We start from the raw sequence: 51,279 nt of genomic DNA on the forward strand, positions 1-51,279 counted from the left end.
GCCCCCCGCGGGGGGCTCCACCCCCCCCCCCCACGCCCCGGCCCCCGCCCGGGCTCGCCGCGGGGCCTTGTCCCCCCACCGGTGGCCCCCGCCCCACTCTACCGCCGGAACAGCCCGTCCAGCTCGAACCGCACCGGCAGCGCCAGGTCGCGCAGTCGTTCGGCGTGGACGCCGCGCGCTACGACCGGACCCGCCCCCGCTATCCGGACGACCTGATCACCCGCCTGCTCGCCGCCGCGCCCGGCTGCGACGTCCTCGACGTCGGGTGCGGCACCGGCATCGAGGCCCGGCAGTTCCAGGCCGCCGGGTGCACCGTGCTCGGCGTCGAACCCGACGCCCGCATGGCCGGGTTCGCCCGCGACGCCGGGCTGCCCGTCGAGGAGGCGACCTTCGAGGATTGGCCGGCCCGCGGGCGGACCTTCGACGCCGTCGTCGCCGGGACCGCCTGGCACTGGGTGGACCCGGTCGCCGGGGCCGCCAAGGCCGCGCAGGTGCTGCGGCCCGGCGGCCTGCTCGCGCCGTTCTGGCACGTGTTCCAGCTCCCGCCCGAGGTGGCCGAGGCCCTCGCCGTCGGGTGCCGCAGGGTCGCGCCCGACGCGCCGTTCAGCTTCCAGCCGTCCGTGCCGGCGCTCGCGGGATACCAGGCACTGTTCGACAAGGCCGTCGACGGCGTCCGGCAGGCGGGCGCGTTCGGCGAGCCCGAGCAGTGGCGGTTCGACTGGGCGCACACGTACACCCGCGACGAATGGCTCGACCTGCTGCCGACCTCCGGCGCCCTCACCCGGCTCGCGCCGGACTCGCTCGCCGAGGTGCTCGACGGCGTCGGCGCCGCCCTCGACGCGAAGGGCGGCGCGTTCACCATGCCGTACACCACGGTGGCGGTCGTCGCGCGGCGCAGCTGAGCGTCACACGACGTCGATGTCGGCCATCATCGCCATGTCCTCGTGCTCCAGGTTGTGACAGTGCAGCAGGTACCGGCCGCGGAAACCCTCGAACCGCACCAGCACCTGCACCACCTCGTACGGCCGCACGTCGACGGTGTCCTTCCAGCCCGCGTCGATCGGCCGCGGCGCCCGGCCGTTGCGGCCCAGCACCTGGAACCGGCCCAGGTGCACGTGCACCGGATGGTGGAAGTCCGAGGTCAGCGTCCACAGCTCGGTCGTGCCCAGCCGCGGCGAGGCCAGCGGCGTGCCCGGCGTGAACGGCCGCCCGTTGATCATCCACCGCTTGCCGTGCGGGCCCGGTCCGCTGCGCCGGAAGTCGAACCGGCGGCTGCGCACCGCCTGGCCCACCGTCAGCGGCGGCACGTCGCCGAGCGCCGCCGGCACCGCGCTGTCGTCGGCGGCCTGGCGGACCACGTGGAATCGCATGACGTCGCGGGCGGCGCCGGTGCCGAGATGGTTGCGCAGCACCACCCGGGTGCCGACCGGGTACGCCCCGAAGTCGACGACGACGTCGGCGCGTTCGGCGCTGGCCAGCTCCACCGCGTCGAGCGGCTGCGGCCGCGCGAGCAGGCCGAGATCGCTGCCGACCTGCGTGAACGCCGCACCCGACGGCGGCGGCGGATCCAGGCGCAGGTCGAGGCGGCGGGCGTTGGCGGCGTTGAGGATCCGCAGCCGGTGGCGGGCCGCGTCGACCTCCGCCTCGGGCCACGGGGCGCCGTTGACCAGGATCACGTCGCCCTCGACGCCCTGGTGGTGCGCGCCGGTCACGCCGGGCTCGCCCAGCAGCGTCGGGTCGGCCGACGGGTAGCGGAACGACCCGTCGGACTCGAAGGCCCGGTCGCAGATCAGCAGCGGCAGCTCCCGCTCGCCGCGGGGCAGCGGCAGCGCGTCCTCCACGTCGTCGCGGACCAGGAACATCCCGGCCAGACCGCGGTAGACCTGCGGCGCGGTGAAGTCCATCCGGTGGTCGTGGTACCACAGCGTCGCGGCGGGCTGGTCCAGCGGGTACTCGTGGACGAAGCGCTCCTGGCTCAGCTTCCACACCGACGGGGCGTGCGCGGTGTGCATGCCGTGGGCGGCGTGGAACGTCCCGGTGAGCGGGGCGGGCACCACCAGGTGCGTCGGGTAGCCGTCGGAGTCCGCCGGGGTCGCCCCGCCGTGCAGGTGCGTCGAGGTGGGCACCGGCAGCCGGTTGACGATCCGGACCCGGATCGGCCTGCCGGCCGGCACGTCGAACGTCGGGCCGGGGAACGTGCCGCCGTACCCCCAGATCTCGGTCCGGAAGCCGGGGATGATCTCCATCTCGGCGGGGGACTGGACCAGCTCGTACACGCCGTCGGCGCCGGGCCGGGCGGTCTCGGGGCGGGGCAGCGGCACGGTGAACGGCTGGGGGAGCGGGATCCGGCTGGTCAGGGCCGCGCCGGCCCGCTCGGGCGAGCCGCAGCCGCCCAGCCCGGCGGCACCGGCCGCACCGGCGACTGCGCCGAGGAATCCGCGCCGGGACAGCGCGTGGCCGGTCCGGCGGCCCGCAGGGGCCGGGAACGATGCCGGGCTCACCGGGCGGACTCCGGCGTGCGGGGCGTCCGCCGTCGGCGCACCCGGGGTGACCACACGGCGATGAGCAGCGCCACCGACAGGCCGAACAGCAGCACGCCGAGCGGGATGTGCACCGCGACGAGGCGGGCGTACCCCATGCCGGACTGCAGCTCGGCCACCACGAACAGGGCGGTGGAGGCACCGATCGGCCAGGCGGGGCCCCGGCCGGGCCGCCACACCACGATCGCGGCGACCACCTGCAGGAAGATCACCGCCACCAGGATCGAGGCGGTCATGCTGTGCATCTCGAGCATGCCGACGTCCCCGGTCACGAACAGCCCGGCGAGGACCGGCTGGGCCAGCACGAGAGCGGTGACCACCGACGCGGACCCGCGCAGTGACCACACCGCCCAGCCGGGCACGGGCATGGAGCCGGCAGAGCCGGGCACGGGTGGCATGGAGCCGGGAGAGCTGGACACGTCGGACGGGGATGCCGCGGCCAGGGCTTCGCGGGTGTGCGGCACGGTCACGGGCTCTTCCGCGACTTCCGGTCGATCAGCACGGCGGCGACCGCGCCCACGATGCCCAGCACGGGCATCAGCATCCCCAGCGCGATCGCGATGCCGAGGGGGATGTCGGCCTCGCCGCCGTCGACGAACGGGCGCGCGATGGCCGAGGTCAGCAGCGTGCCGGCGACCAGACCGAGGAAGAGGCCGAGGACGGCCACACCGAGGGTTCTCATGATCTCGAAGCTACGGAGCGCGCGGCGTCGCGTCGTCCCCGCACGATCGACATCCGGCGTCGACATCTCGCGTACGCCGCCCGCGCGTCGCGTACGTCACGTGTCGACAGTCCCGCCTTAGGGGGCGATGATCATCGCTGGTCAGGGCCAGGTTCGGCTACGCTGGCCGACCGTGAGCCGACGACACATCATGATCGACGCCTGCCTCGGCGGTGTCGTGACGCTGATCGTCGCGGTCGCCATCGCCGCCAACGTCGGCGGCAGCCGCGGCCCGGACGTCGGCGCCTACCTGTTCGCCGTCGGCCTCGGCCTGCTCATGCTCGTACGCCGCAGCCACCCGTCCCTGGCGCTGGTCGCGACCGCCGTCGGCCTGTCCGGCTACTACATCGCCGACTACCCGCCGATCGGGCTGGCCGTGCCCGTCGCCGCCGCCCTCTACTCCGCCGCCGAGCAGGGCCGGACCCTGCCGGCGATCAGCGTCGGCTCCGTCCTGCTGGCCGCGTCCTGCTTCTTCCGGCTGCGCGACGGCGAGCAGCTCAACTACCTGCTCGGCTACGAGCTGCCCTGGTCGGTGGCGGTCATGGCGGGTGCGGTCGCGCTCGGCGACGGCGTCCGCAGCCGCCAGATCCGCAACGCTCAGCAGCGCCGGCGCGAGCAGGACCTGCTGGAGGCCACCCGGCAGGAGGCCGCCCGCCGCATCGCCGACGAGCGCCTGCAGGTCGCCCGGGACCTGCACGACGTGCTCGCGCACACCACCACCGTCATCTCGCTGCAGGCCGACGTCGCCCGCGAGGCGCTCGACGACCACGACCCCGCCGCCGCGCAGGCCGCGCTCGCCGTCATCCGCACCGCCAGCGGCCAGGCCACTCAGGAGCTGCGCGCCACCGTCGCCCTGCTGCGCCGGCCCGCCGAGCACACCCCGCGTACGCCGACCGGCAGCCTCGCGCACCTCGACCGGCTCGCCGCCGCCACCGGCCTGCCCGTCACCGTCCGCGTCCACGGCGAGCCGGTGCCGCTGCCCACGGTCGTCGACGTGACGGCATACCGGATCGTGCAGGAGGCGCTGACCAACGCCGTGCGGCACGCCGAGGCCACCCGGGTCGACGTGGACGTGCACCACCTGCCCGGACGGCTCGACATCACGGTCAGGGACGACGGCCGCGGCAACACCGGCGGCCGTGGTGGCGGGCACGGGCTGACCGGCATGCGCGAGCGCGCCGAGCTCGTCGGCGGCACCCTCACCGCGACCAGCGGCGACGGCTTCGAGGTCCGCGCCCGCCTGCCGCTGCGGGAGGTGCCGTGATCCGCGTCGCGATCATCGACGACCAGCAGCTGGTCCGCGCCGGACTGCGGGCGCTGCTCGAACGGGCCGCCGACATCACCGTCGTCGGCGAGGCGTCCGACGGGGAGGACGCGCTCGCGCTGTGCCGGGCGCACCGCCCCGACGTGGTGCTGATGGACGTGCGCATGCCGGGCGTCGACGGCATCGAGGCCACCCGCCGTCTCGCCGCCGACGCGGAACTCGCCGGCATCCACGTGGTGATGCTGACGACGTTCGACACCGACGAGCACCTGTTCGACGCGATCCAGGCCGGGGCCGCCGGCTTCCTGCTCAAGGACACCCACCCCGACGAGCTGCGCCGGGCCATCCACGTGGTCGCCTCCGGCGACGCGCTGCTGTCGCCCGCGGTGACCCGCCGCGTCATGGCCGCCGCCGCCCGCACCGTCGCCCGTCCCCGTGACACGGAGCTGGTCAGCGGCCTCACCGAACGCGAACGCGAGGTGCTGGCCCACCTCGGTGAGGGCCGGTCCAACGACGAGATCGCCGCGGCGCTGTTCATCAGCCCGGCGACCGCCCGCACGTACGTCAGCCGCCTGCTGGCCAAACTCGACGCCCGCGACCGGTCGCAGCTCGTCGCGCTCGCCCACCGGGCGGGCCTGCAGCCACCCGGCTGAGCGGCACGCGCGGGTCGCCTGCCGAACCCGCAGCCCGAGACACTCCGGTCCGCGGGTTCGGTGAGCAATTCGCGAGGGCAGGAACACTCCGCTCCGCCCTCCCCGCATTGAGTAGGGTCGGGTCGAGCGACCAGGATCGGAGCCAGCCGTGACCGGATACCCGCCGCCCGAGCCGCGGCCCACCGTCACCTACGCCGACTGCACCGTCGCAGTCGTGCCGGGTTTCCGGCCGCTGCACCTGGACCTGCACCTGCCGCCGGGGGACGGGCCGTTCCCCGTGCTGCTGTGGGTGCACGGCGGCGGCTGGCTGGAGGGCAGCCGGGTGGGCCTGCCCGCGACGATCGCGCCGCACCGGTTCCACCAGCGCTTCCTCGATCGCGGGTGGGCGGTGGCCGACGTCGACTACCGGCTGGCGCTGGAGGCGCCGTACCCGGCCCAGCTGCTCGACGTGCAGTCGGCCGTGCGCTGGCTGCGCCTGCACGCCCGGCAGCTCCGGCTGGACCCGGCCCGGTTCGCCGCGCTCGGCGAGTCGGCGGGCGGCCACCTCGCCGCGATGGCGGGGCTGGCCGGGACCGGTGAGACCGCGATCCAGGCCGTCGTCAACTGGTACGGGGCGGTCGACCTGTTCGCGTTCGACCCCGACGACCCGGCCGGCCCGCACGCGGTGCTGTTCGGCGGTCCGGTGAGCGGCCGCCGCGAGTTCGTCGCGTTCGGCAACCCGCTCAGCAGGGTGCACGCCGCGGCGCCGCCGTTCTTCAGCGTGTACGGCACCGCCGATCGGATCGTCTCCCCGAGCCAGGGAGCGGCCCTCACCGAGGCGTTGCGCGCGGTCGGCGTGCGGGCCGAGCTGCTGCTGGTGCCCGACGCCGACCACTGCTTCGAGGGCCACGACGACATCGGCGGCCTGATCGAGCGCGGCATCGACTTCCTGGACGAGGTGCTGCCCGGCTGAGCCGCCGCCGTGACGCCCGGACGCATCCCTAGATCGCGGCACCCGCCGCCCTGCCTACGCCGCGACGAGCGGATGGTCGAAGCCGCGTTCGCCGATCCGCGCCGCGACCTGCCTGAGGTCGGCAGCGAACTCGGCGACGCGGTCCTCGGTGAAGCGGATGCTGGGCCCGCTCAGTGTCAGCGCCGCGGCCACTCCCGTGGACCTGCCAATGATCGGGACGGCCACGGCGGACAGGCCGGGTTCGCGCTCGCCCTCGCTGGCGGCGAAGCCGGCTGCGACGGCATCGTCGATCCAGGACCGCAGGGTGTCCACGTGCGACTCGCCGTACGGCGAGCTGCGTGCCACCCGGGCCAGCAGCGCCGGTGAGGCGCCGCGCAGCAGCACCTTGGCGGAGGCGCCCGCCCACAGCGGGAGCTCGTCGCCGACCTGGACGACGTGCCGCAGCGGCTGTGGGCTCTCCTGCTGGGCGACGCAGACGCGGTGGATGTCGCGGGCGACGTAGAGGTTGACGGTCTCCCGCCGGCGCATGGCCAGCTCGCGCATCAGTTGCTGCGTCTCGGGCGGCAGCTCCCACGCCTTGCGGGTCAGGTGGGCCCAGCGCCACAGGCCCGGCCCGGCGGTGTAGCCCTTCGGCGTGGCCCACAGCAGGCCGGTGTGTTCGAGAGTCTGCAGCAGGCGGATGACGGTGGTCTTGGCCAGGCCGGTCTCGTCGACGATCTCGCGGATGCTGACCACCGGTCGCGCCTCGGTGAGCAGCCCGAGGATGTCCACCGCCCGCTGCACGCTGCGCACGCCGCCGGCGTCGGCCGTCTCGGCCGCGTCGGCAGCCTGCTCCGCGGATGCTCGCTGTGTCGTCACGGCTTTCATGCTCTCGTGCCTCCCGGGACGGCGTGGCATCGGGTGCCCGTCGGCATCGGCTATTGCCCGAGCGTCACGCCGCCCGTATGTTACCCGTAGTCCGTAGAACGGACCACATGGACCGCTGTGTGGTTCAACGCGAGGGGTGCATGATGATCGAGAGCGCGCGAACCCGGACCGTCCCGTCCGTCACGGAGGTGGGTTGCCTGGTCGCAGGCGAGTGGCTGACGTCGGGCGCGCAGCTGGCCCGCACCGGGCCGTGGGTGCGGGAGGTGGTGAGCTCGGCCCGCCAGGCCGACCCGGGCGACATCCGGGCCGCCTGCGACTACGCGCGGACGGCCGCCAGGGTCGTCGGGCGGAGCTCTCCCGCCGCCCGCGCGGCGGTGCTCGAACGCGCCGCGGCGCTCGCGGCGGCCCGCCGCGAGGATCTCGCCCGCCTGCTGGCCCTGGAACTCGGCAAACCGCTCAAGGACGGGCTCGGCGAGATGGACCGCGTCGCGGACACCTTCCTCGTCGCCGCGGCCGAGGCCCGCCGGATCGACGGCGAGGTGCTGCCGGTCGCCGGCTGGGCCCGGGGCGTGGGCAACACCGCGTTCACCTACCACGCGCCCGTCGGCGTCACCCTCGCCATCACCCCGTTCAACGCTCCGGCGAACCTGCTCGCGCACAAGCTGGCGGCATCCTTCGCGGCGGGCAACACCACGATCGTCAAACCGCCGCCACAGGCGCCGGCCGTATCGACGGCGCTGGTGGCGCTCCTGCTCGACGCCGGCATGCCGGTCGAGGCGGTGCAGGTCCTGCACGGCGGGGCCGCCGTCGGCGAGCAGCTGTGTGCCGCACCCGAGATCGCCGTGATCAGCTTCACCGGCAGCGCCGGCACCGGCGCGGCCGTCGCCCGCGCGGCGGGGGCCAAACGGCTGGTCCTGGAACTCGGCGGCAACGCGGCCACGATCGTGTGCGAGGACGCCGACATCGCGCACGCGGCGCGGGTGTGCGCCCGCACCGGATACAGCAACTCCGGTCAGAGCTGCATCTCCGTGCAGCGGGTGTACGTCCAGCGCGCCCGCTACGACGCGTTCGTCGACGCCTTCACGGCGCAGGTGCGGGCGCTGACCGTCGGCGACCCCCTCGACCCGGCGACCGATGTCGGGTCCATGGTCGACGACGCGGCCGCCGAACGGGTCGTGCGGTGGGCCGCCGAGGCGCGGGACGCGGGCGCCACCGTGACCACCGGCGGCCGGCGCGACGGCGCCACGGTCCTGCCCACCGTGGTCGCGGCTCCGCCGCCGGGAGCCGCCGTGGTCGTCGAGGAGGTGTTCGGGGCGCTGGTCAGCGTGCTGCCCTACGACGACTTCGACGAGGCCATCGCCGCCTGCAACGAGAGCCGCTACGGCCTGCAGGCCGGCCTGTTCACCCACGACGTCCGCCGCATCGTCACCGCCTGGCGCGAGCTCGAGGTCGGTGGGCTGGTCGTGGGCGGCTCGTCGAACTTCCGGCTCGACCACGTGCCCTTCGGCGGCGTGAAGGACTCCGGGTTCGGCCGGGAGTCGCCCCGTTTCATGATCCAGGACTACACGACGGTGAAGACACTGCTGCTGCGCGACATCTCGCTGTGGGGTTCGTCGCCGGACGACCAGAAGGGACGGCCATGACCCTCGACCACCTGACGACCGCCGTCGTCGACGACGACCACGCCCCCTCGGCGACGACCGGAGCCGAGGCGCTGGTGGCTCAGCTGGAGTCGTACGGCGTGGAGCAGATCTTCGGCCTGTGCGGCCACACCAACATCGCGCTGCTGGACGCGCTGAGCCGTAGCCGCATCCGGTTCGTGATGAGCCGCCACGAGCAGACCGCCGCGCATGCGGCCGACGGCTACGCCCGGCTGTCCGGCAAGCCGGCCGTGCTGCTGACCCACGTCGGCCCGGGTCTGACCAACGCCACCACCGGTGTCATGACGGCCGCCCTGGACTCGGTGCCGATGGTGGTCATCTCCGGCGACGTCCCGTCGTACTACTACGGTCGCCACCCGCACCAGGAGATCAACCTCCACGCCGACGCCGACCAGGCCGCGGTCTTCCGGCCGTTCGTCAAACGTGCCTGGCAGGTGCACCGCCCGCAGGACCTGGCCCGCTTCACCGAACGGGCCTTCTGGACGGCGACGTCGGGCAGGCCGGGCGCGGTCCTGCTGAGCGTGCCCATGGACCACTTCTCCCGGCCGGTGCCACGCGCGGCGTACCCGCTGCCCGCCGACAGCGGCCTGCCCGCGCTGCCGGGCCCGGTCGCCGAGCGCATCGCCGCCGCGCTGGTCGGCGCGCAGCGCCCGCTGATCTACCTCGGTGGCGGCCTGCGCCGCGAGACGGGCATCGACGCGCTGCGGCGGCTCGCCGAACACCTGGACATCCCCGTCGCCCACTCGCTGATGGCCAAGGGCGCGCTGCCGGACGAGCATCCGCTGGTCCTCGGCATGCCGGGCTTCTGGGGCCTGGAGCTGACCAACGAGTACACCCGCACCGCCGACGTGGTCCTCGCCCTGGCGACCCGCTTCGCCGAGACCGACGCCAGCTCCTGGGACCGGCGCCACACCTGGCAGTTCCCGCCCGCGCGGCTGATCCAGATCGACCTCGACCCGGCCGAGCTCGGCCGCAACTTCCCCGTCGAGATCGGCGCCGTCGCCGACGTCAACCACGCGGTGGAGGCGATCGCCGCGGCCACCGTCGCGCTGCGGCCCGCGCCGGTGGCCCGGCCGGAGCTGCGCGAGCGCATCCGGCAGGCGCGCACCTCGCTGTTCGCCGGCAGCCGGGAGCGCGGCCGCAGCGACCAGTTCCCGCTGCGGCCCGAGCGGATCCTGACCGACCTGCGCGCGGCGCTGCCGCCGGACGCCGTGCTCGTCACCGACGTCGGGTGGAACAAGAACGGCGTCGCCCAGTGCTACGAGCTCCCGCCTGCGGGGCGGTTCATCACCCCCGGCGGCGCCTCCACGATGGGGTTCGGCCCGGCAGCCGCGGTCGGTGCCCAGCTGGCCCAGCCCGAGCGCACGGTCGTCGCGCTGGTCGGCGACGGCGGCATGAGCGCCCAGCTGCCCGCGGTGCCGATGGCCGTCGAGCAGGGCGCACCGGTGATCTTCGTCGTGATGAACAACCGTTCGCACGGCACGATCTCCGACCTGCAGGCGGCCAACTTCGGGGCCAGCTTCGGCTGCGACTTCCGCGGTCCGGACGGCGCGCCCTACAGCCCCGACTTCGCGGCGTACGGCAGGGCGTGCGGCGCGGACGGGTACACAGTGGACAGTCCCGGCCGGCTCGGCGTCGCGCTGCGTGCGGCGGTGGCGGCCCGCAGGCCCGCGGTGATCGACGTGCCGATGGTCAACGAGCCGGTGCCGACCCCGGGCCACTGGAACATCAAGGACATCTACCACGGCATCTTCGACTGACCGGGCGCAGCACCGCGCGACGATCCGCTGGGCCGCGACGACGGCCCAGCGGATCTGTGATGGACGGCCCCGTTCGGGGGCAACGTGGGGTGAGCCGGTCCGCGGCGCGCCCCACCGGGCGGCCGGGTCAGGCGGTGCCGGATCGCCGCGAGCGGTCGAGGTGGTCGCGGGCCGAGGTCAGCGCCATGCGGGCATGCTCCTTCGCGCCGACCTGCGCCACCAGCGTCGCCCGTGGGATCTCCAGGGCGTACGGGACACCGGCGGGCAGGGCGTCCAGGATGCCGTGGACATCGATGCCCCCTTCGCCCGGGAACAGCCGTTCGAAGCGCGCCGTGTGGATGAGGCCCTCGTTCGTGGCGGGCACGGCGGCCGGGGCGTCGCAGACGTGGACGAAGTGGAACCACTCGGCCGGCAGCTCCCGCAGCTGCGCGATGCTGGACCCGGACCTGGCGAAGTGCAGCAGGTCCACCAGGATGCCCGCGTTGGGCTGGGCCGCGGCGCGCAGCACGCGCACGGCCTCACCCAGGTCGGGGGTCTCCGTCCACGACGGGAACTCCAGATCGACGGTCAGCCCGAGCGGATGCGCCATCTCGCACAGCCGGGCGTACCGGTCGATCTTGCGGGCGCGGTCCGGGTCGGGCAGCTGCGTGATGACGTGCCGGGCACCGAGCTCGGCGCCCGCTTCGAGGAAGCGCTGCAGGTCGCGCGGGTCGTCGTGCGGGCTGATCCGGGCCAGCTCGATGTCGAGCACCTCGATGCCGGTGGCGGCCAGGCGCACCTTGGTCTGCCGCATCAGGGCCGGGTCGGTGGCCAGCGGGTAGTGCGGCTCCTGCGGCGTGACGCGGTTGAGCCGCAGCCCGACGTACCGGTAGCCGGCCGCGGCCGCCGCCTCGACGAGCTCCGGCGGTGACAGGCTCAGCGCGGTGAGGTGGGCCAGCGAGTAGTCATGGCCGTGGTCGCCGCTCGGCTCCGGGGCGTCGCGCAGCGTGATGAGGCGGCGCAGCCGGTGTGCCGCCATGCGCACGGGGGCGCTGCCGGGCGCGCCGTAGCCGGCGTACCCGTCGATGCGCTGCACCACCTCGAAGAACACGCGTGAGCCGAGCATCTCGGTGTAGAAGTGCAGGTACTCGCCGTGCTCGTCGCGGTCGTAGAGGATGGAGTACTCCCGCATCGCGGCGAGCAGCTCCGGCGGCGGTGCGAGCCGGGCGTCGAGGTCGTCGTAGTAGTTGTCGGGGATGCGCAGGACCGGGGCGCCCAGCGCCCGCATGGCTCTGGCGCTGGCGATGGCGTCGTCGCTGGCGAACGCGATGTGCTGCGGGCTCGGCACGGCCGGCGCCCAGTCGCCGCGGCGCAGCGGCGCGGTGTTGAGCGTGATCCGGATCCGGCCGGTGCCGTCGCTGGCGGCGTGGCTGCGGATCAGCCCGAACGGCGCGGCAAGTTCCGTGGTGCCGTCCGAACGCAGGCCGAGCACCAGGTTGTAGAAGAGGACCACCTGGTCGAAGTCGTCGACGGACTCGGTCAGCGAGACGTAGTCGGTGGACGTCACCAGGCCGTCGCTGCGGGGCGAGCGGCCGGTCGGCGCGAAGTCGGCCAGCCAGCCGCCGCTGTCCGAGCCGTCGCGGCAGAAGAACACGGCCGTCCCGTCGGGGGCCGCGACCGAGCTCAGCTCGGCCTCGTCCGGGCGGCGGGTGCGGGGCAGCACCGGGGCGAGCAGCCGGACGGCCCGCTGCGTCGAGGCGACCGGGTCGGTGCTCTCCACCGCGAGCGCGCAGATCGCCGCGGTGCCGGGCGCGACGGTCCGCTGCGGCTCGAAGTTGAGCAGGACCCGGGCCCTGCCCTGCTGCCACAGCTGCACCGGCTTGGAGCGGTGCTGCCCGGTGTGGGCGAAACCCAGCGCGGCCAGGGCGCGGGCCACGCCCGGCCCGGAGACGGCGTCGACGGCGAGCTCGGTGAACACGTGCCCGCCGAGGCGGGGCGCGGGCGGCAGGCCGGACGCGCGCAGCCGCTCGCGCACGGGTGCGGGGCCCCGCGTGCCGACCAGCTCCTGCAGGCCGAGCAGCGAACGCATGCCGTCGATGGCCGCATGGCGGGGGTCGGCCTGGCGGTACACGTCGTTGAAGACGTCCAGCGACAGCGGGCCGTCGTACCCGGTGCTGAGCACGTGCCCGAGGAAGGCGGCCAGGTCGAACGAGCCGAGGCCGGGGAACAGGCGGTGATGGCGGCTCCACTCGGCGACGTCCATGTCGAGCCGCGGCGCGTCGGCCAGCTGCAGGTGGAACAGCTTCGCCCCCGGCACGACGCGGATGCCGGCCGGATCGCCACCGCGCGAGAGCACGTGGAAGCTGTCCAGGCACAGGCCGAGTGCGGGATGGTCGGCCCGCCGCACGATGCGCCACGCGTGGGCGTACGTGTCGACGAACCGGCCCCAGGCCACCGGCTCGTAGGCGATGCGCCGGCCGCGGTCGGCGGCCAGGTCGGCGAGCTCGCGCAGCTGCTCCGCGGCGAGATCGTCGTCGTCCACGCTGTCGGCCGACTCGGCGGAGCTGACCAGCATCGTGTCGGCGCCGAGCTGTTCCATCAGGTCGAGCTTGCGCTCGGCGCGGCGCAGGTTGGCCCGGAACACCTCCGGCGGCACGGCCTCGAAGTCACGGAACGGCTGGTAGGCGACGACGGACAGGCCGCGGCGGGCGCATTCCTGGCCGATGCGCCGCGGTGACCAGGGTGAGGCGATGAGGTCGCTCTCGAATATCTCCACACCGTGGAAGCCGGCCGCGGCGGCCGCGGCGAGCTTGTCCTCCAGGGTTCCGGACAGGCATACCGTCGCGATGGCGGGGCGCAGGGCGGGGCGCGGCTGCCGGGCCGGGTGCGTCGGCGCGTCGTGCGGCAAGGTGGGCATCGGACTCTCCTTGCTGGGCGGATGGTGCCGGGGACCGGTGGCGCCGAGCCGTCGGCGGTGTTCGGCGGGTGCCGGGTCGTGAACGGGCGGCGCCAGGGGAGTGGCGTACGCGCTGCCGGATCTGAACGGACCGGATAGTTACTTGTAGACTCGGGGCCGGACCGGCAGGGTTCCGACGCCCGAGCAGGTGTGACTACAGTGAGCGTCGATGGAGGAGGGAGCGTCGTTGGCCGCACAGTCGCCCGGTGCCGCCGTGGGACCGGCGGTGCGTGACGCCGACCGGACCAGGACGGAGATCCTGGATGTCGCCACTCACGAGTTCGCCGACAAGGGTTACGCCGGCGCCCGCGTGGACGAGATCGCCGCCAGGACGCGCACCACCAAGCGGATGATCTACTACTACTTCGGGGGCAAGGAGCAGCTCTACATAGCGGCGCTGGAGCGGGCCTATGCGGGGATCAGGGCGCTGGAGCAGCAGGTCGACATCGAACACCTGGACCCGGCCGAGGCCATCCGGCAGCTCGCGGCGCTGACCTTCGACCACCACGAGGCACATCCGGACTTCATCCGGCTGGTCAGCATCGAGAACATCCACCGCGCTCAGCACCTGGTCCGCTCGGACATCCTGCCGGGCCTGGCCGCCCCGGCGCTGAACGTGCTGACGCGCATCCTCGACCGCGGCCGCGCCGACGGCCGGTTCCGCGACGACGTCGATCCGGTCGACGTCCACATGGTGATCAGCGCGTTCTGCGTCTTCCGCACGGCCAACCGGTACACCTTCAACGCGATCTTCCAGCGGGACATGCTCGACCCCGGCCGGCGGGAGCACTACCGGACGATGCTCGGCGACCTGGTGCTGGAGTACCTGACCGCGCGCTGACCCGCCGCCTGCCGCCGGGCGCGGCGGGCCGGGGCGGTTCGTGCGGTCCGGGCGTCTCATGTGGTGGTCCGGGGCCCGGCGGCCGCGCCACGGTAGGTCGGCAGGATCGACGGCGGCATGGGGCCCTTGTTGCGCCTGCCCTGGGTCGACTCCTCCCACGCGTGCGCGAGGATGCCCACGCTGCGGCTGAGCACGAACAGGCCACGGGCCAGCGGCGCGGGGAACCCCAGCTCGGCGTAGACGACCGCGGTCGCGCCGTCGATGTTCATCGGGATCGGGGTGGACCTGCCCCGGTTGAGCGACGACTCCACCTCGCGGGCGGCCCGGATGTGCCTGCCTGGGACCACTCCGGCGGCCACCGCCTCGTCCACCAGGCCGAGCAGCGGGCCGCGCCGCGGGTCCACCGGGTGGAATCGGTGCCCGAAGCCGGGCAGGTAGCGCGAGCGGGTGCGCGCCGCCGCGACGGCCGCCGCCGTGGCATCGGCCAGGCTCAGCCCCGCGGACTGCCGGGACACGATGTCCTCGAGCAGCTCGACGCACTGCTCCCCGGCACCGCCGTGGACGTCGCCGAGCGCGTTCACCGCGGACGCCATCGCGTTGTTGAGCCCCACACCGCAGGTCACGGCCATCCGCGCGATCGCGATCGACGGCGCCTGGGGCCCGTGGTCCACCGAGGCGACCAGCGCCGCCTCCAGCAGCGCGGCCCGCCGCGGATCGGGCAGCTCGCCGCGGGTCATCAGCCAGATCGTGGAGACGAGCCCTGCGGAGCCGATGAGGTCGCCGATGGGTACGCCCCGCAGTTCCACGATGCCGGGCTCCATCCGGCAGATGCTGCTGGACCACCAGTCCGCTACGTCGGCGACGGTGCTCATCGGGCTGTCTCCTCGCTCGTGGGGACGGCCGGGACGGGGACCGGTCTACGCGACGCGCCCGTGCCGCCGGCGACGAGCTCGGCGATCTGCGCGTTGTGTGCACCGAGCTTCGGCGGCGGGTCGACGGGCCGCAGCGGCTCGCCGTTGACCAGCACTCCGTTGCCGGTCAACCGCAGCGTGCGCGTGGGATCGCCGGGAAAGGCGACGTCGGTGAAGAATCCGCGATGCCGCAGTTGCGGCGACTGCACTGCCTGCTCGACGGACAGTACGCGGGCGGCGGGCACCCCGGCGGCGGGCAGGATCTGCTCCCACTCCCGGGCGGTGCGTGCGCCCAGTGCCTCGTTCAGTTCGGCGTCGAGCGCTGCGCGATGCCGCTTGCGCGCCTCGACCTCGGCGAAGCGCGGATCGGCGACCAGGTCCGCGCGGTCGAGCAGGCGGCACAGGGTCTCGAACTGGCTCTGCCGGTTGGCCGCGATGTTGAGCGGACCGTCCGCGGCGTGGAAGGTGCCCGAGGGGGCGGCGGTCGCGTTCTGGCGGCCCATGGGGGTGGGGGCGACATCGCTGATCAGATAGTGGGACACCGCCCAGCCCATGGCCGACATGGACGCCTCCAGCATGGACAGGTCGAGCGAGCAGCCCTCGCCGGTGCGCTCCCGGCCGGCCAGCGCGGCCGTGATGGCCAGGGCCGCCATCAGGCCGCCGATGGTGTCGCACACGGGGAAGCCGACCCGCAGCGGCGCGGTCTCCGGCGTGCCGGTGACACTCATCATTCCGGACAGACCCTGAATGATCTGGTCGTATGCCGGGGCCTGGCTCATCGGCCCGGTCTGCCCGAATCCGGTGATGGCGCAGTAGACCAGCGACGGGTTGAGCTCGCGCAGGTGCTCCCAGCCGTATCCCAGCCGGGTGAGCACCCCGGCCCGGAAGTTCTCCAGCAGGACATCCGCCCCGCGGACCAGCTCCTCGAACCGGGACCGGTCCGCGGGGTCCTTGAGGTCCAGCTCGACGGACTTCTTGCCCGCGTTCTGGGCCAGGAACGAGGCGCCCAGCCCGGCACGGTTGAGCGCGGCGTCCGGGCCGAGCTGGCGCGCCAGGTCGCCCGAGCCGGGGATCTCGATCTTCAGCACCTCGGCGCCGAACAGCATGAGCTGGTAGCTGCAGTACGGCCCGGCCAGCACATTGGTCAGATCGAGCACCCGCATGCCGTGCAGCGGTGGGTGGGGCATCCGTCACTCCTCATCGGGCACGTCGCACGCCGTCGTCGTGGACCGCGCGCCCGGCGGCGCAGGCTCCCCGGCCCGTAACGCTTTCGCCTCGACGCTTGTCGCTCGTGGAGGCAGGCCGTACATTACACGCACCCCACAGAGCGGTCCAGTTGTACCGCCTAGCGGACCATTTTAGTGACAGCGAGGCGGTGGGGCGAGGAACGACGGGTGTGGCGGCAGGGGTCGGCAACGGCCTTGACATCGACAGGCCGCCATGGCTAACTAACGTACCAGTTCGTATAACAACGACACCGGAACGAAACCTTCGGGATCCACATCGGTCCAGTTCGGCGCAGGTGAGAAGGGCGGTGCCCCGCACCCGCACCGCCCTCCCGAACCGAAAGCGAGGCTCGTCTTGCTCGGTAGCTCGCAACACGACCGCCGGTTCCGCGCCGGCGTCCGGGCGCCGCTGCGCCACCCCGGCGGTGCGCGATGGTGACCGCGCCGCAACCGCCGCACCCGGCCGACCCGGCGCCGGCCGAGGCCCCGGCTGAGCCCCGGCTCCTGCGCATCTGGGCGTCGGCCGAACTCGCCGTCGCGTCCTTCTTCCTCGTCGTCATCTTCGGCGCCGTGCTCTGGCAGGTGATCAGCCGGTACGTGCCCAGCCTGAACTGGCCGGGCGTGGGCGAGCTGGCCAACTACTCGCTGATCGTGCTGACCTTCATCATGGTCGGCTACCTCATCGGCAAGAACGGCCACATCACGATCCAGGTCATCGACTACCTCGTGCGCGGCCGCGCGTTCACGGTCGTGCGGGCCGTGTCCGCGCTGTGCGTGGCGGCGATCTGCGCCCTGCTCGTCTGGGAGGCGTACGCGCTGATGCTGGCCTACCCGTACCGGCGCACCGCGGCCCTGGAGATCCCCGTCTGGCTGCTCTATCTGGTGCCGCTGGTCGGCTTCGCCTCGGGGACCGTCCGCGCGCTGGTGAACATCCTCACCGCCGCCCGGCCGGAGTCCAGGTTCGACGCGGCGGAGGCGAAGTAGCCGTGGAACTGTGGATGCTCGCCGCCCTGGTGGCGTTCCTGCTGCTCATCCGGGTGCCGGTCGGCCTGGCGTTCATCGGGCCCAGCCTGCTCTACGCGATCGCCGACGGCCGCTCGGCCGGGTTCTCGCTCAAGACCGCGTTCGACGGCCTGAACAGCTTCCCGCTGCTGGCGGTCCCGCTGTTCATCCTCGTCGGGGTGCTGGCCAACCGCCTGGGCATCGCCGACCGGCTGTACGACTTCTGCCTGGCCGCGCTGGGGCGGGTGCGGGGCAACCTCGCCTACGTCAACGTCGGCTCCGCCGTCGGCTTCTCCTGGATGAGCGGATCGGCGCTGGCCGACGTGGCCGGGCTGGGCAAGATGCAGATCCCGCAGATGGTCCGGGCGGGCTACCCGTACGGCTTCGCGGCCGGTCTCACGGCATCGTCGTCGCTGATCAGCCCGGTGATGCCGCCCAGCATCCCGGCTGTCATCTACGCCGCGACGGCGACCGTGTCGACCGGCGCGCTGTTCGCCGCCTCGGTCATCCCGGCGCTGCTGATGGCGCTGGGCCTGTGCATCTACATCTTCCTCTGGACCAAGCGCCGGCCGGACCTCACCACCGTGCCGTTCGACGGGCGGCGGCTGCGCCAGGCCGCGATCGCCGTCATCGGGCCGCTGCTGACCCCGGTGATCCTGCTCGGCGGCATCCTGTCCGGCCTGTTCACGCCGACCGAGGCGGCCTCGGTCGCGGTGGCTTACATGCTGATCCTCGGGGTCTTCTACCGCACGGCGAGGCTGCAGGTGCTGTGGCGCTCGCTGAAGGAGACGGCCGCCATCACCGGCGGCATCATGCTGATCCTCGGCGCGGCCGCGCTGCTCGGCCTGATCCTGACCCGCGCGCACGTCTCCCGCGACGTCGCCGCGTTCCTGACCGGCGTGTCGGACAACCCGTTCGTGTTCCTGATCCTGGTCAACATCCTGCTGCTGATCCTCGGCTGCCTGATCGACGCCACCGCCATCATCCTGGTCACCGTGCCGGTGCTGCTGCCCATCGCGCTGGACTTCGGCATCGATCCGGTCTACTTCGGCGTTGTCATGATCATCAACCTGATGATCGGCCTGCTGACCCCGCCGGTGGGCAGCGTCCTCTACATCACCAGCTCGGTCACGGGCCAGCCCGTCGACGTCGTCTTCCGGGGAATCGCGCCGTTCCTCATCCCGCTCGGCACCGTGCTCGTCATCGTCACGGCGTTCCCCGACATGGTCCTGTGGCTGCCCCGCCTGCTCGGCTTCTGACGTCCACCTTCTTCGCACCCCCACGCGCGCACGCCGGACGCCCGTCCGCCGCCGCCTCCGATGGAAGGAGAGGAACACCATGCAACACCGGTCATCCACGCGACGCCGGGTTCTCACGGCGCTGGCCATATCCACCTCACTCACCCTGCTCGCCGCCTGCGCCCCCGGTGGCGACACCCCGCCGGCCGCGGGGGAGAACCCGAAGCTGACGCTGCAGATCGGCAGCTCCCAGCCCGAGACCCAGCCGAACTACCGCTGCGGCATGAAGCTGCTCAAGGAGCGCGTCGAGGCCAAGGGTCTCAACCTCACCCTCGACCTGTTCCCGAACAGCCAGCTCGGCCCCGACGCCGAGCGCTTCTCCGGCGTGCAGGCCGGCGACATCGACATCGACCTGCAGGGCGGGTCGGCGATGTCCACCGCCTTCCCGAAGATCGGCGTGCTCGACGCGGCCTACGCGTTCAACGACATCGACCACTACTTCAAGTGGATCGACCAGCACGGCGCCGCGTTCTTCAAGGACTTCAACGGCGCGACCGGCACCACGATCGTCGACGCCTGGTACTTCGGCATGCGCACGTACACCGCGACCGCGCCCATCCGCAAGCCGGAGGACCTCGCCAATCTCAAGATCCGCTTCCCGAACACGCCCCAGTTCCTCGCCAACGCCAAGGCGATGGGGGCCAACGCGGTCGCCATCGCCGTCGAGGAGCTCTACCTGGCCCTGCAGCAGGGCGTCGCGCAGGGGCAGGAGAACCCGGTCGTCGCCACCCACGCGCAGAAGTTCGACGAGATCCTCAAGGTCGCCAGCCTGACCAACCACCAGGTCGGCTCGCACTACGTCGTCGTGTCGGACCGCACGCTCGCCAAGATGAGCCAGGCGCAGAAGGACGCGCTCTTCGCCGAGATCCACAACATCCGGGCCGAGAACCGCAAGTGCGTCGACGACGAGACGGAGAAGGTCCTCGCCGAGTGGCGCAAGGACGCCGGCCGCACCGTGGTCGAGATCGACCAGGTCGACCGCGCGGCGTTCATCAAGAAGGCCGAGGAGTTCTTCAAGACCTACTACAAGGGCGCCGAACTCACGCTCTACGAGAGCATCCGGGCGTCGGCCTAGCGCCGGCGCGCCCGCCGTGGGGCCGGTGGCAGGCCGGTCCCACGGCACCTGCGGGCAGCGCATCACCGCGTCCGGTCCGACGTCGCGCCCCGTGGCCACCCTCTCTCACGCCGCCGCCCGCGCACCGCGGGCGCGTACGCCCCCGGAAGGACCCACGATGACCCGGTCTGAGCGCCACCACGTCCTGCTCGGGCTCGTCGGCGACGGCATCGGCCGGTCGCTGGCGCCGCTGCTGCACCAACGTGAGGCCGACCGCCAGGGCATCCGCCTGCTGTACACCATCATCGACGCCCAGGTGCGGTCACTGCGTGCGCAGGACCTGCCCGACCTGCTGCGCTGGGCGGGGCTGCTCGGCTACCGCGGCCTCAACGTGACCTATCCGTTCAAGCAGGAGGTGATCCGGCACCTCGATGAGCTATCCGCCGAGGCCAGCGCCGTCGGCGCGGTCAACACGGTCGTGTTCGAGGACGGCCGGACGCGCGGATACAACACCGACTGGTCCGGGTTCCGGCGCGGCTTCGAGCGGGACTTCGCGGCCGCGCCCCGTGACGCGGTGGTCCAGCTGGGCGCGGGCGGAGCCGGCTCCGCCGTCGCCCACGCCATGCTCGCGCTCGGCACCGGCCACCTCACGGTCGTCGACCCGGACACCGACCGGGCGCGGCAGCTGGCCGGCGTGCTCGGCGCGCAGTTCGGCGCGGACCGGATCTCGACGGGCGACGTCGCCGACCTGGGCCCGATCCTCGCCGGCGCCCAAGGCGTGATCAACGCGACGCCGATCGGCATGGCGCACCATCCGGGCTCACCCGTGCCCGAGGCATACCTGCGCAGCGACCTGTGGGTCGCGGACATCGTGTACCGCCCGACGGACACGGCACTGCTGCGTGCCGCCAGGGCTGCCGGCGCACGTACCCTGCACGGCGGCGGCATGAACACCTTCCAGGCGGTCGCGGCCTTCGAGCACTTCACCGGGCTGCCCGCCGACGTCGACGCGATGGCGGCCGACTCCGCCGAGCTGCTCCTGCGCGACGTCTGAGTCGAACGGACGAACCCACGATGCCCACCGCCGCCGAATCCCTGGGCGCGCAGCTGCCGCTGCTGGCCGCCGCGCCCTTCGCCGGGCTGCTGGCCGCCGTGTCCGTGCTCGAGATGGTCGCCCGGCGCTGGTGGGAGAGCCTGGCCAACAAGGCCGCCGTCGCCGTCACCGCGGCCGTGCTGGCGACCGCCCAGCTCCTGATGAGCCTCGGCGCGGCGGGGGCGGGCGCGCTGGCGCACTCCATGGCCGACTACGTGTCCTTCATCGTCCTGCTGGCCACGCTGTTCGTCATCGCCGGCGGGATCGAGGTCAAGGGCTCGCTGTCCGGCACCCCGCTGGCCAACATGACGATGCTGGCCGTGGGCGCCGTGCTGGCCAACCTCATCGGCACGACCGGCGCCGCCATGGTCCTCATCCGGCCGTACCTGCGCGCCAACGCCCGCAGACGGCACCAGGCCCACCTCGTGGTGTTCTTCATCCTGGTGGTCGCCAACGCGGGCGGGCTGCTGACCCCACTGGGCGACCCCCCGCTCTACCTCGGCTTCCTCAAGGGCGTGCCCTTCGCGTGGACGCTCGGGCTGTGGCTGCCCTGGCTGTTCGTCAACGGCGTCACGCTGGTGGTCTTCAACTGGGTGGACCAGTTCGTGCTCAACCGCGAGGAGCGCGGCAGGCCGGACGATGGTCTGCTCGACGAGCTGCTGCAGCACGAACGGTTGCGGGTCCACGGCGGGCGCAACCTCCTGCTGCTGGCCGCGGTGATCGCCGTGATCGTGGCCAGGGGCGCCGGTGCCGGCGGCGGGCCCTGGCCGTTCGGCGTGCAGGAGGCCGCACTGGGCGCGCTCGCACTCGTGTCCTACCTGGTCACCCCCCGCGCCGTGCACCACGGCAACCATTTCAGCCTGCGCCCGATGGCCGCTGTCGCGATCGTGTTCTTCGGGATCTTCGCGGTCATGACCGGCCCGCTGCTCATGCTCAACGCCCACGCCCCGGACCTGGGCGTCACCGCGACGTGGCAGTTCTTCTGGGTCAGCGGAGGAGTGTCGTCGGTGCTGGACAACGCACCCACCTACCTGGCCATGACCGCGGTCGCGGCCGGGCAGTCCGGCGTCTCCGCGGACGGCCCCCAGTACCTGGCGGCGCTGCTGGCCACGCCGGCCGGGCCCGCGCAGCTGGCAGCCATCTCCTGCGGCGCGGTGTTCATGGGCTGCCTGACCTACCTCGGCAACGGTCCGAACCTCATGGTCAAGGAGATTGCCGAGCACCGCGGCGTCACCATGCCGAACTTCCTGGCGTACGCGGCGGCCGCGACGGCGATCATGATCCCGGTGTTCCTGGCCACCACGTGGATCTTCTTCACCCCGGCATGAGCGGCGCCCGGTGGCGGCGGCGGACAGACCGATGTTCCTCGCGGTCAACGGGCCCGACCTCGACCTGCCCGGCAGACGCGAGCCCGGCTGCTCACGGCACGGCCGGACGTCGCCGGGGTGGTCGGCATCGCACTCAGCGCCGGTCGAGCACGATCGCGGCGAGCGCGGTCAGGGTGGGCGTGCCGGGTTCGAGATAGCCGTCGTGGCCGTCGACACCGTCCACGGGCAGGGCGCGGGCGCCGAATGCCGGGTCGGCGGGGTGCCGCCCGTGGCCGAGGCCGAGCACGCGTACGCCGGGGACGCGGCGGATCCAGTCGCCGGCTGCCTGGCCGGCCCAGACCTGGGCGGTGGTGCCCAGCTCGGCGGCCGAATCCACGCCCATGCCGGGGCTGCCGATCGCGACCAGGTCGGTGACCTGCGTGGGCAGCCCGGCTGCGGCCAGGCCCAGCACCACTGAGCCGTAACTGTGCCCGATGAGGGCCACCGTCGCGGCCGGACGCTCGGCGGTCAGCCGCCGGACGAACCCGTCCAGCGCCGCCGCGCCCGCCATGGCCCGGTCCGCGGTCGCGACCGCCAGGCCCCAGCCGTCCGGCGGGTCGTAGCCGAGCCAGGCCACCACCGCCACCCGCGCGTCCGGGTCCTGGCGGAGCAGCTCGGCGTGCAGGTTGCGGGCCTGCACGGCCGGCGCGCGCCGGGCGACGCCGCCCAGGCCCCGGTCGAAGTCGGCCAGCGTGGTGCCGACGCCCGGCACCAGCACCACGATCCGGTCGGCGGTGGCCAGGTCGCCGAGCACCTCGGCGGCGAAGCCGTCCCCGGCCCGGTCGAACAGCAGGAACCGGCGTCCGGCCGCGGCCCAGCCGGCGTACGGCTGCCCGGCGGCCTCCATCGCCGCGCGGGCGGCCGCGAAACCGCTCGGCGACGGCAGCGGCGGGTCGGCGGGCGGGGCGAACAGTCCCAGCGCGACCGCGCCGGCCACGCCCATCTGTATCACTCGGGTACGCATGGCCGACACCGTGCGGCGGCGGCTGCCGTGCCCGCGTCACTCCGCGGAGCCGATCCCGGGTGCTACCCGCGTACCCCCATGGCGGTGTCCCTCCACGACGGTATGACGACGGCCGCCGTGCGGGTCGACGCGGCCGAGGCAGCCGATCGATGAAGGTATCTTTCCTCAACGGAACATCACTGGTTGAATAGTTTCACTCGGCGGCACCGAAGATCACCGATGGGTGGCCGCCACCCCCGTCCTCACCGGGAGCCGCCATGCGCCGACCAGCTGTTGCCCTCCTGCTCTCCACACTGATCGCCCTCACCGGCTCCGGCGTTCCGGCCGCCCCGGCCGGGGCCGCCGCCGTCACATCCGAGTTCGGCACACTCGCCACGACCGTGCTCGCCCCCGGGCTGACGCTGACCAGCACCTCGACCAGCGGTCCCAACCGGGTCAACATCCTGACCGCCGACCTCACCGAGCCGACGCTCAAGCCCCGGTATCTCAACCCCGGCACCGTCGGCGCGACCGCGGCCCTGACCACCCAGGCCAACCGGGTCGGGGCGATCGCCGCCGTCAACGGCGACTTCTTCGACATCGGGGAGACGGGTGCCCCCTGCGGCATCGGCCTCGACAACGGCACGCTCGTCAACGGCCCCGCCTCGGGCTGGAACAACGTGGCGGCCGTGTACGCCGGCCGTGGCGGTCTGGCCCAGATCTTCCTCGACGCCACGATCACCCTTCCCGGCGGGACCAGGCTCACCGCCACCAACCTCAACTCACCGAACATCGCGGCGAACGGCATCGGCGTGTACAACCCGCTGTGGGGTGACGAGCCCCGCAGCCAGGTGCTCGACGGCGCCACCCGCGCCCGCGAGATCGAGATCACCGCAGGGAAGGTGAGCAAGGTCAGCACGACCCCGGGTGGCAAGGTCGCCAACGGGACCGTCGTCGTGCTCGGCGTGAACGCCGGCGCCGACGCGCTGGCCGGCCTCGCGGTCGGCAACGCGGTCACGGTGGGCTACGCGCCGCGCGGCGGCACCGGGGCGCAGGTCGCGATCGGCGGCAACCTGGTGCTGGTCAAGGACGGCGTGGCCACCACCGTCGCGCACCCGAAGAACCCCCGGACCGCGGTCGGGTTCTCCGCCGACGGCCTGACGATGTGGCTGGTCGTCGTCGACGGCCGCACCACCGCCAGCGTCGGCATGACCTACGTCGAGCTGGCCGCCTACATGAAGTCGCTCGGCGCCGACGATGCGATCAACCTCGACGGCGGCGGCTCCAGCACCCTGGTGGCGCGTATGCCCGGCGCCACGTCCGTGTCCGTGCGCAACGCCCCCTCCGACGGCGCGCAGCGGGCGGTGCCCAACGGCATCGGGTTCGTCTCCACCGCGCAGGCGTGGAGCACGACCGTGGACAACACGACGGCGGGCCGGTTCACGGCGAGCGCCGCGTGGGGCACGTCCGGCTACTCCGCCGAGCGGTTCGGCGCCGACTACCGGTTCGCCGACCCGGTCCTGGCCGGCGACGCCGCCTGGTACAAGGTGAACATCCCGCAGACCGCCGACTACGAGGTGTCCGTCTGGTATCCGGCGAACGCCGGCTACAACGACTCGACGCCGTACATCGTGGCCACCACGAGCGGCAACCAGACCGTGCGGGTCAACCAGCGGGCCAACGGGGGCCGCTGGGTGTCGCTCGGCGTGTTCCACCTGGCCGCGGGCGATGCCAACGTCGTCGGGGTCAGCCGGTGGACCACCGGCACCGGCTACGTCATCGCCGACGCGGTCCGGATCACCCGCGCCTGAGCCGGCGGCGGGTGGCGGCGCCGCAGCACGCCGCGCCGCTACTCGCCCGCCGCGACCAGGCCCGACTCGTACGCCAGCACCACCGCCTGGGCCCGGTCACGCAGCCCGCACTTGGTCAGCACCCGGCTGACGTGCGTCTTGACCGTCTGCTCGGCCAGCACCAGCCCGGCCGCGATCTCCTGGTTGGACAGCCCGCGTGCGATCATCCGCAGCACCTCGGTCTCCCGGGCGGTCAGCGAGGCCAGCGACACCGGCCGGGGCCGGTCCGGGCGGGGCCGCGCGGCGAACTCGGCGATCAGCCGCCGCGTCACCGACGGCGCCAGCAGCGCCTCGCCGCCTGCCACCACCCGCACCGCGTGCACCAGGTCGGCCGCGGGCGCGTCCTTGAGCAGGAACCCGCTGGCCCCGGCGCGCAGCGCCTCGTAGACGTAATCGTCGAGGTCGAACGTGGTCAGGATGATCACCTTGGGGCGCTCGCCGCCGGCCAGCCGCCGCGTCGCCTCCAGCCCGTCCATCACCGGCATCCGCACGTCCATCAGCACCACGTCCGGGCCGAGGCGGCGCGCCTCGGCCACCGCCTCGGCGCCGTTCGCGGCGTCGCCGACCACCACCAGATCCGGCTGGGCCGACAGCAGCGCGCCGAACCCCTGGCGCACCATGGCCTGGTCGTCGGCGATCAGCACCTTGATCAAGAGACTCCTTCGTGGGGCAGCCGGGCCGTCACCGCGAACCCGCCGTCGCCCGTCGGCAGCGCGGACAGCTCGCCGCCCAGGATAAGAACCCGCTCCCGCATCCCGACCAGGCCATGCCCGCCCCGCGCCGGCCGCTCGGGCGTGCCCACCGGCGGGCCGTTGCCCACCCGCACCGATAGCGCGCCCGGCTCGCCCCGCACCGACACCTGCACTCGCGCGCCCGGCGCGTAGCGGGCCGCGTTGGCCAGCGCCTCCTGCACGATCCGGTACGCCGTCAGCGCCACCGCCTCGCCGACCGCTCCCTCCGGCACGTCCGCGGCGAGCGTGACGTGCACCCCGGCCGCCCGCGCGTCCTCGACGAGCTGGGCGAGCTCGCCCAAGCCCGGCTGCGGCGCGGTCAGCGCCCGGTCGCCGGACTGGCGCAGCACGGTCAGCAGCCGGCGCATGTCGTCCAGCGCGGACCGCGCCGACCCGGCGATCTCGGTGAACTCCTCCCGCGCGGACGCGGGCAGGTCGCCGAGCCGGTACGGGGCCGTCTCGGCGCGCACCGCGATCATCGACATCGAGTGCGCGACCACGTCGTGCAGCTCGCGGGCGATCCGGGTGCGCTCCTCCAGCACCGCCCGGCGGGCCTGCTCCAGCTCGCTGCGCTCGGCCTGCACCGCCAGCTCCTGCTGGCTGCGCCTGCGGCGGCGCACCTGGTCGCCGACCAGCAGGATCGCGGTGAACAGCACCGTCACGCCCCACCCGTTGGCGCGGTGGGGCACGTACATCCACACCGGCAGCAGGCCGAGCAGGAAGCACCAGGCGGCCACGCCGGGATCGGCGCGCACCGCGACCAGGAACAGCACCACCAGGAACGCGAGGATCTGCACCGGGTTCCACGGCCACGACTCGGTGCCCGTGAACCCGGCCGTGCCGATGAACAGGGCCAGCCAGCCCAGCCGCCACGCCCACAGCGGCCGGTACGGCGCCAGAGCCGCCGGCGCCGTACCGGCCACTGCCAGTACCAGCGTAGAGCTGCCCGACAGGGAGCGGTTGTCCGCCAGGTACTCGCCGGCCGCCGCCGACAGCCCGGCCAGCGCCAGCAGCAGCAGCGGCACGGCGAACGACCGCACGCGCGCCCACCGGCGCCACGGCGGGCCGGCCGGCGGGAAGTCCGGCCCGAACGCCAGCCGCCGCAGGTCGGCGAGCACCTGTCCGCCCCGCGGCCGCCTCACCTCGCTCTCCACCCGGCGAACCCTAGCCGCGGGCGGCCACGGCTGTCGTCGTACCCGGGAGCCATCCAGCCCTGATACCGGGGTACGGGTGGACCCGGGGAGCCACCGGTCGCGAATTGGCCGTGGGGGACTGCCCTGCCCCGCGGCTACGGTCGGGCCATGGAGATCTTGCGGTACGCGGCGTTCAGCACCGACCCGGCCGGCGGCAACCCGGCCGGCGTGGTCCTCGACGCCGCCGGGCTCGACAGCGCCACGATGCTGGGCATCGCCGCCGACGTCGGCTACTCGGAGACCGCGTTCCTCACCCCGCGCGGCGGCGGCCGGTTCGACGTGCGCTACTTCAGCCCGCTGGCGGAGGTGCCGTTCTGCGGCCACGCGACGATCGCCGCCGCCGTCGCGTACGCCGAGCGCCACGGCACCGGACCGCTGACCTTCGAGACCCGGGCCGGGACCGTCGACGTGCGCACGGGGCAGGACGCGGCCGGGACCGTGACGGCGACGCTGACCAGCGTGACACCGCGGACCGCGCCGCTCGCCGACGAGGACCTCGCCGCGCTGCTGAAAGCGATGCGGTGGTCGGCTGACGACCTCGACCCGGCGCTGCCGCCCCGCGTGGCGTACGCGGGCGTGTGGCATCCGGTGATCGCGGCCGCGAGCCGGCGGCGGCTGGCCGAGCTGGACTACGACTTCGACGCGCTGGGCGAGCTGATGGCCCGGCACGGCTGGACGACCGTCGACCTGGTGTGGCGGGAGTCGGCCGAGGTGTTCCACGCCCGCAACCCGTTCCCGCCGGGCGGCGTCGTCGAGGACCCCGCGACCGGTGCGGCGGCCGCCGCGTTCGGCGGCTACCTGCGCGAGCTCGGCCTGGTCGCACCACCGGCCACGATCGCCGTGCACCAGGGCGCCGACATGGGCCGACCCAGCCTGCTCACGGTCGGCATCGCCGCAGCCGCCGACACCGGGATCTCGGTGTCCGGCACCGGGGTCGCACTCTAGACAGGCCACAGCGCGAACGGGCAACTTCGGCCGGCAGGCGGCTGCCGTGGCTGTGGGCGCTGGCAAGCTGTGGCCGTGACAGGACAAGAGGCGCGGCACCATGCGCATGTCGACCTGACCAACGGCCATCTCGTCGTGACCAGCTATGACCAGGTAGAACCCGGCTTGTGCATCATCGGTGAGCACGCGGCCGCGTTGCCCGAAGGAGCTGACCATGCGACGGTCGGCCGGGCTGTCCGGGAGGCGCTCTCGCTGTCACTGCCGAATGCGGAGCGGGTCGCCTACTTCGCGCTGAAGCCCCGCATGGAGCGACTGCAGAAGCTTGCCGGGGTGAAGTCGAACCGCGCGTACTTGAAGGGTGCGAAAAGCGTGTTGCTGGCCTGTGCGGACAACTGCAGCACGTTGACGCTGACTCCTACCAAGAACAGGGCCGGAAGTTTCGAACAGTGCGACCAGCCGACCACCGTCCTCCTGGCCGACCTGAGCGACGATGCCCTCGGGCAGGTGGTCAGGTCTGTGTTGGCGCGCTGCATTCAGTAACGGTCGCCGAGCGGTCGACACCGTGGGTCTGTGGATCGCGGCCGGTGCTGTCGGCCTGCACGTCGAGAACGGCCGACGCCAGTGCCATCAGTTCCACCCCGAGCGTGCGTGGCATGGAAGCGGTCGCCCGCGCAAGCCGCGGTGACGTCGCGTCATCCGAACGAGCCGTCTTCGCGTTCGGTGAACTCGGCGCAGCCGTCGTGCTCGAAGCGGACCCGCCCGTCGAAGGCGGAGCGGGCGTGGGTGCAGGCTCCGTAGTCCTGGCCGATCGTGCCTTGCAGCGCGATCCAGTAGCGGCAGCCGCCGCACTGTTCGTCGTGCCAGGCGTCCGCGTAGCCGTCCTGGCCGGTCCTGCGGTTGTGCCGGCCGGTCCACCGCGCGTGACACGCGTCGTTGTGGCGTTCGTCGTCGCCGGTCCACGGTCCGTGGTCGATCACCGAGCCATGATCGGTCACGGCGTGGGCGGACACCAGCGCTATTCGTCCTGCCGAGCTGTGGCACCAGCCGGCTTTCCTCATCACCGCGGTCAGCCGAGCAGCTCGGTCAGCCAGCGCAGCTGGCGGCGTACGTGCAGGGCCTCGCCGTGCTCGTGGCCGTTGAACGGGTAGGCGTGGATGGTGGTCGGCGGGCGCTCGGACCGGCCGTTGGCGGCCCCGTACTGGTTGTACGCGGCGTACACCGTGCTCGGCGGGCACACCGTGTCGCGCAGCCCGGCGCCGAAGTGCGCGGGCGCGACGGCGCGGCGCGCGAAGGCGACCCCGTCCACGTAGGACAGCGTGTGCCGGACGGTGTCCTCGGCCTCCCGGTGCACCGCCAGGTAACCGGCGATCTCCCCGTACGGCGGCGCGTCGGTGATCTCGACGGCGCGCTGCAGGTGGCACAGGAACGGCGCGGTGGGCAGCACCGCGGCCAGGTCCGGATCGAGCCCCGCGACGGCGAGCGCGAGCCCGCCGCCCTGGCTGTTGCCGACGGCGGCGACCCGGCCCGGATCGGTGCCCGGCAGCGCGCGGACGGCCGCGACGGCGCGTACCGCGTCGGTGATCAGGCGGCGGTAGTAGTAGTCGTGCGGGCTGCGGATGCCGCGGACCGCAGGTCCGGGACCGCCCGGCGCGGTGTGCGGGTCGAGGGTGTCGCCGCCGTTGCCGTACTGGTCGCCCTGCCCCCGGGTGTCCATGAGCAGGTGGGCGTAGCCCGCGGTGGGCCAGGTGAGACGCTCGTGGGGCAGGCCGCGCCCCCGGCCGTAGCCCGCGTACTCCACGACGGCGGGCAGCGGGTCGGCGACCCCGGCGGGGCGGGTGTACCAGGCGCGGACCGGGTCGCCGTCGAAGCCGGTGAAGGTGACGTCCCAGGAGTCGAGCAGCCGCAGGTCGGTGGGGTGCGGCCGGACGTCGACGAGGACCGGGTGCTTGCCGGCCCGGTCGAGGGTGTCCTGCCAGAAGGTGTCGAAGTCGCCCGGCTCGGCGACGGCGGGCGTGTAGCGCTCGAGCGCGTCGATCGGCAGATCGAAGTGGGGCATCGGTCTCCTCGGGCCGTCGAGAACACGCCGAAAGTTTCGGGCCGAACTGTAACACCAAGGGAGCCGTTTTGGAACGTTCGGTTCCCGTGGGGAAATGACCACCGTCCATCTGGTTCGGAGTCGATAGACGCAGTCCTGTTGCAATGGATGGCAGTTGAGAAGCCTTGACATCGTTGGGAATGCCGCTTAAGTTGCCCGGCACGGATACCGCAATGTTTCCGGAAGTTTCAGGGGTCGTGGCGGCTTGAGGTCGTGACACGACGGTGCCGCCGTGCCACACCGACCGAGAGGACGCCATGGACAGCCCCGCCGAAGCGAGACCTCGCAGGTGACCCGATGAGCGTCACCGGCATGATCGACCCGCCGCGGCAGGCACCGGCACTGCCCCGACCGTCCCCGCCGACCCGGCGCCGGCGCACCTGGCGGCAGGCGGTGCGCCGCGACTGGCAGCTGTACTCGCTGGCCGTGCTGCCGCTGCTGTTCTTCCTGGTCTTCCGCTACCTGCCGATGCTCGGCAACGTGATCGCGTTTCGGAAGTTCCAGCCCGGAGGCAACGTCTTCGGCGAGTACTGGGTCGGCCTGCGCTACGTGCAGATGTTCCTCGACGACCCGACGTTCTGGGGCGTGTTCACCAACACCCTGGTGCTGGGCGCGCTCACGCTGGTGTTCTGCTTCCCGCTGCCGATCGTGCTCGCGCTGCTGTTCAACGAGATGAGCAGCCGCCGGCTGAAGCGGATCGTGCAGTCGGTGTCCTACCTGCCGCACTTCCTGTCGATCGTGATCGTGGCGGGCATGGTGATGCAGCTGCTGTCGGTCGACGGCACCGTCAACCAGCTCGTGCGGGCCTTCGGCGGCGAGGCGGTGCCGTTCCTGCAGCGGCCCGAGTGGTTCCGCACCGTCTACGTCTCCTCCGAGGTGTGGCAGACCGTCGGCTGGGGCACGATCCTCTACCTCGCCGCGCTGACCACCATCGACGACAACCTGTACGAGGCGGCGCGCATCGACGGCGCCGGGCGGTGGCGCCAGATCTGGCACGTCACCCTGCCCGGCATCCGGCCGACCATGGTCACCCTGCTCATCCTCAACATCGGCACCTTCATGGCGGTCGGGTTCGAGAAGATCCTGCTGCTGTACAACCCGCTGACCTACCCGACCGCCGACGTCATCTCGACGTACCTGTTCCGGATGGGCGTGCTGTCCAACAGCTTCAGCTACGCCGCGGCGATCGGCCTGTTCGAGGCGCTCATCGGGCTCACGCTGGTGCTGTCGGCCAACGCCATCGCCCGCCGCACGGTGGGGACGAGCCTGTGGTGACCGTCGCGCACAAGCCGGTGCGCCCGCGCCGGGCCAAGCCGAGCCGGGGCCGCCGCGTCTTCCAGGTCTGCAACGCGATCGTGCTGACGGCCGTCGTCGTGGTCACGCTGTATCCGTTCCTCAACATCGTGGCGCGCTCGCTGTCCGACGAGAACGCCATCCGCTCCGGGCAGGTCAGCCTGTTCCCGCGCGGGTTCAACGTGGAGACGTACCGGCTGGTCATGTCGGACGCGATGTTCTGGACCAACTACCGCAACACGGTGGTGTACACAGTGGTCGCCACGGCCGTGGCGATCGTGCTGACCACCTGCTACGCGTACGTGCTGTCGAAGCCGCAGCTACGCGGGCGCGGCGTGCTGGTCGGCATCGCGGTGTTCACCATGTTCTTCTCCGGCGGCCTCATCCCGCACTACGTGCTGATCACCAGCCTCGGCCTGAAGAACTCGGTCTGGGCGATCGCGCTGCCCAACGCGATCAGCGTGTTCAACCTGCTGGTCATGAAGGCGTTCTTCGAGAGCCTGCCGGTCGAGTTGGAGGAGGCCGCCTCCGTCGACGGCCTGAACACCTACGGGATGCTGTGGCGCATCGTGATCCCGCTGTCCAAGGCGGTGATCGCCACGATGGTGCTGTTCTACGCGGTCTCCTTCTGGAACTCCTGGTTCTCGGCCTTCCTCTACATGGACCGATCGGAGCTGTTCCCGGTCACGGTGTACCTGCGCAACCTCATCGCCGGGGCCACCGGCGGCACGTCGGTCGGCGCGAGCACCGAGAACCTGCAGGTCGCCGCCAACATCCAGTCGGTCACGATCGTGCTCACCGTCGTGCCGATCCTGCTGGTCTACCCCTTCGTCCAGCGCTACTTCGTCTCCGGCGTGACGCTCGGGGCGGTCAAGGGATGACCAGGAACGCAGTGCAAGGTGCTCCACCCACCCACCTCGAAAGGGACAGCGCGATGACAGCACCCTCCCGCCGGCGGGTGGCGGCATTCGCCGCCGGCCTGCTGGCTTTGACCCTGGCCGCGTGCAGCGGCGAGGAGCCCGAGAACAACGACCTCGCGGGCAACCGCGTCGGCGCCATGTCCGACTACGCCGTCGGCAAGCAGTTCAAGGCCACCGAGCCGATCAGCTTCTCGATGCTCTACAACAACCACCCGAACTACCCGATCAAGAAGGAGTGGCTGTTCTGGTCGGAGCTGACCAACCGGACCGGGGTCACCCTGGAGTCGACCGTGGTGCCGCTCAGCGACTACGAGCAGAAGCGCAGCCTTATGATCGGCGCGGGTGACGCGCCGCTGATCATCCCGAAGACCTATCCGGGCCAGGAGACCCCGTTCGTGGCCTCGGGCGCGATCCTGCCGGTCAGCGACTACGTCGACCTGATGCCGAACTTCAAGGACAAGGTCGCCAAGTGGAAGCTGGAGGGCGACCTCAACACGATCCGCCAGCAGGACGGCAAGTACTACGTGCTGCCCGGCATGCACCAGGACGTGTGGAAGGACTACTCCATCGCCGTGCGCACCGACATCCTCGCCGAGGTCGGCCAGCCCGTCCCCAAGACCTGGGACGAGGTGTACACGATGCTCAAGGCGATGAAGGCCAAGTACCCCAACGTCTACCCGTTCTCGGACCGGTGGCACAAGCCCACTCCGGGTGGCGCGCTGTTCAACGTGCTCGGTGAGGCCTTCGGCACGCACGGCGGCTGGGGCTACCACAACGACCAGTGGGACCCGGCCGCGAAGAAGTTCGTCTTCACCGGCGCCACCGACCAGTACCGGCAGATGGTGACCTACCTCAACAAGCTGGTGAAGGAGGGCCTGCTCGACCCGGAGAGCTTCACCCAGGACGACGACCAGGCCCGCCAGAAGCTCGCCACCGGCAAGTCCTTCGTGATCAGTGCCAACGCGCAGACCCTGGTCAACGACTACCGGCCCGACCTGTCGAAGAACCCGAAGGCCACCATCACGAAGATTCCGGTGCCGGTGGGCCCGGCCGGTGAGATCAAGACCGGCCTGCGCCTGGAGAACGGCGTCATGATCTCCAAGAAGGCCCGCGACAGCAAGAACTTCGTCGCGATGATGCAGTTCATCGACTGGCTGTGGTACTCCGACGAGGGCCAGGAGTTCGCCAAGTGGGGCGTGCCCGGCACCACCTACAACAAGGACGGGTCGGGCAAGTTCACGCTCGCGGCCGACGTCGACTACGTCAAGCTGAACCCGAGCGGCACCAAGCACCTGCAGAAGGACTTCGGCTTCGGCAACGGCGTGTTCGCCTACGGCGGGCGCACCGAGCTGCTGCAGTCCACCTTCTCCGCCGAGGAGCTGGAGTTCCAGAAGGTGATGGCTACCCGGCAGACCCTGCCCGTGCCGCCGCCGCACCCGTTCGAGGACGCCGAGCAGGAGCAGGCCACCCTGTACGACACGCCGCTGAAGGACTACGTCGGCCAGATGACGCTGAAGTTCATCCTCGGCCAGCGGGACCTGTCCGAGTGGGACGCCTACGTCGCCGAGCTCAAGGGCAAGAACATGGACGCCTACCTCGAGCTGGTGAACAAGGCCTACGACCGCTACGCCGCCAAGAGCTGACGCGGTAACCAGCCGGCCCGGTCCGGCCGCGCCCGATCGACGCGGCCGGACCGGCCCCGTGAGCAGAGGAACACCCATGCGCATCGCCGTCCCCGACCGACCCCTCGGACAGCTGTCCGGCGCCTGGCGCGAGTGCGTCGGCACCGGGCGCTTCGACCTCGCGCTGCGCCGCGACTACCAGGACTCCCTCGCCCTGGTCCAGGCCGAGATCGGCTTCCGGCACATCCGCGGCCACGGCCTGCTCAGCGACGGCGTCGGCGTGCACCGGCCGTACGAGCACGACGGCGCCCGCCACACCCGCTACGCGTTCACCTACGTCGACCAGGTGGTCGACGCCTACCTCGCGCTCGGCGTCCGCCCCTTCCTGGAGCTGGGGTTCATGCCCTCCGGGCTGGCCAGCGGCGAGCAGACGGTGTTCTGGTGGCGGGGCAACGTCACCCCGCCCTCCTCCCACACCGAGTGGGCCCGGCTGATCCGGGCGACCCTGACCCACCTCGTCGACCGGTACGGCATCGACGAGGTGCGCACCTGGCCGATCGAGGTGTGGAACGAACCCAACCTCTCCGACTTCTGGCAGGACGCCGACCAGGACGCCTACCACCGCCTTTACGAGGTCACCGCGTACGCGGTCAAGGACGTCGACGCCGGGCTCCAGGTCGGCGGGCCGGCGATCTCTCCAGGCGCCGACGCGTGGCTGACCGCGTTCGCCGAGTTCACGACCGGGCGCGGGGTGCCCGTCGACTTCGTCAGCAAGCACGCGTACACCTCCGGCCCGGCCCAGCACGTGCCGTTCGGCGTACACCAGACGCTGCAGCCGCCGCGGGCGCTGCTGGAGCAGTTCGGCACGCCGCGGCGGCTGCTCGCGGGCACCGGGCTAGCCGGGCTGCCCGTGCACATCACCGAGTTCAACACCTCCTACCGCCCGGACAACCCGATCCACGACACGGCGTTGCAGGCCGCCTACCTCGCCCCGGTCGTCGCCGCCGGGGAAGAGCTGGCCGACTCGTTCTCGTACTGGACGTTCTGCGACGTGTTCGAGGAGACGGGCATCCCGACGTCGCTGTTCCACGGCGGGTTCGGGCTGCTCACGCACCGGCAGATCAAGAAACCCGCCTATCACGTGTACGCCTTCCTGGCCCGCATGGGCGAGCACGTCCTCGCCCGCGGCGAGGACCACCTGGTCACCCGCGACGGCACCGGCCGCGTCACCGTGCTCGCCTGGGCCCCGGTCGACGTCACCGGCGGCACCCCGGTCGACGGCCACCGGCTCAGCCTGTCCCTGCCCCTCGGCACACCTGCCACGACCTCGGCATATGCCGCCCGCGCGTCCGTCGGTGAGGAGGCCGGCAACGCCTACACCGCCTGGTGCGAGATGGGGCGCCCGCGCTCGCCGCGCCCCCGCGACCTCGACGCGCTGCGCGAGGCCGCCGAACCGGCCCGCAGCCACCGCGCGCTGCCGGTCGAGGCCGGCCGGGTCGCGCTCGACCTGACCCTCGGCGTACACGAGGTCACCCTCATCGAGCTCACCCCGGTCGTGGACGAGACGCCGCCGTGGTGGGACGAGCGCCGCCTGCTCGGCCTGGAGGCGCGATGAGCGGGATCGAGGTGGGGCGCTTCGGCACCGGGGTGCTGTCGCGGGCCGCGGCGATGGTGTACACGCTGCTGGTGGTCGAGCTGCTGCTGCTGGTCACCACGCTGCCGGGCCTGGCCGCGCTGGTGCTGCTGGACCGTGACGCGAGCAACGTGCCGCTGGCGGTGGCGTGCGCGCTGCCGCTGGGCCCGGCCCTGTCGGCGGCCCTCTACACCCTGCACCACCATCGCGCCGACCTCGCCGACCTGCATCCGGCGGCCGCGTTCTGGCGCGGCTACCGGGCCAACCTCGGCGCGGTGCTGCGGATCTGGGCGCCGCTGCTGGCGTGGCTCGCGGTCGTCGCGGTCAACCTCACCCACCTGGACGCGGCGGGCCTGCCGCGCTGGTGGGCCGGGCCGCTGGTCGCCGTCGCGGCCGGTGCGTCGCTGTGGGGCATGAACGCGCTGGTGATCGCGTCACTGTTCCGGTTCGGCACCCGCGACACCGTGCGGCTGGCGGCGTACTTCCTCGTCCGCGCCCGCGGCGTGGCGCTGGGCGGCCTGTGCCTGCTCGTCGTCGCCGCGGGCGTCACCGTGCTGGCCTCCGAGGCGGTGCTGGCGCTGGCCGGATCGCTGCTGGCGTGGCTGCTGCTGCGCAACCACCGACCGATGGTCGCCGAGATCCGGCAGGAGTTCACCGCATGACGCTCCCCGCCACTTCGAAAATCCGCTACGAGGAAAGGCGCCGACCTTGAAGATCTCCTCTGCGGACGTCATCGTCACCAGTCCGGATCGCAACTTCGTCACCCTGAAGATCACCACCGACGAGGGGGTGACCGGGCTGGGCGATGCCACCCTCAACGGGCGGGAGCTGGCCGTCGCGTCCTACCTGCGCGACCACGTCGTGCCGCTGCTGCTCGGCCGCGACCCGCACCGCATCGAGGACACCTGGCAGTTCCTCTACCGCTCGGCGTACTGGCGGCGCGGCCCGGTCACCATGAGCGCCATCGCCGCCGTCGACGTGGCCCTGTGGGACATCAAGGCCAAGCTCGCCGGGATGCCGCTGTACCAGCTGCTCGGCGGCGCCAGCCGGCACGGCGCGCTCGCCTACGGGCACGCCTCCGGCCGCGACGTCCCGCAGCTGCTCGACTCCGTCCGCGAGCACCTGGAGCTGGGCTTCCGCGCCATCCGCATCCAGACCGCCGTGCCGGGCCTGAACAAGGTGTACGGTGTGGCCGCCCAGCCCGGCGTCGACGGCCGCTACGACTACGAACCCGCCCAGCGCACCCCGCTGCCCGTCGAGGAGGACTGGGACACCCGCGCCTACCTGCGCCACCTGCCCGGGGTGTTCGAGGCGGTGCGCAACGAGTTCGGCCCGGCGCTGCCGCTGCTGCACGACGGCCACCACCGGATGACCCCGATCCAGGCCGCCCGGCTCGGCCGCGACCTGGAGCCGTACGACCTGTTCTGGCTGGAGGACTGCACCCCGGCCGAGAACCAGGAGGCGCTGCGGCTGGTCCGCTCGCACACCGTCACGCCGCTGGCCATCGGCGAGGTCTTCAACACCGTCTGGGACTACCAGACGCTCATCCGCGAACAGCTCATCGACTACGTGCGCTCCGCGGTCACGCACACCGGCGGCATCACCGCGCTGCGCAAGGTGCTCGACTTCGCCGCGCAGTACCAGATCAAGTCCGGGATCCACGGGCCCACCGACATCTCGCCGGTCGGCATGGCCGCCGCGCTGCACCTCGACCTGGCCATCCACAACTTCGGCATCCAGGAGTACATGCGGCACGGCCCGCGCACCGCGGAGGTGTTCCGGCAGTCGTTCACGTTCACCGACGGGCTGCTGCACCCCGGCGACCAGCCCGGCCTCGGCGTGGAGCTGGACGAGCAGGCAGCCGCCCGGTTCCCGTACGTACCCGCCTACCTGCCCTACAGCCGCCTGCACGACGGGACCGTCCATGACTGGTGACACGCACGTCCACCCCGCCTGGCTGCCCGACGCCGCGTTCGCGGCGCTGGGCTCCCGCCGGACCCTCGTCATCGGCGAGGGCCTGCTCGTCGACACGGTCGTCCGCGAGCTCGAAGCCGCCTGCGCCCGCCACGGCGGCGCCGTCCATCACCGCGAGGACCCGCCGCATCCGCACGAGTTCGACCTGATCATGGCGGTGCACTCGGCAGCGGGAGCGCTCGCCGCGCAGGCACCGGGCGACCTCGGCACCGAGGGGTACGCCGTGGCCCGCAGCGACGGCACCACCCTCGTGCTCGCCGCCGCGCCCGCCGGGCTGCTGCACGGGCTGTTCCATCTGGTCCGCGCGGGCGAGGCCGCGTTCGCCGACGCGCACCCGCCGGCCGTGCACCGGCCCGCCCTGGCGCGGCGGATGCTCGACCACTGGGACAACATCGACGTGCACCCGGTGATGGGGCACGTCGAGCGCGGCTATGCCGGGGGCTCGATCTTCTGGCAGGGCGGCGGGCTCACCCGCGACCTCGACCGGGTCGCCCGGTACGCGCGGCTGCTGGCCGCCTGCGGCGTCAACGCGGTCACCGTCAACAACGTCAACGTGCACGCCACCGAGGCGACGCTGCTCACCGACCGGCTCGCCGACGTCGCCACGCTGGCCGATGTGCTGCGGCCGTACGGCATCACCACGCACCTGTCGGTGAGCTTCGCCGCGCCGCGCACGGTCGGCGGGCTGCCCACCGCCGACCCGCTCGACCTGGCGGTGCGGGACTGGTGGGCGCGGACCACCCGCCGCGTGTACGAGGCGATCCCCGACTTCGGCGGATACGTCGTCAAGGCCGACTCCGAGGGGCAGCCCGGCCCGTCCGGGTACGGCCGCAGCCACGCCGACGGCGCCAACACCCTGGCCGAGGCGCTCGCCCCGCACGGGGGAGTGGTGCACTGGCGCGCGTTCGTCTACGACCACCGCCAGGACTGGCGCGACCGGGGCACCGACCGGGCGCGTGCCGCGTACGACCACTTCGCGCCGCTCGACGGGCAGTTCGACGACAACGTCATCCTGCAGGTCAAGTACGGCCCGATCGACTTCCAGCCGCGCGAGCCGGTCTCCCCGGTCATCGCGGCGATGCCGCACACCCGCCTCGCCGTCGAGCTGCAGGTGACCCAGGAGTACACCGGCCAGCAGCGGCACGTCTGCTACCTCGCCCCGCTGTGGCGGGAGGTGCTCGACTTCGCGCCCTGGGGCGACGAGCCGCCCACCGTCGCCGACGTCGTGGCGAGATCGGGCGGCCTGGTCGCGGTGTCCAACGTGGGCGACGACGCCTACTGGACCGGCCACCCGCTGGCGCAGGCCAACCTGTACGCCTTCGGCCGGCTGGCCTGGGACCCCGGCGCCGATCCCGCCGCCGTGCTCGACGAGTGGATCGGCCTGACCTTCCCCGCGGCGGGCGGCGACGGCACGTTGCGGCGGATCCTGCACGACCTCATGGACGACTCCTGGTCGGTGTACGAGCAGTACACCGCGCCGCTCGGCATCGGGTTCATGGTCCGTCCCGGCACCCACTACGGTCCGGACGTCGACGGGTACGAGTACACCCCGTGGGGGACGTACCACTTCGCCGACCGGGACGGCATCGGCGTGGACCGCAGCCGCGCGACCGGCACCGGGTTCGCCGGGCAGTACCCGCCGCACTGGGCGTACGTATACGAGTCACCCCGGACCTGCCCCGACGAGCTGCTGTTGTTCTTCCACCACGTCGGCTACGGGCACGTCCTGCACAGCGGGGAGACCGTCATCCAGCACATCTACGACACCCACTTCGCCGGGGCGGAGCGCACGGTCGCGATGCGGCGACGCTGGGCGGACGCGGCCGGGTTGGTCGACGACGACCTGCACGCGCGGGTCAGCGAGCGCCTCGACGAGCAGGTGCGCAGCGCCGCCGAGTGGCGCGATCAGGTCAACACCTACTTCCTGCGCAAGTCCGGCGTCCCCGACGCCTACGGCAGGACCATCCACTGACGAGCGGGGCGCCGCCGCTCACCCGCGTGGGGGAGCGGCCGGCTCGCTCGCGTCGGCGATGTGCCCTGACCGTCGTTTTTCGAGGATCGTACGCATGAAGAGGATGCTCACCGTCACGATCACCGCGGCCCTGCTGGCAGTCGCCCCGTCGCCCGCGCACGCCGCCGACGACGTCTACACCCCACCGGCGGGCCTGAGCGCCGCCGACATCACGTTCGCCAACGGCGCCACCATCCTGCACGGCTCGGTGCTGCGCCGGGCGGATCTCGACCCCGCGGTCCGCCACCCGGCGATCGTGCTGGTGCACGGCTCGGGTCCGGGCAGCCGGGTCGACCTCGGCCAGGAGGCGGAGGTGTTCGCGCGGGCCGGCCTGGTGACGATGATCTACGACAAGCGCTCGGACTACACGAAGACCCACCGCGACTACTCGGCCCTGGCCGACGACGCGCTGGCCGGGGTGCGTGCCGTCGCGGCGCTGCCGGACGTCGACCCGGCGAAGGCCGGGCTGTGGGGGCTCAGCGAGGGCGGCTGGGTGGCGCCGCTGGCCGCCTCGCGGTCGTCGGACGTGAAGTTCTTGATCACCATCGGGGCGCCGGGCCTGCCGCCGGCGCGTACCCAGGCCTGGAACCTGGTCAACCGGATCACCCGGGCCGGGGTGGCCGCCTCCACGGTCGAGGCGATCGTCGCCACGGGCATGGGGCTGGCCATCGCGACCGACGGGTTCCCGCAGGCCGCGTACGACCCCGTGCCGGCGCTGCGGGCGGTCCGCCAGCCGGTGCTGGCGATCTGGGGCGAGCTGGACACGCAGGTGCCGCCGCGGGAGAGCGCGGAGGTCTTCCGCCGCGAGCTGACCGCCAGCCCCAGCGTGACCGTCCGGATCCTGCCCCACGGCGCGCACGCGGGCCGGGTCACCACCGACGGCTACGACCGGGTCGGCGGCCCGACCATCGGCGGGTTCGTGATGGGCGAGCTGCTGCCCGGCTACGGCGCGGCGATGACCGACTGGCTCGCGGCGGTGATCGGCGGGACCCTGCCCGCTTCGGGCGGAGACGAGCTGCCCGCGCAGGCCACCACGAGCCGCCCGGTCGGTGCGGTGTCCGCGCTGTGGTGGGCCACGCTGGCGCTGCTCCTGGCGCTGCTGCTGAGCTGGCCGGGGTGGGCGCTGGTGCGGCGGCTGCGCGGCCGCCGGGGCCGGCCCGCGGGTGCGGTCGCGGCGCGCTGGCTGGTCGCGACCGGACTGGTGGGGGTGCTCGGCGGCATCGCGTACGCCATCATGACCGTCGCCACCTCGGGCAAGCAGATCAGCGGGGATGTCTTCGGGCAGCCGCTGGTGTGGCTGCTGCTGCGGGCCGTCACCGTCACGGCGCTGGTCTGCACGGCGCTGCTGGTGCCCGCGCTGCGCACCGCGGCCGGCGCAGACCGGACCCGGCTTTCTGTCGTGGCCGCGGGCGGCGTGCTGGTGCTTCCCTTCGCCTTCTCCCTCGGCCTGCTGCTGCCCTGAGCGGTGCGGCTCCCGCAGCGCGGCCCCGACAGCTCGGTCCGGCGGGGCAGGGCGGTGCGGTCCCGGCGGGACAGGGCGGTGCGGTCTTGGCGGGACCCGGCCTCCCACCAGCGGCCCAGCGCGGGCCTGACAGCGCGGTCCCGACGGGGCGGACCTGACAGTATGCCGCGCGCTTCTGCCGGGCCTGTCGCCGGTTACGAGTGGGCTCTCGACAGGTGATGTCTGCTGCGGCCGACAACTTCTGGGTTGTCCCGACAACCCCGAAGTTGTCGGCTCCGGGCGTAGTGGTGTCCCGGCGGAGCACGGGCGACCGGGGTCGCCACCGGTCCTTCGTCACGGAACATCCTGATAAAACGGACATGACTGCATATGCTGGGCGACGACGCGTGAGGGGGCTGGCCATGGAGTTCGGCGTCGGATACTTCCCGACCCACGACGGCATGAACCCGGGCGAGGTGGCCCGGCTCGTGGAGGACCGCGGCCAGAACGCCCTGTTCTTCGCCGAGCACAGCCACATCCCGGCCAGCCGCGAGTCGCCGTACCCGTTCGGCGAGATGCCGCCCAAGTACTGGCACTGCTACGACCTGTTCGTGGCGCTGAGCGCGGCCGCCGCCGCGACCTCCCGGCTGCGTATCGGCAGCGGCATCTGCCTGGTCATCCAGCGCGACCCGATCCATACCGCCAAGGCGGTGGCCAGCATCGACCACATGTCCGGCGGGCGGTTCGAGTTCGGGGTCGGCGCCGGCTGGAACCGCGAGGAGATGCGCAACCACGGCACCGACCCGAAGGTGCGCATGGCGGTGCTGGCCGAGCGTGTCGAGGCGATGAAGGAGATCTGGGCGCGCCACGAGGCCAGCTACTCCGGCAGGTACGTCGACTTCGACCGGATCTGGTCCTACCCGAAGCCTGCGCAGTGGCCGCACCCGCCGATCCTGGTCGGCGGCACCGGCCCCACGGTGCTCGACCGGGTGCTCGCCTTCGGCGACGGGTGGCTGCCCAACTGGGGCGAGGACGCCGCCGTGCTGGACCGGGTCAAGCAGCTGCGGTCCAGTGCCGAGCGGCCGGTGCAGGTGCAGATGCTGGCCGTGCCCGCCGACCCGGCCGTGCTGGAGAAGCTCGCGAATGCGGGGATCCGCCGGGCGATGCACTGGCTGCCCTCCGGGCCCGAGGGCGTGGTGCAGCGGGCGCTCGACGAGTGGGAGACCGCCGTCGGCACCTTCACCAAGGGGTGAGCGCCGCCCGCGACCGGTTCGCCGCGGTGCGGGTGGCCCGGCTCGCCACGGCCGACCCGGCGGGCGTCCCGCACCTGGTGCCCGTGGTGTTCGCGGTCGACGGTGACACCGTCTACACGGCGGTCGACCGCAAGCCCAAGCGCACCCGCGCGCTGCGGCGGCTGGCGAACATCGCCGCCAACCCGCGTGTCTGCCTGCTCGCCGACCACTACGAGGAGGACTGGTCCCGGCTGTGGTGGGTGCGCGCCGACGGCACCGCCCGGGTGCTGGACGTGTCCGAGCCGGAGGCCGCGACCGCGCTGGCCCTGCTCGCCGCCCGCTACCGGCAGTACGCGCAGCCGCCGCCGGGCCCCGTGATCGCCGTGGACGTGACCCGCTGGACGGCGTGGTCCGGCGCCGGGTTCACAGCGGGGCCTGCACGCACTCCGTGAGCACCCGCAGCACCGCGGGCGCGAAGTCGGCCGGCGGCCGGTCCTGGAACAGGTCGGGCTCGGCGACGAACTCGGCCCGCGACCGGAAGCCCAGCGCGACGACCCAGCCCGCGTGCCCCGTCCACACCGAGCCGGCATCGACGCCCTGGAAGCGCAGCACCCCCCACAGCCCGTGCGTGGTCACGAAGAACTGCGGCGAGTACGCGTTGAACAGGTGCCGGCGCCACATCACGAACGCCGGCTCCACGTGTACCGCGACAGTGCTCGCCAGCAGCGCGTAGGCCCGGCTGTCCCAGCCCGCCGGCCCCGGCACGGGCACGTGCGCCCCCGCCGGCCGGCTCCACCGCGCGCGGTGCCGCCGCCGCTCGCCCAGCGCCGTGTGTATCCGCGCGGCCCGCGACATCGCCGCCCACAGCCGCGGCCCGTGCGCCGCGTGCACCTCCTCCAGAAACCGGTGCACATACCGGTTGACCCGATGACCGAGCGCATACGCGGCATCGCGCTCCACCTCCGACGACCACTGCCCCCGCCGGCGCGCGCCCGCCACCGCCACCGCCCGCTCAGCCGCGCTGCGCCGCATCGCCGCATCCCAGTCCTCGTCCGGCGTCATCCCGCTCACCCCCTCCCGCCGAGCACCCTCCTCAACGACTCCCCACCCCCCGACGCCACGCCACCCACCCTCAAGATCGCGACGATCTTGCGCGAAGCGTTAGGGATATGCCCAAAGTAGGCGTGTCGTCCCCACGGTTCACGCAAGATCGTCGCGATCTGGAGCTGTACTAGCGGCGGTTCACGGTGAGGGTGGAGACGCCGGCGGCGGCGTCGATGTCGTAGCGGTGTTCGGCGGTGTCCCAGCCGGGTGGGGCGAAGACGGTGCCGCCCGCGATGCCGGAGCGGCGTACGCCGTCGACGGTGACCGTGGCGGCGCCGCCGCCCGCGGTGACCCGGACCGGGACCTGCTGGGGCACCCCGACCAGGAACGTGTTCGCGCCGCCGGCCATGCGCACGGTGACCGCGCCGTCCGGCTGCGGCAGGATCGCCTCGATGCGGCTCGACCCGGCCGCGAAGTCCAGCGCCGACACCCGCCCGGCGCCCAGGTCGACCAGGGTCTCGGTGCTGCCGCCGGAGAACCGCAGGTCCCAGCGGACCCGCTGGTCGAGCAGGACCTCCACCGCGGCGGGCCCGGTGTCGCCGGTCTCGTCCAGGTGCAGCTCGTAGCGGCCGCCCGACTCGACCACGTCGGGCACGAGCCGCGAGTGCTCCGGCGTGCTGATGCGGAAGAGGTCCTCACCGAGGTCCACGGCCCGTACGGTCACCGTGGTGGCGCCGCTGACCACGACCAGCGCCGCCGCGTCCCGGTCGCCGCGCGCGGCCGTGGCGAGGTGGCCGCGCTCGGCGCGCTCGCCGTGGTCGGGGTCGCGGTCGCCGTGCCAGGGGGCGCACCCGGCGAGCAGCGTGAGGGCGGTCAGTCCGATCAGGAGGGGACGTGTTCTCATGGCTGCCGACTACCCACCGCCTCAGCAGCGGTAACGATCCGACGCCGAGCGCGTGCGCGGGCGGCGGGCCGGATGGCAGCATGGCGGGATGGATCAGCTGCCCACGCCGTACCTGTCGGTCGATGTCGACGTCCTGGACCGCAACCTCGCCCGGATGGCGGCCTTCGCCGCCGCGCGCGGGGTCGCGCTGCGCCCGCACGCCAAGACGCACAAGTGCCTGCAGATCGCGCGGCGGCAGCTCGACGCCGGAGCGGTCGGGCTGACCGCGGCGACGGTCGCCGAGGCGGAGGTGTTCTCGGCCGGGGGCTGCACCGACCTGTTCATCGCGTACCCGCTGTGGATCGACCAGGCCAAGGGCGCCCGGCTGCGCGCGGTCGCCGAGCGCGCGACGGTGGCCGTCGGCGTCGACTCCGCCGACGGCGCGCAGGCCCTGGCCCGGCATGCGGGTGACGGCATCGAGGTGCTCGTGGAGGTGGACAGCGGCCACCACCGCAGCGGCGTGCAGCCCGCCGAGGCCGGGACGGTCGCGCTGGCGGCCGCGCGGGCCGGGCTGCGGGTGCGCGGGGTGTTCACCTTCCCCGGCCACGGGTACGCCGCGATCGGCGCGGGTCACGACGTCGCCGCGCAGGAGTCGGCGGCCCTGCACGCGGCGGCTGCCGCGGTGCGCGCGGCCGGGCTGGACGTGGCGGTGGTCAGCGGCGGGTCCACCCCGACCGCGCGGTACACCGACACCGCCGCGCTCGGCGAGATCCGGCCCGGCGTGTACGCCCTCGGCGACGCGCAGCAGTGGGAGTTGGGCAGCTGCGAGCGCGAGGACGTCGCGCTGACCGCCGTCGCGACCGTGGTCAGCCGCGCGGCCGGGCACGTCATCCTCGACGCGGGCGGCAAGGCGCTCGGCGCCGACCGCGCGGCGTGGAACACCGGCCACGGCCGCCTGCCCGACCTGCCCGAGGCGCGGCTCACCGCCCAGTCCGAGCATCACACGACGGTCGTGGTGCCCGCCGGCGTGCCGCTGCCCGAGCTCGGTTCGCGGGTGCGCGTCATGCCCAACCACGTGTGCGCGGCGGTGAACCTCGCCGACGAGCTGGTGGCCGTCTCCGGCGGGCGGGTCGTCGAGGTGTGGCCGGTCGCCGCCCGCGGCGCGAACACCTGACCGGGGTCAGCTCAGCGGCCGGCCGACAGGCCCAGCGGGAGTCGGTGACACGGCCGGCGGGCGAGGGCTTTGAGCGCGGCACCGAACGCCGGGGCCTGCCGGTGTCTTACGGCACCCGTTCGACCAGTAATCCTGTTTCATATGATTCGCCACATTTGGACCGTCTTATTACCTGGGGCATCCTGGGGACAGAGGCTGCTCCGATCAGAGGCGGTGCATATGTCCGCAGATGTGAGCGCCGGCGCGGCCGTCATCGACGAGGACGTGGGCGCACGCCGACGCGCCCCGCGCTGGGCGTGGCTCGGCTACGTCGGCGTGTCGCTGTTGCTACTCGCGGCCTACCTGGTCGCGGCAGGCCACAGCCTCGCCCAGGCGATCATCTTCAGCTGCTCCAACGTGGCCGCCGTGGTGGCGATCCTGGTCGGGATCCGGCTGCACCGGCCCAGCTGCCGCGGCGCGTGGTACCTGCTCGCCGCCGGGCAGGCCACCTACCTGGCGGGCAACGTCCTCTGGTATGTCGCGGCCGCCGCCGAGGGCCGGGCGACCAGCTTCCCGTCACCGGCCACGGAGATCTTCCTGCTCTCCTACCTGTTCAACGCGCTCGCGCTGCTACGGCTCATCCGTGCCAGACGCGCCGGCGGGGACTGGTCGGCGCTGCTCGACGCGCTCATCGTGACCGTCGCGTTCAGCAGCGCCGCCTTCGTGCTCGTCGTCGCCCCCTCGCTCGGCGCGTCGCAGCTGTCCGGCTACGGCCAGCTGCTCGCCGGGGTGTACCCGTTCCTCGACATGATCTTCCTGATGCTGGCGACCCGCCTGTTCTTCGGCGCGGGCAGCGCTCGCGGCTCGCTGGCGCTGCTGGCCGCCTGGGCCGCCGCGCTGCTGTTCGCCGACACCGTCTACGGCGTGCAGCAGGTCCGGGGTGTCGGCGAGGACGGTGACGGGCCGTTCGTCGGTTACCTGGTGTCGTTCCTGCTGGTGGGTGCCGCCGCGCTGCACCCGACGATGCGGCAGGTCGCCTCGCAGCGCGAGCAGCCCCGCGCCGCCGGCCGGATCAGGCTGGTCGCGCTCGCCCTGTGCGGCCTGCTGGTGCCGGCGCTGGTGGTGGATTCGGTGCGCGACGGGCAGCGCATCGAGCCGATCGTGCTCGCGTGCGCCTCGGCGGTCATGTTCATCCTGCTCATGCTGCGGGTCGGCGACCTGCTGACGAAGATCGTCGCAGCGGGCCGCCGGGAGCACGGCCGCCTCCAGCAGTTCCTGGAGGCCATCCCGGTGGGCGTGGACGTGCGCGACGCGGACACCGGGGAGCCCGTCTACGTCAACCGGGTCGCCGGGCGCATCCTGGGCTACGACCCCAGCCGGGTCGCCGCGCCGGAGGCGCTGCCCCACCTCTACACCAGCGGCACCACCGAGCGCTTCCCGCCGGAGCGGTTCCCGCTGGCCCGTGCGCGGCAGGGCCACGTGGCCAGCGTCGACGACATGGAGGTGGAGCTGGGCGAGCAGCGCCGCCAGCTGCGGGTGGTGGCGACGCCGATCCGCGACGGCGAGCGCATCCGGTACGTCCTGACGGCCTTCGCCGACATCACCTCCGAGCGGCAGATGGCCGAGGAGCTGCGCCAGCTGTCCGTCATCGACGAGCTGACCGGCGTCAACAACCGCCGGGGCTTCCTGATCGCGGCCCGCACCGAGCTGGCGCGGGCGCGCAGGACCCGCCGCTCCTGCGTGCTGCTGTTCATCGACCTCGACGGGCTCAAACGGATCAACGACAACTTCGGTCACGGCGCCGGCGACGACGCCCTGCGCTGCACGGCGACCCTGCTGCGGGCCAACATCCGCCGCCGCGACGTGCTGGGGCGGGTCGGCGGCGACGAGTTCTGCGTGCTGCTGGCCGAGGCGGACCCGCGTAACGACGTCGAGGTGTGGGCGCGCCGGCTGCGCGAGCAGGTCGCCCGGCACAACGCCACCACCGACGAGCCCTACCGGCTCGCGGTCACGGTGGGCGCCACGGCGTTCGACCACGACACGCCCGGCACCATCGAGGACCTGATGGAGCGTGCCGACGCGGCCATGTACCAGGCCAGGCAGCAGGTGAACGGCCGGGACCCCGAAGGGCCTGTCCGGATCCTGGGCCGCGCGCCGGCCAACGGGCAGCGCGAGACCGCCGGTCCGTGAACAGATGCGCGCACGCGTTCGGGACGGGCGGGGGTGTCGCTCTCACCGCATGAAGTGCCACCCCCGCCCGCCGTCTGACCCGCCGGCGCGTCCTCCGGAATGGACGCACTGCGGGGTACCCGGCAGCGTGCTCTCGCCTGCCGCCGGTACACCATGGACCGCTTGCGGTGCCCGTAAGTGTTAGCGCGAACATAGTCGCGCGTCAAGCTTCCGCCGCATGCCACCTTGGCGGCCCAGGTCGGGCAGTCGCAGCACAAACCTGTTCACCAGTGACGACGCTGTGCTGTCCGGATTGCACGCGCGTTACGAAAACGAGTCTTGACGGTCCGGAATGTTAGCGCTAACACTATGGGCCAACAGTCACCGCGGAGGTTTGTGATGAGCGACCGGTACGTCGTCGGCGTCGACTACGGCACGCTGTCGGGCCGGGCCCTGGTGGTCCGGGTGAGCGACGGCGCCGAGGTCGGCACGGCCGTGCACGAGTACCGCCACGCGGTCATGGACACCGTGCTCGCCGCGACCGGCGCCCCGCTGCCGCCGGACTGGGCGCTGCAGGACCCGGACGACTACCGCGACGTGCTGCGGCACGCGGTGCCCGCGGCGCTGGCCGACAGCGGCGTGCCGGCCGAGCACGTGATCGGGATCGGCATCGACTTCACCGCCTGCACCGTGCTGCCGACGCTGGCCGACGGCACGCCCCTGTGCGAGCTGCCCGAGCTGCGCGAGCGCCCGCACGCGTGGGTCAAGCTGTGGAAGCACCACGCCGCGCAGCCGCACGCCGACCGGGTCAACCGGGTGGCCGCCGAGCGCGGCGAGCCGTGGCTCGGCCGCTACGGCGGCAAGATCTCCGCCGAGTGGCAGTTCGCCAAGGGACTGCAGCTGCTGGAGGAGGACCCGCAGGTCTACGCCCGCGCCGAGCGCTTCATCGAGGCGGCGGACTGGATCGTGTGGCAGCTGTGCGGGGTGGAGACGCGCAACGTCTGCACCGCCGGCTACAAGGGCATCCTGCAGGACGGGGCGTACCCGTCGGCCGACTACCTGGCCGCGCTGAACCCGAACTTCATCGGGTTCACGGCCAAGCTGGACGGACCGCTGGCCGCGCTGGGGGAGCGGGCGGGCTCGCTGACCGCGCAGGCCGCGGCGTGGACCGGGCTCCCGGAGGGCATCGCGGTCGCGGTCGGCAACGTCGACGCGCACGTGACCGCCGCCGCGGCGCAGGCCCTCGAGCCGGGCCGGCTGGTCGCCATCATGGGCACCTCCACCTGCCACGTCGTCAACGGCACCGTCCCGGCCGAGGTGGCCGGCATGTGCGGCGTGGTCGAGGGCGGCATCAGCGCCGGGGCCTGGGGTTACGAGGCCGGGCAGAGCGGCGTCGGCGACATCTTCGGGTGGTACGTCGAGCACGCCGCGCCCGCGGGCTACGCCTCGCACGAGGTCCTGTCGCAGCACGCCGCCGCGCAGCCGGTCGGCGCGCACGGCCTGATCGCGCTGGACTGGTGGAACGGCAACCGCTCGCTGCTGGTCAACCACGACCTGTCCGGCCTGATCGTCGGCCTGACCCTGGCCACCCGCCCGCCGGACGTGTACCGGGCGCTGCTGGAGTCCACGGCGTACGGCACCCGCATGATCATCGAGGCGTTCGCCGGGGCCGGCGTCCCGGTCGAAGAGATCGTCGTGGCGGGCGGGCTGACCTCGAACACGCTGCTGATGCAGATCTACGCCGACGTCACCGACCGGCCGCTGAGCATCATCGGCTCGGCGCAGGGCCCGGCGCTCGGCTCGGCGATCCACGCCGCGGTGGCCGCGGGGGCGTACCCGGACGTGCACAAGGCATCCGACGCGATGGGACGCGTGCACCGGGGCGTCTACCAGCCCGATCCGGAGCGGGCGCGCGCCTACGACGCCCTCTACGCGCAGTACCGGCTGCTGCACGACCACTTCGGCCGCGGCGGCGACGACGTCATGCTCCGCCTGCGCGCCATCCGCAACGCGGCCCGGGGGGAGCAGGCGTGAGCGAGCGCAGCGAGCGAACCGTGTCGTCGTGCACGCATGCCGTCGACGAGCGCAGCGAGGAGCAGGCGTGAGCGACATCCAGCAGATCCGGGAGAGCGTCGCCGCGCTGCACGCCGAGCTGACCCGCTACGGCCTGGTCGCCTGGACCGCCGGCAACGTGTCGGCCCGGGTGCCAGGCAAGGACCTGATGGTCATCAAGCCGAGCGGGGTGTCCTACGACGACCTCAGCCCGGCCAACATGATCGTGTGCGACCTGCACGGCGACGTGGTCGAGGGGGACCTGTCGCCGTCGTCCGACACCGCCGCGCACGCCTACGTCTACCGGGCCATGCCCGAGGTCGGCGGGGTCGTGCACACGCATAGCGGCTACGCCACCGCGTGGGCCGCGCGGGGCGAGCCGATCCCGTGCCACCTCACGGCGCAGGCCGACGAGTTCGGCGGGGAGATCCCGATCGGGCCGTTCGCGCTCATCGGCGGCGACGACATCGGCAAGGGCATCGTCGCGACGCTGGCGGGGCACCGCTCGCCGGCCGTGCTGATGCGCAACCACGGTGTGTTCACCATCGGCCGCGACGCCCGCGCGGCGGTCAAGGCCGCGGTGATGTGCGAGGACGTCGCCCGCACCGCGCACCTGGCGCGGATGCTGGGCGAACCCGTGCCGATGCCCGCGGCGGCGATCGACGCGCTGCACCACCGCTACCAGAACGTCTACGGCCAGGTCGCACCTCCGCCCGCGCCGTAGCGGCACCACCGCTCCACAGCCGCCGAGCCCGGCGGCGCACCACCCTCACCGCGCGCACCACCGATCCACCGTTCCGCCCGGTAGGGGGCGGTACGTGACTGCACCCACCCTTCAAGGAGATCGCATGTTCACCTTGGGCAAGCAGATGAAGCGACGCGCCGCTGTAGCGGTGCTCGCCGCGAGCCTGGTCGCGGGCGGCCTGGCCGGCTGCGGCAACAGCGACACCGGCGGCGAGCCCGCCGACGACGGGAAGATCACTCTGGGCTTCTCGCAGGTCGGCGCGGAGTCCGGCTGGCGTACCGCGAACACCAACTCCATCAAGGAGGCGGCTGCCGAGGCCGGCATCGAGCTGAAGTTCGACGACGCGCAGCAGAAGCAGGAGAACCAGATCAAGGCCATCCGCAACTTCATCCAGCAGAAGGTCGACGTGATCGCCTTCTCGCCGGTGGTGGAGTCCGGCTGGGACACCGTGCTCAAGGAGGCCAAGGACGCGGGCATCCCGGTCATCCTGACCGACCGCTCCGTGGACTCGGCCGACAAGTCGCTGTACAAGACGTTCATCGGCTCGGACTTCGTCAAGGAGGGCAAGCTCTCCGGCGAGTGGCTGGTCAACGAGACCAAGTCGGCCACCGGCACGATCAACATCGTCGAGCTGCAGGGCACGACCGGTTCGGCGCCGGCCAACGACCGCAAGAAGGGCTTTGCCGAGGCGATCGCCGCCAACCCGAACCTGAAGATCATCGCGTCGCAGACCGGTGACTTCACCCGGGCCGGCGGCAAGGCCGTCATGGACCAGTTCCTCAAGGCCAACCCGAAGATCGACGTGCTGTTCGCGCACAACGACGACATGGGTCTGGGCGCGCTCGAGGCGATCACCGCGGCGGGCAAGGTGCCCGGCAAGGACATCAAGATCATCACCATCGACGCGGTGAAGGACGGCATGCAGGCCCTCGCCGACGGCAAGTTCAACTTCATCGCCGAGTGCAGCCCGCTGCTCGGGCCCCAGCTGATGGACCTGGTCAAGAAGGTCAAGGCGGGCGAGACCGTCCCGACCCGCATCGAGACCCAGGAGACCACCTTCACGCCGGAGCAGGCCAAGGCCGCGCTGCCGACCCGCAAGTACTGACACCACTGACGTGGGGCCGCCGCGAGGCAGGACGCGGCGGCCCCTCTGGTCAGCGTGCAGGCGTGGGGGCTGCTGTGGGGTGTGCTCAGCACCGGGTTCA

General features: G+C 72.8%; 44 protein-coding genes. 30 read left to right on the plus strand and 14 right to left on the minus strand.

Features of this window, described 5'->3' with window-relative positions; genetic code table 11:
• Positions 1-164: 164 nt before the first annotated feature.
• Positions 165-902 carry a class I SAM-dependent methyltransferase gene (locus tag AB0J67_RS14520; protein ID WP_363481552.1) on the plus strand — a complete coding sequence of 246 codons (738 nt, stop codon included), beginning with the start codon at positions 165-167 and terminating at the stop codon, positions 900-902.
• A gap of 3 nt (positions 903-905) precedes the next feature.
• Here the strand turns inward: AB0J67_RS14520 and AB0J67_RS14525 are convergent, their stop codons facing one another.
• The 3 genes from AB0J67_RS14525 to AB0J67_RS14535 are packed head-to-tail and all read right to left on the minus strand — an operon-like array spanning position 906 to position 3,222.
• On the minus strand, positions 906-2,501 hold the full coding sequence (locus AB0J67_RS14525) for a multicopper oxidase family protein (RefSeq protein WP_363481555.1): 1,596 nt from the start codon (positions 2,499-2,501) through the stop codon (positions 906-908).
• Positions 2,498-3,010 carry a hypothetical protein gene (locus AB0J67_RS14530; protein WP_363481558.1) on the minus strand — a complete coding sequence of 171 codons (513 nt, stop codon included), beginning with the start codon at positions 3,008-3,010 and terminating at the stop codon, positions 2,498-2,500. The genes AB0J67_RS14525 and AB0J67_RS14530 overlap by 4 nt, the downstream gene beginning before the upstream one ends.
• The gene (locus tag AB0J67_RS14535; protein WP_363481561.1) at positions 3,007-3,222 is read right to left on the minus strand and encodes a hypothetical protein; all 216 of its coding nucleotides are present in this window, start codon (positions 3,220-3,222) and stop codon (positions 3,007-3,009) included. Before AB0J67_RS14535 ends, AB0J67_RS14530 begins: the two co-directional genes overlap by 4 nt.
• A 172-nt stretch (positions 3,223-3,394) precedes the next feature.
• Here AB0J67_RS14535 and AB0J67_RS14540 point away from each other — a divergent pair, with 172 nt between their 5' ends.
• The 3 genes from AB0J67_RS14540 to AB0J67_RS14550 all read left to right on the plus strand — a co-directional run bounded on the left by AB0J67_RS14540 (position 3,395) and on the right by AB0J67_RS14550 (position 6,130).
• Entirely contained in the window at positions 3,395-4,525 is a 1,131-nt protein-coding gene (locus AB0J67_RS14540; protein WP_363481564.1) for a histidine kinase, read from the plus strand.
• Positions 4,522-5,178, plus strand: a complete 657-nt coding sequence (locus tag AB0J67_RS14545) for a response regulator transcription factor (protein ID WP_363481567.1) — start codon at positions 4,522-4,524, stop codon at positions 5,176-5,178. The genes AB0J67_RS14540 and AB0J67_RS14545 overlap by 4 nt, the downstream gene beginning before the upstream one ends.
• A gap of 148 nt (positions 5,179-5,326) precedes the next feature.
• Positions 5,327-6,130: an alpha/beta hydrolase gene (locus AB0J67_RS14550; protein WP_363481570.1), complete on the plus strand. Its 804-nt coding sequence runs from the start codon at positions 5,327-5,329 to the stop codon at positions 6,128-6,130.
• Positions 6,131-6,184: 54 nt separating this feature from the next.
• On the opposite strand, the gene AB0J67_RS14555 is transcribed toward AB0J67_RS14550, so the two are convergent.
• Complete coding sequence (locus AB0J67_RS14555) at positions 6,185-6,988, minus strand: IclR family transcriptional regulator (protein WP_363481572.1); 804 nt, start codon at positions 6,986-6,988, stop codon at positions 6,185-6,187.
• A 149-nt stretch (positions 6,989-7,137) separates the two neighbouring features.
• Between AB0J67_RS14555 and AB0J67_RS14560 the strand changes: the two genes are divergently transcribed.
• Positions 7,138-8,640 carry an aldehyde dehydrogenase family protein gene (locus AB0J67_RS14560; protein WP_363481575.1) on the plus strand — a complete coding sequence of 501 codons (1,503 nt, stop codon included), beginning with the start codon at positions 7,138-7,140 and terminating at the stop codon, positions 8,638-8,640.
• Entirely contained in the window at positions 8,637-10,418 is a 1,782-nt protein-coding gene (locus AB0J67_RS14565; RefSeq protein WP_363481578.1) for a thiamine pyrophosphate-binding protein, read from the plus strand. The genes AB0J67_RS14560 and AB0J67_RS14565 overlap by 4 nt, the downstream gene beginning before the upstream one ends.
• Positions 10,419-10,545: 127 nt before the next feature.
• Here the strand turns inward: AB0J67_RS14565 and AB0J67_RS14570 are convergent, their stop codons facing one another.
• On the minus strand, positions 10,546-13,314 hold the full coding sequence (locus AB0J67_RS14570) for a TIM barrel protein (RefSeq protein ID WP_363481581.1): 2,769 nt from the start codon (positions 13,312-13,314) through the stop codon (positions 10,546-10,548).
• Positions 13,315-13,522: 208 nt separating this feature from the next.
• Here AB0J67_RS14570 and AB0J67_RS14575 point away from each other — a divergent pair, with 208 nt between their 5' ends.
• Positions 13,523-14,194 (plus strand): TetR/AcrR family transcriptional regulator, encoded by a 672-nt coding sequence (locus AB0J67_RS14575; protein ID WP_363481584.1) that lies wholly within the window; start codon positions 13,523-13,525, stop codon positions 14,192-14,194.
• 56 nt (positions 14,195-14,250) lie between these two features.
• Here AB0J67_RS14575 and AB0J67_RS14580 read toward each other — a convergent pair whose 3' ends face one another.
• Both AB0J67_RS14580 and AB0J67_RS14585 read right to left on the minus strand, forming a co-directional pair.
• Positions 14,251-15,066, minus strand: coding sequence for a citryl-CoA lyase (locus AB0J67_RS14580; RefSeq protein ID WP_363481587.1), 816 nt, complete (start codon positions 15,064-15,066; stop codon positions 14,251-14,253).
• A complete protein-coding gene (locus AB0J67_RS14585) occupies positions 15,063-16,292 on the minus strand; it encodes a CoA transferase (protein ID WP_363481590.1) in 1,230 nt (409 codons plus the stop codon). The genes AB0J67_RS14580 and AB0J67_RS14585 overlap by 4 nt, the downstream gene beginning before the upstream one ends.
• A gap of 474 nt (positions 16,293-16,766) precedes the next feature.
• Between AB0J67_RS14585 and AB0J67_RS14590 the strand changes: the two genes are divergently transcribed.
• From AB0J67_RS14590 to AB0J67_RS14610, 5 genes are all read left to right on the plus strand, one after another.
• A complete protein-coding gene (locus AB0J67_RS14590; RefSeq protein ID WP_363481593.1) occupies positions 16,767-17,315 on the plus strand; it encodes a TRAP transporter small permease subunit in 549 nt (182 codons plus the stop codon).
• 2 nt (positions 17,316-17,317) lie between these two features.
• Positions 17,318-18,592 carry a TRAP transporter large permease gene (locus tag AB0J67_RS14595; RefSeq protein ID WP_363481596.1) on the plus strand — a complete coding sequence of 425 codons (1,275 nt, stop codon included), beginning with the start codon at positions 17,318-17,320 and terminating at the stop codon, positions 18,590-18,592.
• A 79-nt stretch (positions 18,593-18,671) separates the two neighbouring features.
• Positions 18,672-19,706: a TRAP transporter substrate-binding protein DctP gene (gene dctP / locus AB0J67_RS14600; RefSeq protein ID WP_363481599.1), complete on the plus strand. Its 1,035-nt coding sequence runs from the start codon at positions 18,672-18,674 to the stop codon at positions 19,704-19,706.
• A 157-nt stretch (positions 19,707-19,863) separates the two neighbouring features.
• Positions 19,864-20,739 (plus strand): shikimate dehydrogenase, encoded by an 876-nt coding sequence (locus AB0J67_RS14605; RefSeq protein WP_363481602.1) that lies wholly within the window; start codon positions 19,864-19,866, stop codon positions 20,737-20,739.
• A 20-nt stretch (positions 20,740-20,759) separates the two neighbouring features.
• Entirely contained in the window at positions 20,760-22,106 is a 1,347-nt protein-coding gene (locus tag AB0J67_RS14610; protein ID WP_363481605.1) for a sodium:proton antiporter, read from the plus strand.
• Positions 22,107-22,239: 133 nt separating this feature from the next.
• On the opposite strand, the gene AB0J67_RS14615 is transcribed toward AB0J67_RS14610, so the two are convergent.
• Entirely contained in the window at positions 22,240-23,109 is an 870-nt protein-coding gene (locus tag AB0J67_RS14615; protein ID WP_363481608.1) for an alpha/beta hydrolase, read from the minus strand.
• A gap of 257 nt (positions 23,110-23,366) precedes the next feature.
• On the opposite strand from AB0J67_RS14615, the gene AB0J67_RS14620 reads away from it, so the two are divergent.
• Positions 23,367-24,899 carry a phosphodiester glycosidase family protein gene (locus AB0J67_RS14620; RefSeq protein ID WP_363481612.1) on the plus strand — a complete coding sequence of 511 codons (1,533 nt, stop codon included), beginning with the start codon at positions 23,367-23,369 and terminating at the stop codon, positions 24,897-24,899.
• Between the two features lie 38 nt (positions 24,900-24,937).
• On the opposite strand, the gene AB0J67_RS14625 is transcribed toward AB0J67_RS14620, so the two are convergent.
• Together AB0J67_RS14625 and AB0J67_RS14630 are read right to left on the minus strand one after the other, a co-directional pair.
• Positions 24,938-25,591: a response regulator transcription factor gene (locus tag AB0J67_RS14625; RefSeq protein WP_363481614.1), complete on the minus strand. Its 654-nt coding sequence runs from the start codon at positions 25,589-25,591 to the stop codon at positions 24,938-24,940.
• Positions 25,588-26,823 carry a sensor histidine kinase gene (locus AB0J67_RS14630; RefSeq protein WP_363481617.1) on the minus strand — a complete coding sequence of 412 codons (1,236 nt, stop codon included), beginning with the start codon at positions 26,821-26,823 and terminating at the stop codon, positions 25,588-25,590. The genes AB0J67_RS14625 and AB0J67_RS14630 overlap by 4 nt, the downstream gene beginning before the upstream one ends.
• Before the next feature lie 147 nt (positions 26,824-26,970).
• Between AB0J67_RS14630 and AB0J67_RS14635 the strand changes: the two genes are divergently transcribed.
• Positions 26,971-27,807: a PhzF family phenazine biosynthesis isomerase gene (locus AB0J67_RS14635; RefSeq protein WP_363481620.1), complete on the plus strand. Its 837-nt coding sequence runs from the start codon at positions 26,971-26,973 to the stop codon at positions 27,805-27,807.
• A 75-nt stretch (positions 27,808-27,882) separates the two neighbouring features.
• Entirely contained in the window at positions 27,883-28,347 is a 465-nt protein-coding gene (locus AB0J67_RS14640; protein ID WP_363481623.1) for a hypothetical protein, read from the plus strand.
• A gap of 152 nt (positions 28,348-28,499) precedes the next feature.
• On the opposite strand, the gene AB0J67_RS14645 is transcribed toward AB0J67_RS14640, so the two are convergent.
• Entirely contained in the window at positions 28,500-28,784 is a 285-nt protein-coding gene (locus tag AB0J67_RS14645; protein WP_363481626.1) for a DUF3027 domain-containing protein, read from the minus strand.
• A gap of 89 nt (positions 28,785-28,873) precedes the next feature.
• Complete coding sequence (locus AB0J67_RS14650; protein WP_363481629.1) at positions 28,874-29,863, minus strand: acetylxylan esterase; 990 nt, start codon at positions 29,861-29,863, stop codon at positions 28,874-28,876.
• Positions 29,864-30,199: 336 nt separating this feature from the next.
• Here AB0J67_RS14650 and AB0J67_RS14655 point away from each other — a divergent pair, with 336 nt between their 5' ends.
• From AB0J67_RS14655 to AB0J67_RS14700, 10 genes are all read left to right on the plus strand, one after another.
• Positions 30,200-31,177 (plus strand): ABC transporter permease subunit, encoded by a 978-nt coding sequence (locus tag AB0J67_RS14655; protein ID WP_363481632.1) that lies wholly within the window; start codon positions 30,200-30,202, stop codon positions 31,175-31,177.
• Positions 31,174-32,076, plus strand: a complete 903-nt coding sequence (locus AB0J67_RS14660) for a carbohydrate ABC transporter permease (RefSeq protein ID WP_363481635.1) — start codon at positions 31,174-31,176, stop codon at positions 32,074-32,076. The genes AB0J67_RS14655 and AB0J67_RS14660 overlap by 4 nt, the downstream gene beginning before the upstream one ends.
• A gap of 53 nt (positions 32,077-32,129) precedes the next feature.
• Entirely contained in the window at positions 32,130-33,758 is a 1,629-nt protein-coding gene (locus AB0J67_RS14665; RefSeq protein WP_363481638.1) for an extracellular solute-binding protein, read from the plus strand.
• Positions 33,759-33,834: 76 nt separating this feature from the next.
• On the plus strand, positions 33,835-35,352 hold the full coding sequence (locus tag AB0J67_RS14670; RefSeq protein WP_363481640.1) for a xylan 1,4-beta-xylosidase: 1,518 nt from the start codon (positions 33,835-33,837) through the stop codon (positions 35,350-35,352).
• A complete protein-coding gene (locus AB0J67_RS14675) occupies positions 35,349-36,032 on the plus strand; it encodes a DUF624 domain-containing protein (RefSeq protein WP_363481643.1) in 684 nt (227 codons plus the stop codon). The genes AB0J67_RS14670 and AB0J67_RS14675 overlap by 4 nt, the downstream gene beginning before the upstream one ends.
• Positions 36,033-36,078: 46 nt before the next feature.
• The gene (gene manD, locus AB0J67_RS14680; RefSeq protein WP_363481646.1) at positions 36,079-37,305 is read left to right on the plus strand and encodes a D-mannonate dehydratase ManD; all 1,227 of its coding nucleotides are present in this window, start codon (positions 36,079-36,081) and stop codon (positions 37,303-37,305) included.
• A complete protein-coding gene (locus tag AB0J67_RS14685) occupies positions 37,295-39,316 on the plus strand; it encodes an alpha-glucuronidase (protein ID WP_363481649.1) in 2,022 nt (673 codons plus the stop codon). The genes manD and AB0J67_RS14685 overlap by 11 nt, the downstream gene beginning before the upstream one ends.
• A 94-nt stretch (positions 39,317-39,410) precedes the next feature.
• Entirely contained in the window at positions 39,411-40,817 is a 1,407-nt protein-coding gene (locus AB0J67_RS14690) for a hypothetical protein (protein WP_363481652.1), read from the plus strand.
• 401 nt (positions 40,818-41,218) lie between these two features.
• Positions 41,219-42,049, plus strand: coding sequence for a TIGR03619 family F420-dependent LLM class oxidoreductase (locus AB0J67_RS14695; protein ID WP_363481655.1), 831 nt, complete (start codon positions 41,219-41,221; stop codon positions 42,047-42,049).
• Entirely contained in the window at positions 42,046-42,480 is a 435-nt protein-coding gene (locus AB0J67_RS14700; RefSeq protein ID WP_363481658.1) for a TIGR03668 family PPOX class F420-dependent oxidoreductase, read from the plus strand. The genes AB0J67_RS14695 and AB0J67_RS14700 overlap by 4 nt, the downstream gene beginning before the upstream one ends.
• Here AB0J67_RS14700 and AB0J67_RS14705 read toward each other — a convergent pair.
• Positions 42,452-43,090 (minus strand): hypothetical protein, encoded by a 639-nt coding sequence (locus tag AB0J67_RS14705; protein ID WP_363481661.1) that lies wholly within the window; start codon positions 43,088-43,090, stop codon positions 42,452-42,454. The two genes, AB0J67_RS14700 and AB0J67_RS14705, sit on opposite strands and share 29 nt — an antisense overlap.
• Before the next feature lie 169 nt (positions 43,091-43,259).
• Positions 43,260-43,976 (minus strand): hypothetical protein, encoded by a 717-nt coding sequence (locus AB0J67_RS14710; RefSeq protein WP_363481663.1) that lies wholly within the window; start codon positions 43,974-43,976, stop codon positions 43,260-43,262.
• Between the two features lie 88 nt (positions 43,977-44,064).
• On the opposite strand from AB0J67_RS14710, the gene AB0J67_RS14715 reads away from it, so the two are divergent.
• The 5 genes from AB0J67_RS14715 (at position 44,065) to AB0J67_RS14735 (ending at position 51,179) form a co-directional block, all read left to right on the plus strand.
• On the plus strand, positions 44,065-45,129 hold the full coding sequence (locus AB0J67_RS14715; RefSeq protein ID WP_363481666.1) for an alanine racemase: 1,065 nt from the start codon (positions 44,065-44,067) through the stop codon (positions 45,127-45,129).
• Positions 45,130-45,348: 219 nt separating this feature from the next.
• Positions 45,349-47,298, plus strand: a complete 1,950-nt coding sequence (locus tag AB0J67_RS14720; protein WP_363481669.1) for a diguanylate cyclase — start codon at positions 45,349-45,351, stop codon at positions 47,296-47,298.
• A 378-nt stretch (positions 47,299-47,676) separates the two neighbouring features.
• Entirely contained in the window at positions 47,677-49,311 is a 1,635-nt protein-coding gene (araB, locus tag AB0J67_RS14725; RefSeq protein ID WP_363481672.1) for a ribulokinase, read from the plus strand.
• Positions 49,312-49,378: 67 nt separating this feature from the next.
• Positions 49,379-50,053, plus strand: coding sequence for an L-ribulose-5-phosphate 4-epimerase (locus tag AB0J67_RS14730; RefSeq protein ID WP_363481674.1), 675 nt, complete (start codon positions 49,379-49,381; stop codon positions 50,051-50,053).
• Positions 50,054-50,177: 124 nt separating this feature from the next.
• The gene (locus tag AB0J67_RS14735) at positions 50,178-51,179 is read left to right on the plus strand and encodes an ABC transporter substrate-binding protein (protein ID WP_363481677.1); all 1,002 of its coding nucleotides are present in this window, start codon (positions 50,178-50,180) and stop codon (positions 51,177-51,179) included.
• Positions 51,180-51,279: the final 100 nt, after the last annotated feature.

It is taken from the genome of Catellatospora sp. NPDC049609 (genome assembly GCF_040675365.1).
Lineage (GTDB): Bacteria > Actinomycetota > Actinomycetes > Mycobacteriales > Micromonosporaceae > Catellatospora.

Excerpts from the sequence above, each read along its gene's own strand:
- AB0J67_RS14535 (WP_363481561.1), bottom strand. The coding sequence starts at position 3,222 with ATGAGAACCCTCGGTGTGGCCGTCCTCGGCCTCTTCCTCGGTCTGGTC.
- AB0J67_RS14560 (WP_363481575.1), top strand. The coding sequence starts at position 7,138 with ATGATGATCGAGAGCGCGCGAACCCGGACCGTCCCGTCCGTCACGGAG.
- AB0J67_RS14565 (WP_363481578.1), top strand. The coding sequence starts at position 8,637 with ATGACCCTCGACCACCTGACGACCGCCGTCGTCGACGACGACCACGCC.
- AB0J67_RS14570 (WP_363481581.1), bottom strand. The coding sequence starts at position 13,314 with ATGCCCACCTTGCCGCACGACGCGCCGACGCACCCGGCCCGGCAGCCG.
- AB0J67_RS14575 (WP_363481584.1), top strand. The coding sequence starts at position 13,523 with ATGGAGGAGGGAGCGTCGTTGGCCGCACAGTCGCCCGGTGCCGCCGTG.
- AB0J67_RS14580 (WP_363481587.1), bottom strand. The coding sequence starts at position 15,066 with ATGAGCACCGTCGCCGACGTAGCGGACTGGTGGTCCAGCAGCATCTGC.
- AB0J67_RS14585 (WP_363481590.1), bottom strand. The coding sequence starts at position 16,292 with ATGCCCCACCCACCGCTGCACGGCATGCGGGTGCTCGATCTGACCAAT.
- dctP (WP_363481599.1), top strand. The coding sequence starts at position 18,672 with ATGCAACACCGGTCATCCACGCGACGCCGGGTTCTCACGGCGCTGGCC.
- AB0J67_RS14605 (WP_363481602.1), top strand. The coding sequence starts at position 19,864 with ATGACCCGGTCTGAGCGCCACCACGTCCTGCTCGGGCTCGTCGGCGAC.
- AB0J67_RS14610 (WP_363481605.1), top strand. The coding sequence starts at position 20,760 with ATGCCCACCGCCGCCGAATCCCTGGGCGCGCAGCTGCCGCTGCTGGCC.
- AB0J67_RS14615 (WP_363481608.1), bottom strand. The coding sequence starts at position 23,109 with ATGCGTACCCGAGTGATACAGATGGGCGTGGCCGGCGCGGTCGCGCTG.
- AB0J67_RS14620 (WP_363481612.1), top strand. The coding sequence starts at position 23,367 with ATGCGCCGACCAGCTGTTGCCCTCCTGCTCTCCACACTGATCGCCCTC.
- AB0J67_RS14635 (WP_363481620.1), top strand. The coding sequence starts at position 26,971 with ATGGAGATCTTGCGGTACGCGGCGTTCAGCACCGACCCGGCCGGCGGC.
- AB0J67_RS14650 (WP_363481629.1), bottom strand. The coding sequence starts at position 29,863 with ATGCCCCACTTCGATCTGCCGATCGACGCGCTCGAGCGCTACACGCCC.
- AB0J67_RS14655 (WP_363481632.1), top strand. The coding sequence starts at position 30,200 with ATGAGCGTCACCGGCATGATCGACCCGCCGCGGCAGGCACCGGCACTG.
- AB0J67_RS14665 (WP_363481638.1), top strand. The coding sequence starts at position 32,130 with ATGACAGCACCCTCCCGCCGGCGGGTGGCGGCATTCGCCGCCGGCCTG.
- AB0J67_RS14670 (WP_363481640.1), top strand. The coding sequence starts at position 33,835 with ATGCGCATCGCCGTCCCCGACCGACCCCTCGGACAGCTGTCCGGCGCC.
- AB0J67_RS14675 (WP_363481643.1), top strand. The coding sequence starts at position 35,349 with ATGAGCGGGATCGAGGTGGGGCGCTTCGGCACCGGGGTGCTGTCGCGG.
- AB0J67_RS14685 (WP_363481649.1), top strand. The coding sequence starts at position 37,295 with ATGACTGGTGACACGCACGTCCACCCCGCCTGGCTGCCCGACGCCGCG.
- AB0J67_RS14690 (WP_363481652.1), top strand. The coding sequence starts at position 39,411 with ATGAAGAGGATGCTCACCGTCACGATCACCGCGGCCCTGCTGGCAGTC.
- AB0J67_RS14695 (WP_363481655.1), top strand. The coding sequence starts at position 41,219 with ATGGAGTTCGGCGTCGGATACTTCCCGACCCACGACGGCATGAACCCG.
- AB0J67_RS14705 (WP_363481661.1), bottom strand. The coding sequence starts at position 43,090 with ATGACGCCGGACGAGGACTGGGATGCGGCGATGCGGCGCAGCGCGGCT.
- AB0J67_RS14710 (WP_363481663.1), bottom strand. The coding sequence starts at position 43,976 with ATGAGAACACGTCCCCTCCTGATCGGACTGACCGCCCTCACGCTGCTC.
- AB0J67_RS14715 (WP_363481666.1), top strand. The coding sequence starts at position 44,065 with ATGGATCAGCTGCCCACGCCGTACCTGTCGGTCGATGTCGACGTCCTG.
- AB0J67_RS14720 (WP_363481669.1), top strand. The coding sequence starts at position 45,349 with ATGTCCGCAGATGTGAGCGCCGGCGCGGCCGTCATCGACGAGGACGTG.
- araB (WP_363481672.1), top strand. The coding sequence starts at position 47,677 with ATGAGCGACCGGTACGTCGTCGGCGTCGACTACGGCACGCTGTCGGGC.
- AB0J67_RS14735 (WP_363481677.1), top strand. The coding sequence starts at position 50,178 with ATGTTCACCTTGGGCAAGCAGATGAAGCGACGCGCCGCTGTAGCGGTG.